36 protein-coding genes are annotated in these 46,723 nt (G+C 43.4%); 27 read left to right on the top strand and 9 right to left on the bottom strand.

Going from position 1 to position 46,723, the window contains the following annotated elements; translation table 11 throughout:
• The first annotated feature begins 16 nt into the window (after nucleotides 1-16).
• The 4 genes from murA to AC1DU2_RS17680 all read left to right on the top strand — a co-directional run bounded on the left by murA (nucleotide 17) and on the right by AC1DU2_RS17680 (nucleotide 8,836).
• Nucleotides 17-1,324: a UDP-N-acetylglucosamine 1-carboxyvinyltransferase gene (gene murA / locus AC1DU2_RS17665; RefSeq protein WP_090649199.1), complete on the top strand. Its 1,308-nt coding sequence runs from the start codon at nucleotides 17-19 to the stop codon at nucleotides 1,322-1,324.
• A 179-nt stretch (nucleotides 1,325-1,503) separates the two neighbouring features.
• Nucleotides 1,504-3,069 carry an ArnT family glycosyltransferase gene (locus AC1DU2_RS17670; protein ID WP_477385621.1) on the top strand — a complete coding sequence of 522 codons (1,566 nt, stop codon included), beginning with the start codon at nucleotides 1,504-1,506 and terminating at the stop codon, nucleotides 3,067-3,069.
• Nucleotides 3,070-3,160: 91 nt separating this feature from the next.
• A complete protein-coding gene (locus AC1DU2_RS17675; protein ID WP_477385623.1) occupies nucleotides 3,161-4,381 on the top strand; it encodes a family 8 glycosyl hydrolase in 1,221 nt (406 codons plus the stop codon).
• A 234-nt stretch (nucleotides 4,382-4,615) separates the two neighbouring features.
• A complete protein-coding gene (locus AC1DU2_RS17680; protein WP_477385625.1) occupies nucleotides 4,616-8,836 on the top strand; it encodes a hybrid sensor histidine kinase/response regulator in 4,221 nt (1,406 codons plus the stop codon).
• Here AC1DU2_RS17680 and AC1DU2_RS17685 read toward each other — a convergent pair.
• From AC1DU2_RS17685 to AC1DU2_RS17695, 3 genes are all read right to left on the bottom strand, one after another.
• Nucleotides 8,829-9,395: a Crp/Fnr family transcriptional regulator gene (locus AC1DU2_RS17685; RefSeq protein ID WP_477385627.1), complete on the bottom strand. Its 567-nt coding sequence runs from the start codon at nucleotides 9,393-9,395 to the stop codon at nucleotides 8,829-8,831. The genes AC1DU2_RS17680 and AC1DU2_RS17685 overlap by 8 nt on opposite strands.
• A gap of 133 nt (nucleotides 9,396-9,528) precedes the next feature.
• Nucleotides 9,529-9,945 (bottom strand): response regulator, encoded by a 417-nt coding sequence (locus AC1DU2_RS17690; protein WP_477359457.1) that lies wholly within the window; start codon nucleotides 9,943-9,945, stop codon nucleotides 9,529-9,531.
• A gap of 227 nt (nucleotides 9,946-10,172) precedes the next feature.
• Nucleotides 10,173-11,555 carry an OmpA family protein gene (locus tag AC1DU2_RS17695; protein ID WP_477385629.1) on the bottom strand — a complete coding sequence of 461 codons (1,383 nt, stop codon included), beginning with the start codon at nucleotides 11,553-11,555 and terminating at the stop codon, nucleotides 10,173-10,175.
• A 347-nt stretch (nucleotides 11,556-11,902) separates the two neighbouring features.
• On the opposite strand from AC1DU2_RS17695, the gene AC1DU2_RS17700 reads away from it, so the two are divergent.
• The 3 genes from AC1DU2_RS17700 to AC1DU2_RS17710 all read left to right on the top strand — a co-directional run bounded on the left by AC1DU2_RS17700 (nucleotide 11,903) and on the right by AC1DU2_RS17710 (nucleotide 17,972).
• Entirely contained in the window at nucleotides 11,903-16,090 is a 4,188-nt protein-coding gene (locus AC1DU2_RS17700; RefSeq protein WP_477385631.1) for a hybrid sensor histidine kinase/response regulator, read from the top strand.
• Nucleotides 16,091-16,195: 105 nt separating this feature from the next.
• A complete protein-coding gene (locus tag AC1DU2_RS17705) occupies nucleotides 16,196-17,407 on the top strand; it encodes an alkaline phosphatase family protein (protein ID WP_477385633.1) in 1,212 nt (403 codons plus the stop codon).
• Between the two features lie 103 nt (nucleotides 17,408-17,510).
• Nucleotides 17,511-17,972, top strand: a complete 462-nt coding sequence (locus tag AC1DU2_RS17710) for a DUF1569 domain-containing protein (protein WP_477385635.1) — start codon at nucleotides 17,511-17,513, stop codon at nucleotides 17,970-17,972.
• Between the two features lie 129 nt (nucleotides 17,973-18,101).
• On the opposite strand, the gene AC1DU2_RS17715 is transcribed toward AC1DU2_RS17710, so the two are convergent.
• The gene (locus AC1DU2_RS17715) at nucleotides 18,102-19,229 is read right to left on the bottom strand and encodes an AAA family ATPase (RefSeq protein ID WP_477385637.1); all 1,128 of its coding nucleotides are present in this window, start codon (nucleotides 19,227-19,229) and stop codon (nucleotides 18,102-18,104) included.
• Complete coding sequence (locus tag AC1DU2_RS17720; RefSeq protein WP_477385639.1) at nucleotides 19,201-19,908, bottom strand: RNA ligase family protein; 708 nt, start codon at nucleotides 19,906-19,908, stop codon at nucleotides 19,201-19,203. The genes AC1DU2_RS17715 and AC1DU2_RS17720 overlap by 29 nt, the downstream gene beginning before the upstream one ends.
• A 238-nt stretch (nucleotides 19,909-20,146) precedes the next feature.
• Here AC1DU2_RS17720 and AC1DU2_RS17725 point away from each other — a divergent pair, with 238 nt between their 5' ends.
• From AC1DU2_RS17725 to AC1DU2_RS17760, 8 genes are all read left to right on the top strand, one after another.
• Nucleotides 20,147-20,911: a DUF4262 domain-containing protein gene (locus AC1DU2_RS17725; RefSeq protein ID WP_477385641.1), complete on the top strand. Its 765-nt coding sequence runs from the start codon at nucleotides 20,147-20,149 to the stop codon at nucleotides 20,909-20,911.
• A gap of 139 nt (nucleotides 20,912-21,050) precedes the next feature.
• Nucleotides 21,051-21,632, top strand: coding sequence for an RNA polymerase sigma-70 factor (locus AC1DU2_RS17730; RefSeq protein ID WP_477385643.1), 582 nt, complete (start codon nucleotides 21,051-21,053; stop codon nucleotides 21,630-21,632).
• Nucleotides 21,629-22,603: a FecR family protein gene (locus AC1DU2_RS17735; RefSeq protein WP_477385645.1), complete on the top strand. Its 975-nt coding sequence runs from the start codon at nucleotides 21,629-21,631 to the stop codon at nucleotides 22,601-22,603. The genes AC1DU2_RS17730 and AC1DU2_RS17735 overlap by 4 nt, the downstream gene beginning before the upstream one ends.
• A 14-nt stretch (nucleotides 22,604-22,617) precedes the next feature.
• The gene (locus tag AC1DU2_RS17740; RefSeq protein ID WP_477385647.1) at nucleotides 22,618-24,777 is read left to right on the top strand and encodes an LA_2272 family surface repeat-containing protein; all 2,160 of its coding nucleotides are present in this window, start codon (nucleotides 22,618-22,620) and stop codon (nucleotides 24,775-24,777) included.
• Between the two features lie 194 nt (nucleotides 24,778-24,971).
• On the top strand, nucleotides 24,972-25,337 hold the full coding sequence (locus AC1DU2_RS17745) for a hypothetical protein (RefSeq protein ID WP_477385649.1): 366 nt from the start codon (nucleotides 24,972-24,974) through the stop codon (nucleotides 25,335-25,337).
• 34 nt (nucleotides 25,338-25,371) lie between these two features.
• The gene (locus AC1DU2_RS17750; RefSeq protein WP_477385651.1) at nucleotides 25,372-26,355 is read left to right on the top strand and encodes an outer membrane beta-barrel protein; all 984 of its coding nucleotides are present in this window, start codon (nucleotides 25,372-25,374) and stop codon (nucleotides 26,353-26,355) included.
• A gap of 162 nt (nucleotides 26,356-26,517) precedes the next feature.
• Nucleotides 26,518-27,039, top strand: a complete 522-nt coding sequence (locus tag AC1DU2_RS17755; protein ID WP_477385653.1) for a YceI family protein — start codon at nucleotides 26,518-26,520, stop codon at nucleotides 27,037-27,039.
• Nucleotides 27,040-27,150: 111 nt separating this feature from the next.
• Nucleotides 27,151-28,047 carry an Rpn family recombination-promoting nuclease/putative transposase gene (locus AC1DU2_RS17760; RefSeq protein ID WP_477385655.1) on the top strand — a complete coding sequence of 299 codons (897 nt, stop codon included), beginning with the start codon at nucleotides 27,151-27,153 and terminating at the stop codon, nucleotides 28,045-28,047.
• Between the two features lie 82 nt (nucleotides 28,048-28,129).
• Here the strand turns inward: AC1DU2_RS17760 and AC1DU2_RS17765 are convergent, their stop codons facing one another.
• Nucleotides 28,130-28,672, bottom strand: a complete 543-nt coding sequence (locus AC1DU2_RS17765; RefSeq protein WP_477385657.1) for a hypothetical protein — start codon at nucleotides 28,670-28,672, stop codon at nucleotides 28,130-28,132.
• A gap of 332 nt (nucleotides 28,673-29,004) precedes the next feature.
• On the opposite strand from AC1DU2_RS17765, the gene AC1DU2_RS17770 reads away from it, so the two are divergent.
• The 10 genes from AC1DU2_RS17770 (at nucleotide 29,005) to AC1DU2_RS17815 (ending at nucleotide 38,904) form a co-directional block, all read left to right on the top strand.
• Nucleotides 29,005-29,844 carry a phosphatidylinositol-specific phospholipase C/glycerophosphodiester phosphodiesterase family protein gene (locus tag AC1DU2_RS17770; protein ID WP_477359509.1) on the top strand — a complete coding sequence of 280 codons (840 nt, stop codon included), beginning with the start codon at nucleotides 29,005-29,007 and terminating at the stop codon, nucleotides 29,842-29,844.
• A gap of 323 nt (nucleotides 29,845-30,167) precedes the next feature.
• On the top strand, nucleotides 30,168-31,232 hold the full coding sequence (locus tag AC1DU2_RS17775) for a hypothetical protein (RefSeq protein WP_477385659.1): 1,065 nt from the start codon (nucleotides 30,168-30,170) through the stop codon (nucleotides 31,230-31,232).
• 14 nt (nucleotides 31,233-31,246) lie between these two features.
• Nucleotides 31,247-32,089 (top strand): cytidylyltransferase domain-containing protein, encoded by an 843-nt coding sequence (locus AC1DU2_RS17780; RefSeq protein WP_477385661.1) that lies wholly within the window; start codon nucleotides 31,247-31,249, stop codon nucleotides 32,087-32,089.
• A complete protein-coding gene (locus AC1DU2_RS17785; RefSeq protein ID WP_477385663.1) occupies nucleotides 32,079-32,948 on the top strand; it encodes a transketolase in 870 nt (289 codons plus the stop codon). The genes AC1DU2_RS17780 and AC1DU2_RS17785 overlap by 11 nt, the downstream gene beginning before the upstream one ends.
• A gap of 2 nt (nucleotides 32,949-32,950) precedes the next feature.
• Complete coding sequence (locus AC1DU2_RS17790; protein WP_477385665.1) at nucleotides 32,951-33,889, top strand: transketolase family protein; 939 nt, start codon at nucleotides 32,951-32,953, stop codon at nucleotides 33,887-33,889.
• Nucleotides 33,890-33,900: 11 nt separating this feature from the next.
• Entirely contained in the window at nucleotides 33,901-35,247 is a 1,347-nt protein-coding gene (locus AC1DU2_RS17795; protein ID WP_477385667.1) for an aminotransferase class III-fold pyridoxal phosphate-dependent enzyme, read from the top strand.
• 56 nt (nucleotides 35,248-35,303) lie between these two features.
• Nucleotides 35,304-36,110, top strand: coding sequence for an SDR family oxidoreductase (locus AC1DU2_RS17800; RefSeq protein WP_477359530.1), 807 nt, complete (start codon nucleotides 35,304-35,306; stop codon nucleotides 36,108-36,110).
• 14 nt (nucleotides 36,111-36,124) lie between these two features.
• Nucleotides 36,125-37,561 carry an N-acetylneuraminate synthase family protein gene (locus AC1DU2_RS17805; RefSeq protein WP_477385669.1) on the top strand — a complete coding sequence of 479 codons (1,437 nt, stop codon included), beginning with the start codon at nucleotides 36,125-36,127 and terminating at the stop codon, nucleotides 37,559-37,561.
• 3 nt (nucleotides 37,562-37,564) lie between these two features.
• Nucleotides 37,565-38,524: a sterol desaturase family protein gene (locus AC1DU2_RS17810; RefSeq protein ID WP_477385671.1), complete on the top strand. Its 960-nt coding sequence runs from the start codon at nucleotides 37,565-37,567 to the stop codon at nucleotides 38,522-38,524.
• Between the two features lie 2 nt (nucleotides 38,525-38,526).
• Entirely contained in the window at nucleotides 38,527-38,904 is a 378-nt protein-coding gene (locus AC1DU2_RS17815) for a DMT family transporter (protein ID WP_477359539.1), read from the top strand.
• 280 nt (nucleotides 38,905-39,184) lie between these two features.
• On the opposite strand, the gene AC1DU2_RS17820 is transcribed toward AC1DU2_RS17815, so the two are convergent.
• From AC1DU2_RS17820 to AC1DU2_RS17830, 3 genes are all read right to left on the bottom strand, one after another.
• On the bottom strand, nucleotides 39,185-42,145 hold the full coding sequence (locus tag AC1DU2_RS17820; RefSeq protein WP_477385673.1) for a discoidin domain-containing protein: 2,961 nt from the start codon (nucleotides 42,143-42,145) through the stop codon (nucleotides 39,185-39,187).
• Nucleotides 42,146-42,562: 417 nt separating this feature from the next.
• On the bottom strand, nucleotides 42,563-43,441 hold the full coding sequence (locus AC1DU2_RS17825) for a YitT family protein (RefSeq protein WP_090651951.1): 879 nt from the start codon (nucleotides 43,439-43,441) through the stop codon (nucleotides 42,563-42,565).
• 10 nt (nucleotides 43,442-43,451) lie between these two features.
• Nucleotides 43,452-44,030: an HD domain-containing protein gene (locus AC1DU2_RS17830; protein WP_477385675.1), complete on the bottom strand. Its 579-nt coding sequence runs from the start codon at nucleotides 44,028-44,030 to the stop codon at nucleotides 43,452-43,454.
• Between the two features lie 143 nt (nucleotides 44,031-44,173).
• Between AC1DU2_RS17830 and AC1DU2_RS17835 the strand changes: the two genes are divergently transcribed.
• On the top strand, nucleotides 44,174-45,406 hold the full coding sequence (locus AC1DU2_RS17835; protein WP_477385677.1) for a dicarboxylate/amino acid:cation symporter: 1,233 nt from the start codon (nucleotides 44,174-44,176) through the stop codon (nucleotides 45,404-45,406).
• Nucleotides 45,407-45,746: 340 nt separating this feature from the next.
• Nucleotides 45,747-46,361: a trimeric intracellular cation channel family protein gene (locus AC1DU2_RS17840; RefSeq protein WP_477359552.1), complete on the top strand. Its 615-nt coding sequence runs from the start codon at nucleotides 45,747-45,749 to the stop codon at nucleotides 46,359-46,361.
• Nucleotides 46,362-46,723 lie beyond the last annotated feature (362 nt).

A 46,723-nucleotide genomic window follows, 5' to 3' on the forward strand; every position in this document is an offset into this window, starting at 1 on the left:
TCAATTATAAACACCCATGACTAACGCATTTGTGATAAACGGCGGAAAACCGCTAAAAGGTGAAATTACCCCTCAAGGGGCCAAAAACGAAGCACTCCAGGTAATTTCGGCAGTACTGCTTACCGAAGAGAAAGTTACCATCAGCAACATACCTGATATTAAGGATGTTAACAAACTCATTGAGCTACTGGGCGATATGGGCGTTATCACCGAAAAAACTGACGAATCAACTTATACTTTCATCGCCAAAGATATCGACCAGGATTTTTTCCAGTCGGAGGCTTTCAAAACCAAGGGTGGCGGCTTAAGGGGCTCTATTATGATTGTGGGGCCACTGCTGGCGCGTTTCGGCAAGGCATCCATCCCCAAACCCGGCGGCGACAAAATAGGCCGCAGGAGGCTGGATACGCACTTTCTAGGCTTCGAGAAGTTGGGTGCCCGCTTTGATTATAACCCGGAAGACGGTTTTTTCAATGTAGATGCATCCAACCTGCAAGGTACCTATATCCTTTTGGATGAGGCATCTGTAACCGGCACCGCCAACATTGTGATGACTGCTGTGCTTGCCAAAGGCACCACCACCATTTACAATGCAGCCTGCGAACCATACCTACAGCAACTTTGCAAAATGCTTAACCGCATGGGTGCAAAAATCAGCGGCATAGGCTCAAACCTGCTTACTATTGAGGGTGTTACCAAATTAGGCGGCACCGAGCATCGCTTGCTGCCGGATATGATCGAGATTGGCTCATTTATCGGCCTGGCTGCAATGACGGGATCTGAGATTACTATCAAAGATGTACATTACAAAGAGTTAGGCATGATCCCAGATGTATTTAAACGCCTGGGTATCAAGTTAGAGTTGCGCGGAGACGATATTTACATCCCTGCACAGGATCACTATGAAATTGAAACCTTCATCGATGGCTCTATCATGACCATTGCCGATGCCCCTTGGCCCGGCTTTACCCCCGACCTGCTGAGCATCGTATTGGTAGTGGCAATACAGGCCAAAGGATCGGTTTTAATCCACCAAAAAATGTTTGAGAGCCGTTTGTTCTTCGTAGATAAACTATTGGATATGGGTGCCCAGATCATCCTTTGCGACCCGCACCGTGCCACGGTTATCGGTTTAGACAAACAAGTACAATTACGAGGCATCAGCATGACCTCGCCTGATATCCGCGCCGGGGTTTCCCTGCTGATTGCAGCGTTATCGGCACAAGGCAAATCAACCATTTATAATATTGAACAAATTGAGCGTGGCTATCAGCACATTGATACCCGTTTAAAAGCCTTAGGCGCAGATATAACTCGTATTTAGGTTTAAAGGTAAAAGGCGAAAGGTAAAAGGTAGCTACAAACAGTTTTCCAACCTTTCGCCTTTTACCTTTCTCCTTTTACCACTCTTTGCCCCCTTTTGCTTTTTACCGGTAAAGAATTATCTTTACCCTCCAGCATAAAGCTTTCGGCTTTTTTGCTTTCAGCTTTAAGCTCCAGAACATGCCCTACAGAAACCGGAAGTCGACGTACGTTTATTTCATATTGATTTTTGTATTTATAAAGGTCATTTTAAATCTGTTTGCCATTGGGCACTTCGGCTTTCACCGCGACGAGTTTTTGCACCTTGTACTGGCCGATCATCTGGATTGGGGATATAAAGAAGTACCGCCATTCATCGCACTGTTGGCCAAGTTAACTATCACCTTATTTGGCAACTCGGTTTTTGCGGCGCGTATCTTCCCCACCATATTTGCAGGGCTCATTATCTGGTTTACAGGCCGTATTGTAGTTGAATTTGGTGGCCGTAGGTTTGCCATTACCCTGGCCTGCCTCACCCTGATATTTTCGCCGGCATTTGCTGCAAGCGATTATCTTTTTCAGCCTGTTGTGTTTGATCAATTCTGGTGGGTTTTAACGGTTTGGCTCTTTATTAAATACCTCAACACAACCGATGTAAGGTATTTATACTGGCTGGGTATGACTGTTGGTTTTGGCATGCTTACCAAATATACCATGTTGTTTTTTACCATAGCGCTTATCATAGGAGTGCTCATCAGCAAGCAGCGTAAGCTATTGTTTAACCGGCACATATTGGGCGCAATGGCTTTGGCGATGCTCATATTTCTGCCCAACTTTATATGGCAGGTAACGCACCATTTCCCGGTGATAACCCATATGAAAGCCCTGCGCGAGGAACAACTTGATTATATTACTACCGGCGACTTTATCAAACAGCAACTCACGGTTCATGGTATTGCTTTGTTTGTTTGGCTCACTGGTTTCGTATTTTTAATCTTTTCGTTCAAGCTGCGCAATTTCCAGTTTCTGGCCATTGCTTACGTACTGATATTCATTTTTTTACTGGAGATGGACGGTAAAAACTACTACCTGTTCGGGGCTTATCCTATGTTGTTTGCGGCAGGTGGCTTTGGGTTTGAACGATGGTTAAAAACAAGCGGTTATGCTTTGCGTACTTTAACTATTGCCTGTTTTACCATTCCAAATATGCTGTTGCTGCCTTTGGTACTGCCCATTTTACCGTTGCAACAAACACTGGCGTTTTTTAGGTTTACCGGCAAAAACCTGCCCCCCTTCAGGTTTGCCATGACCTGGGAAGACCAAAAGTTACACGCCACCACGCAAGATTATGCCGACATGCTTGGCTGGGATGAAATGGCCCAAAAAGTTGGTGTAGCTTACAATAGCCTTACTCCCGAACAACAAAAACAAACCATTGTATACGCCGATAACTATGGCGAGGCCGGCGCATTGCACCACTACCGCAAACAATATAACTATCCCGATGTAGTATCCCTTAACAGCAGTTTTACGCTTTGGGCGCCCGATACGCTTAACTGCAAATACATGATTTATGTGGATGATAACGGCGGCGAAAACATTCGGCAGTTTGTGGCTGGTAACATGATAGGCTCGTACAAAAAAATAGGCGAAGTGGAATACTACCTCGCCCGAGAAAAAGGCACCGGCATTTACCTGCTTACAGACATCAAGTTCCCGCTAAAGGAAAGATACCGGAAGGAGCTGATCAGGAAGAGGATGGAATAGCCGTTTAGGCGAAAGGTAAAGGGTGAAATGCTAAAGGTTTTTTACCTGGCATTGGCGCACCCAACATTGATAGGTATCTTTACTACAGGCTATGCTAAAAACAGGAAATACATTACTGCTGATATTGCTTACCTGCAATGGTTTAAGGGCGCAATCAGCATCAAAACCCTTCCCGCAGCATACCACTTATACAAAAGGTGCTATCCTGCCCAATCACCTAAACCAAAAAAGCCTTGACAACAACACGGTTAACTTTTATTGGCAATGGAAAAACCGCTATGTAAAACAGGCGGCTGATAAAAGCCAAACCTATATCTGGTTTGAAAGGCCGGGCAATAAACAATGTGTATCTGAAGGACAGGGCTATGGCATGATTATAGTTGCCCTGATGGCCGGGGCCGATCAATCTGCAAAGCCCGTTTATGATGCATTGTTCAGATATTATCAATTGCATCCTGCGCGGAAGGGACAATACCTGATGGCCTGGGCGCAAGATAAAAAAGGTGTTAGTACCGATCGCTCCTCGGCAACAGACGGCGATATGGACATTGCCTATTCACTATTACTCGCCGATAAGCAATGGGGCAGCCGGGGCAACATTAACTATTTAAAGGCAGCCAAATTGCTGATAGCCGATATCATGAAGTATGAAATTAACCGGCAGCAGTTTACCATTCTGCTCGGCAATGATGTTGAAGCCGACAGCGAGGATTATTTTGATACCCGTACATCCGATTTTATGCCATCGCACTTTAAAGCATTCAGAGCGGTAACCGGCGACGCAAGCTGGGATAAAGTAACCAACAATACCTATCGCCTTTTTACCCGGATGCAGCAAAAATACAGCCCGGATGCAGGCCTGGTGCCCGACTTTATACAGCAGGTAAACAAAAACCCACATCCCGCCAGGCCTATGTACCTGGAATCGAAGTATGATGGCTGTTATAACTATAATGCCTGCCGTGTACCCTGGCGCGTAGCGGCCGATTATTTGTTATATGGAGATGAAAGAGCTAAAGTAATAACATCCAAAATTAACCACTGGATCCGGTCGACAAGCAGCGATAATCCCGATAATATATCTGCCGGCTACACATTGGCCGGTAATGACCTGCCTACCCGTCATTTCGAAGCGTTGAGCTTTATCGCGCCCTTTACCGTTGCTGCGATGACTGATAGCAAAAACCAGCAATGGCTAAACCACACCTGGGATTACCTGCTTCATTTTAAGCTAAAAGATTATGATTATTACGACAACAGCATCAAAATGTTAAATATGATTATACTCAGCGGCAATTATTGGAAGGTTTAGCTGTTTGCCTCAGGGCAACCGCAGCTAAATTGGGTTAAGATAACTTAACACATTTCAGGCAAAATGCCATACAAAAATCTGATAATCAACAATTTAATATTTATTCATGGTTAACACTAAACTGATGTTTCATCTATGCCAGCTGCCTCAATTATAAAAATTTTACTGTAATTTAAGCTGTTAAACATTTGAATAAAAATTAGCGTATAAACAAGGGCCGAACATCGTCGAATAATGTCCAATAAACACCTGTTTGCTTTTCTCATTATTTTGCTGTTGTTAAATGGCAGAGTCTTTTCGCAGGACATTGGCTTAAAAATGAGCCGGGTTAACAGCTCAAACAGTATCTCGCAAAATTCGATATCAAGCATACTAAAAGATAGTTATGGCTTTATGTGGTTTGGTACCCAGGATGGCCTTAACAAGTTTGACGGGTACCAGTTTACGGTGTATAAACATCGGTCAAAAAACAACAAAAGCTTACAAGCCAACAACATTTTAACCATTTGCGAAGATAAAAAAGGGAACATCTGGGTGGGGACACGCATGGGCGGGCTTAGTAAATATGACAGGGAAAAAGATGAATTTGTAAACTTTAAAGCCGACCCGAAAAAGCCATCAGCCCTAAACAACAACAATATCATCAGCCTTTTTAGTGATACCAAAAACAACCTTTGGGTTGGTACAGATAATGGGCTGAACCTGCTTATGAATGGCAAAACCGAATTTAAACACTTCATTCATAACAGCAAAGATACCAACAGCCTGAGCAGCGCGTCTGTTTATTCCATCTGCGAAGATGGTTACCGCCAGCTGTGGATAGGTACCGATAGCGGCCTGAATTTATACAACGAAAAAACGGAACATTTCAAAAGATTTATTCACGACCCTAAAAACAACAAAAGTATCAGCAATAATTCAATAAATGCCATTACCGAAGACGAACACCATAACCTTTGGATAGGCACAAACAATGGATTGAACTTGCTTAACAGGAGCAGCCTTACCTTTACCCACTATGCCAACGAAGCGGATCGCTATAGCGCCACCGGCAATAATCCTATTTATAGTTTATCGGCCAATAAAGCGGGAAAACTTTGGGTTGGTACCAATACTACATTACAGCTGCTAAACGTGGATAAAAAAGTATTTGTCCCTATAAATCAACCGTCTCCTGAAAATGAAAACATGCCAAATGATGGCATTTACGCTCTGTTTGCCGATCAGCAACATACATTATGGGTAGGCACCTCAAGCGAAGGGGTCTTAAAGTACGACAAAAATCTCAATATTTTCCCCTCATTTAAGTCCTCGCCTAACAACTCACCATCGGCAAAAAATATTATCCGGGGTTTAGCTCCTGACAATAAGGGGCAGCTTTATTTAGCTACAGATGCTGGTTTGGTTTATTTCAACCTTGCAACAGGCACCGGAATTACCTACACCCATGACAGTTCGGCGAAAAACAGCCTGATAAGTAATTATACCTCGTGTATTTTAATGACTAAAGCAAATGACGCGGTATGGCTGGGGACTTACAGCAATGGTGCAGACCGGTACGATGTTAAATCAAAACTATTCACCCACTTTACGATGGGAAATGGGCCAACAAACATAAACAGCACGGCTGTTTACGCCCTGCTTGAAGACCGCAGGGGCAACATTTGGATGGGCACAAACCTGGGAGGTGTAAATACTTATGATACAAAAACAAAAAAAATAAAAAAATGGGTTAACGACCCAAAAGATCCCAACTCGATAGCCGACAATTCAATTCAAGCACTTTACGAAAGTCGTGACGGCCATATTTGGTTAGGTGGTTACTCCAACGGAGTAAGTATCTACGATCCGGCTACGAGCAAGTTTTCAAGGATCAATACTGAAAACAGCAAGCTTACCAGTAATGTGATAAGTTATTTTTATGAAGATAACGAACACATGTGGATAGGCACCATGGAAGGTGGTTTAAATTGTTATGATTTTAAAACGAAGAAAATAACTGCATACACCGAAGATAACGGATTGATAAATAACACAGTAAATTACCTAACAGCCGACAACAAAGGTTTTATATGGATTACTACATTAAAGAGTATTACACGTTTTGATCCGGTGAATAAAACTTTTAGGAACTTTGGCGAACACAATGGGGCCAAAAGCCTGGAATTTAATTTATCAAGCGGTACCAGGCTGGCTGATGGGCGAATTGCTGTTGGCAGCATAAACGGGTTCAATGTAATTGACCCAACTAAACTAAGTTTTAACAACAACGTTCCGGTTGTAAGGATAACAGGCTTTAATTTATTTAATAGGCCGGCTCCTTTACCAATTGTAAATCCTGCTTTAAAGCAAGATGGTTTCTCTGCCGGCCAAATCGGGCTCAAGCATTTCCAATCAGTATTCACTTTTGAATTCGCGGCGCTTGACTATACAATTCCACAGGAGAACAAGTACGCTTATAAGCTGGAAGGTTTTGACCCCGAATGGAGATATATAGGAAACAAGCACGCCGTTACTTACACTAACCTTGACCCAGGCACGTACACTTTTTTAGTTAAAGCATCAAATAACGATGGCGTATGGAACAACAATGCAACAGCTGTTAAGATAATAATTGTGCCCCCATTCTGGAAAACATGGTGGTTTCGTACGCTGGCGGCGATATTTATTTTGGCGGGCATATATATAATTTACAAGCTGCGGATTAAATTTTTAGATGCGCAAAAACACGAACTGGAAAAATTAGTTAATGAGCGTACCACGCAAATAAGCAGGCAAACAAGCGATTTAAAAATCTTAAACGAAGAGTTACAGCTACAGGCACAACAATACCAGGCACAATCAGAAGAATTACAGTCGCAGTCAGAAGAGTTAATTGAGCAACGCGAGAAGGAACAAAAAGCCCGCGAAGAGGCCGAAAAGGCCAACATGGCCAAAAGTACTTTCCTGGCCACCATGAGCCATGAAATTCGCACACCAATGAATGGTGTGCTGGGCATGGCATCGTTACTTGAAGATACGAAGCTGGATACCGAACAACGGGAGTATACAGAAGCTATATTAAATAGCGGCGAATCGCTGTTAACAGTTATTAACGATATTCTTGATTTCTCAAAAATTGAATCGGGCAACCTGGAGCTCGATCCGCATAATTTTAACCTCAGAAAATGTATTGAAGACGTATTTGACCTGTTTGCTTCAAAAACTACCAAGTCCGGCATCGACTTGATTTATCAAATTGACGACCAGGTACCGCCCGACATTTTTGCAGATGGCTTGCGCTTACGGCAAATTTTGATAAACCTGGTGGGCAACGCCATAAAATTCACCCACAAAGGCGAAGTGTTTGTATATGTAACCTCACAAACTATAAATAACGATACTTTAAAACTAACATTTGCGATAAGGGACACCGGCATCGGGATATCGGAAGACCAGCTTGGCAATTTATTTAAAGCATTTAACCAGATAGACTCATCTGTAACACGTAAATATGGTGGCAGCGGGCTCGGCCTGGTTATTAGCGAGCGTTTGGCCAAATTAATGGGGGGCCAAATCACCGTTCAAAGCAAAAAAGGGTTTGGCAGCACTTTTACCTTCAATATCATCTGTAACACTTGCGCGCAATTCCCCCCGGCTATGTTAATACCCAATGGTAAGATAGCCGAAGGAAAAAAAGTGTTGGTGGTTGACGATAATGAAACCAATTTAAGGATATTAAAAACGCTGCTTGAAAAATGGAAAACTGAAGTTATCGCCGTATCATCCGGGCAGGAGGCTTTATCGGTATTATCGGACACAAAGCATATCGACCTGATTATAACCGATATGCAAATGCCGGATATGGATGGTATAACCCTGGGTACCCGGATAAAGGCCCTGCCAGTTTTATGTCCGGTAATATTATTGAGTTCTATTGGCAACGACAGCAAAAAAACTCATCCGCACCTGTTTACATCAATACTTACAAAGCCTGTTAAACAACAGCACTTTTACAATATTATTGAAACAGTGTTAAAAAACGAAACGGTGGTGAGTGCCGAAAAGAAAGCAAGTTTGTTATCAGAAAAATTCGCAACGGAGTATCCTTTTAAGATGCTGGTTGCCGAAGACAACTTAATGAACCAAAAACTCATCATCCGCGTTTTGAACAAATTGGGATACCAGCCCGATTTGGCAAATGATGGCAAAGAAGTATTGCAAATGATGGAGCAAAATCCCTACGAAATTATATTAATGGATATCCAGATGCCTAATATTGATGGGCTTGAAGCTACAAGGCTTATCCGAAAAAATCATGGCGCCAAACCCATTATAATTGCCCTCACTGCCAACGCACTTAGCGAGGATAAGGACAATTGCTTTACCGCCGGTATGGACAATTATCTGTCCAAGCCCATTAACATTGAACTTTTATTGGCCGCTTTAAAAGATGCATACGCTAAAATTACCTGATATTTTTGCGGATACGGCTGAGCGACGTTGGCGTAACGCCTATAAACGACGCCAGGTACTTTTGCGGGATTTTTTGAATGTATGGTGGCTTTGAGAGTAACTGAAGGTAACGCTCTTCGGCCGAATCTCTTTGCAAAGCAGTAAACCTATCGATAAGATTTAGCACGGCATCCTCCCAAAAGTTGCGCATCATCTCCTGCGTTTTGGGATGTGTTTGATATAGTTTTAGCAATTCGATTTTGGGCAAATACATCACCTCACTATCTTCAATGGCCTGTAAAAAATAAACAGAGGCTTTTTCACTTATAAAACTGTAAATATCAATGGCCGATGAGTTTTTAAAGGCAAACCATACCGATATTTCCACATCGCCGGTAAGATAAAAGAGCCTTAAACATCCTTCCTGAACAAAAACAAGATCACTGCAGATATCACCCTCATTTAACAGAAACTCATTTTTACTTAGCTGCTTTTTTTTAAACCGGCCAGCAATATCATCCAGTTCGGCGTCATCCAGCTTTACGTAGTTACTGATAAAGTTTTTCAGCTGCGTGCTCATAGTAAACAAAAATTTACCCAAGTTCGGCAATTCCGGCGTACAATTAATTGCGTTATAACAAATTATTGCACTGAAAATTTAGGACGCTTTTCGATTCACCCCTATTTTCGGAGGCAAGATAAACCGGACTGAATTAATTGATATGATGATCTATCTTTAAAACCTTCCTGATTAACTCCATATTAAGTGGCTTGCTGATGTATTCCTTCACAACGCTGTGCTTTAAAGCGCGATCTATATCGTGCCTGAATATAGAAGAGGATAATATAATAATCTGGCTGTTGCTGCCGTCGCCAATATTTAAACGGTGATATTCATCCAGAAATTTCCAGCCATCCATTACCGGCATAGCCAGGTCAAGGAATATAAATTCAGGCAATTTACCCGATTCTTGCTTAATACTTAATAGCTTTTCGATAGCATCGCGGCCGTTTAAACAAACTGTTATATTGGTATGTTTACTTGCCCTTTTGATTAAAGTCTCGGCAATAAAATTATTAACTACATCGTCATCTATGATCAGTACATCGGTGGGTTGATTGTAATTCATTCTTAAACAACAAATTAAACATCCATTGTTTTGATATTTTTTCATTATTAGCCAAAACAAACAATCATTTTGGCAATTTTTCCGCAAGTTTAAAGTAAATCCTTATGTATTTTGACTTGTATAATAACGAATGGGATATAAAAAAACAGCTTTAATTAATTAGCACTAACAAAGAAAGCCTTTCGGAACATCCAAAAGGCTTTCTATATTAAAATACCATCCTTATCCTAAAATAAGGTAAATTCAACCCTGCGGTTAGCCTGGCGGCCTGCTGCAGTTTTATTGGTTGCAATTGGTTGCGTTTGGCCATAACCCGTAGCTTCAATACGTGAGGCATTTGCTCCCTTATTTACCAGGTAAGCTTTAATTGATTCGGCACGATCCTTTGACAGGCGCATATTCAAATCGTTTGAACCGGTATTGTCGGTATGCCCGGCCAGCTTTAAACTAAAGTTTTTATCAACCAACAATTGTGCAACCCTATCAAGGCTTGGCAATGAGTGTGCACGAATGGTTGCTTTACCTAAATCAAATTCAAGATTTTTGATAGCATCTTTAACTACTTTCTTATCTTCCTCGGTTACATATACTTTAACCTCGGGTTTAGCCAACGGACAGCCGGAGCCATCTACTTTTGTGCCGGCAGGCGTATTGGGGCATTTGTCATTAACATCTGCCACGCCATCTCCGTCACTATCGGTGGTTAATTTTGCAAGATTTGCATTCGTAGCATTCAAATCGTTTCTAAGTGCATCGTTTTTAGCTTTTTCAGCGTCAATTTGTTGTTGCAAGGCATTCTTAGTCTGTTCGTTTTGCCACATGTACTCTGTTCGCATAGATGCTACCGGGTTATGTGTAGCCATCTGTGGTTTCTTTCTGCTCCCAAGGGCAAATTCTAAACCGATATGGGCATACGAAAACCTGTCGTTTCCGGATCCGTATTTATAGCCGTCGAAATTATCGRAGTTAACAAAATTAACCTGGTAACCAAGATCAAGGTTTACTCCCGGAGCCAKGTCAAACTTCAACCCTAAACCTAAAGGAATATACACCTCGTTAATTGACCCGTTACCTGTATTTTTGAAGTTAACCTGCTGGCCACCAACCGGGGTAATTTTTGGCGTATAGTTCATGGTACCCGCTCCTACTGTTAAGTATGGTTGAATAAAAGGTTTTTCGTGCCTCCAGTTAATATTGGCCAGTGTAATGTTGGCGCTTAAAGCTGCAGACCAGTTAATATTGGTTTCATATTGCGAATAAACCGTGTTTCCTAAACCATCTGGCTGGCTGCTGGTTCCTTTAACTTTACCGCGAAGAAAATCGGCCTGCAGGCCAAATGACGGCAAAATTTGTTTTTTGATATAGGCACCATATCCAACCTGCTCCTGCGGATGGGTAAAATCTTGCTTATTATTGCTTCCAAATACAGTAAAAGGAGTTAATAAACCGCCGTGTACACCTATTGACCAGGTACGCATCTGGTCGCCACCTGAAAATGGCTTTATATAATCTTTAGTAACAACAGATGTATCTGCAGTTTGAGCGAATAATTTACCGCCAACCATCAATCCGGCAAGAATCAATGTGGCTTTTGTTAAATTTTTTTTCATATTATCGTGTTTAGTATAAGGCTCACCTTCCGGTTACCTCAACAATGATGTTGCAACATTAATGCCCCAAATAGCCTGTGTGGTAAATATGCCTTCATTTACCTGTTAACAGTCTTCATTACAAAGCATTGGATAATACCATTCAATTACGCTAAGATTTTGTTATAAAAAAGCAAATGCATCAAAAACAGTACATTTTATATTTGCCGCCAATACTATATCTTTGATTGTTGCTCAATCTGTTAACTTAACAGCAACTAATTACTATCGTAACCGTATAAGAACGATAATTATAACCGTTCCATTTTTGGCAACTTTTTTCATTTAAATTGTATCAGCAACGTTGTATGTACAAGTGGTACCGTATTCTTAAACCGATTATTTGCGCTTTAATACTAAGCTGCAGCTTAATTCCGTTTATTGGCCACGCCCAAAACCAAAGTCTTAAATTTTTGCATGTGGGCACCGCCGAAGGGCTATCGCAAATAAATGTAAACTGTATTTTTCAGGATAGCCGGGGTTTTATGTGGATTGCTACCCGAAACGGTCTCAATAAGTATGATGGTTATCGCTTTATTACTTACAGATACGATGACAAGGACAGTAACTCTTTAAGCAACAATAATGTAACAGATATTGTTGAAGACAATAACGGCAACATGTGGTTAGCAACCCAAGGCGGCTTAAACATGTTTCAACGCAGCAAAGGCCGTTTTATACGTTATACACATGATAGCAGCAACCCCAAAAGCATTAGTGACAATATTATTACCCGTTTGCTTTTTGATAACGGTAACCTTTGGATTGCAACTCAAAACGGCGGACTCGACCGCTACAATTTAAGCGGCAATACTTTTACACATCACCAGCACAGCGATAAGGACACCGGTAGCCTGAGCAACAACAATGTACGCACGGTTTACAAAGATTCAGAACAACGGATCTGGATTGGAACAGGCAGCGGATTGAACCTTTATAATCCAAAAACAAACAATTTCATACAGTTACCGTACTATGATCCGGTAACAAAAACCCCTGACAGCGTAGTTATTAGCTGCATATTTGAAGACAAACTCCATCGTCTTTGGCTGGGCAGTCAAAACGACGGACTTTTTTTGTTTAACCCCGCCAATAAAATATTTAAACGTTTTATACAGGATAAAACCCGTGCCGACGCTATTTCATCTAATACAGTTTATGCTTTAAACAATGATACAGATGGTAACTTATGGATAGGCACCGAAAACGGTGGCCTTTGTGTGTTAGATAAACAAACCGGCAAATTTAGCACCTATGAGCACGATGAGGTAGATAACAACAGTATCAACGGTAATTCGGTATACGGTATTTGTCGTGACCGGACGGGCAATATGTGGGTTGGCGCTTTTGGCGGCGGCATCAACCTGTCAAAAAAAACAACCTCCAGCTTTACCTTATACCGGCATAATAGTCACCCTGAAAGCCTGTCCAATAATTACGTACTTGACCTGGCTGAAGATAAAGACCATAAAATTTGGATTGGCACCGATGGCGGCGGAATAAACAAGTTTGACCCGGTAACTAAAACGTTTAAGGCCTATAAACAAACGCCCGATGGAAAAAACAGCATAACCGGTAATTATGTACTTACAGTAAAGCCTGATGCTGATGGCAAACTTTGGATTGGTACCTGGGGCGATGGACTAAGCGTATTTGATCCTAAAAAAAATACTTTTACCAATTACAAGCACGATGCCGCCAAACTACAGGGAATTGGCGGCAACAATATTTATTACATTTTACATGCCCGTAACCGGAAGACATGGCTGGCCACCTTTAATGATGGATTAGACTGTTATGATCACGACACCAAGGTATTTACCCATTATCATTTTGATGTAAACGATCCAAAATCTATTAGCAGCCCAAGGCCTTATGTAATGTTTGAAGACAAAAAAGGCAACATATGGGTAGGCACTTCAGATGGAGGGTTGGACCTTTTTAACAGCAAGACAAATACGTTCACCCGCTTTGTTCACGACGAAAAGACAAACAGCATAAGTAACAATGGCGTAACCGATATTTTTGAAGATAATAAAGGCCGGCTTTGGCTGGCTACACTATCGGGCCTCAACCTTTTTGATCTGTCAAGCAAACACTTTACTACATTTACAAAAAAAGACGGCTTACCAAGCGACATCATTTATGCCATAAGAGCCGATGATGCCGGCAAACTCTGGATAAGCAGCAACGGTGGGTTATCCAAATTTGATCCTGAAAATAAAACCTTTTATAACTACACTACAGAAGATGGCCTGCAGGGCGACGAGTACAAACCCCATTCGGCCTTAAAAACAACTGATAAAACTATTTATTTTGGCGGCATTAATGGATTTAATTCTTTTTCGCCTGAAAAGGTACTTAAAAAGGCCGGCTTTGCCCCCCTGGTTATCACCTCCTTTCAATTATTTAACAAACCGCTTACCATCGCGGTGAACGCACAGGACCCCTCGCCGCTAAAAAATGATATTACCGATACCCGCAACCTCACGCTATCGTATAAACAATCCGTGTTTTCTTTCGAATTTGCGGCACTTGACTACGCATCAACTGACAGAAAGCAGTACGCCTACTATTTAGACGGCTTTGATAAGGAATGGAATTATATTGGTAACCATAATACAGCTTTATATACCAACCTTGCACCTGGCACCTACCATGTACGGCTGAAATACCGCAATAGCCAGGGATTATGGTCGCCGGTAACAACTCCGCTTCAAATAACTATTATACCGCCATTCTGGCTTACCTGGTGGTTTGATACTCTTGGTGTTTTGGCATTTGCCGGTTTAATTTACGGCTTTTTTAAATACCGGATGCGCGCTGTAAGGCAGCAAAAAGAACAACTTGAAATACAGGTAAAAGAACGCACCGAAAGCATCACACAGCTTACTATCGAAGAAAGAAGATCGCGCGAAGCGGCAGAAAAAGCCCGCGAGGAAGCTGAAAATGCCAACAAAGCCAAAAGTATATTTTTAGCTACCATGAGCCATGAAATCCGTACACCAATGAATGGTGTGATAGGAATGGCAACCTTGCTGGCCAATACCGACCTTACCGACGAACAGACCGAATACACCGAAACTATTAAACACTCGGGCGATGCCCTGTTGACGGTAATCAATGATATTCTCGATTTTTCCAAGATCGAATCGGGCAATATGGAATTGGAAGAGCATGACTTTAACATCAGGGATTGCGTAGAAAGTGTACTCGATCTTTTTGCTGATAAAGCATCAAAACTAAACATCGACCTTATTTACCAGATAGAGCCCGGTGTACCGGAGCACATCATTGCCGATTCAATGCGCCTGAGGCAGGTATTGATAAACCTGGTAGGCAATGCTATTAAGTTTACAACCGAAGGCGAAATATTTATTAATGTTGACAGGCTTACAGGAGATGATGGCGGTTTTGAATTGTCGTTCACCGTTCGCGACACAGGTATTGGAATACCCGAAGATAAATTATCGCGGCTTTTCAAGGCATTTTCGCAGGTAGATTCCAGCACAACGCGCAAATACGGCGGCACAGGGCTTGGTTTGGTTATCAGCGAAAAACTAATTCATTTAATGGGCGGCCAAATTAAAGTAAGCAGCCGGGTTGCACATGGCACCACATTCAGCTTTAACATAAAAACCAGGGTTGGGATAAAAACCAATTCAAGCAATTTTAACCTGGATACCGCCAACCTGGAAAATAAACAGGTATTGGTTGTTGATGACAATGCAACCAATCGCAATATTATGGAGAACCAGTTGAAGCATTGGAAATTTGTTCCTTTAATAGCCAGTTCCGGCGATGAAGCTTTAGCCATTTTAGCCACCAACAGCCAAATTGAGCTTGTAATTACAGATATGCATATGCCGCAGATGGACGGCGCCCAGCTGGCACGTAAAATAAAAGCTACACACCCTACCCTGCCCCTAATATTACTAAGTTCCATTGATAAACAAACCAAACGCGATTTTGACCTGTTTAATGTAATATTGACCAAACCGGCCAAGCATAATATATTGCTTAAACATATTATAGATCAGTTAAAGAACGATAAAACGATTGCGGCCGATCAAAAACCTCAAAAAGACGCACTGTCAAAAGAACTGGCCATTAAATACCCGTTAAATATTTTGATTGCCGAAGACAATTTGATAAACCAAAAGGTAGCCAGGCAGATACTTAATAAAATGGGCTATCAACCAGATATTGCTATAAACGGCCGGGAGGCCATTGATGCAGTGGCGGCAAAGCAATACGATGTTATCCTGATGGATATCCAGATGCCCGAAATGGACGGCCTGGAAGCAACCCGTTACATCAGGAAAAACGTAGCCATTCAGCCAATAATTATCGCCATGACAGCCAATGCAATGGTAGAAGACAAGGAAGCCTGCCTGCAAGCCGGCATGGACGATTACCTGAGCAAACCCATGAAGCTTAGTGAGATTATTGGTATGCTTGAAAAGTATGGTAAACAGGTGAATGCAGGGGTATAATTGAATGAAGCTTTTTTAGCATTATCCTAACATTATCTTTCCGTTAAATAACGCGCACACTCAATCCAGCTAAATATTCCTTGATAATTTCGGGCAAAAAAAGCCATGAAATTTATACAGCGCCCGTTGATAGTTGTTGCATTCATACTAACATGCCTGTATGCCAGCGCGCAAACCCAAACGGCAAAATTCAATGGCGGCAAGCGGGTGGTTATTATTATGTTTGATGGTTTTGGCATGAGCTATTTTAATAACGCACCCATGCCTTATTTAAAAAGCATGATTCAAAAAGGCTTTTTTAAACCGGTAAGCGCGTTAATGCCTACGGTTACCAACGCCAACAACACATCCATATGTACCAGCACTTTTCCGGAAGTTAACGGCATAAGCGGCAACTTTTTTTTGAACGATAAAGGCCAGGAGGAATTTATGGAAGATAAACACCTGGTACTTGCCCCTACTATTTTCCAAAAGCTTAAAAAATATCATATTAAATCGGCGCTGATATCGAGCAAAAAGAAAAGCACCACCCTGCTTTCTGAGGGCACCGACATCGTAGTTTCACCCGAAACTGCTGATACTTCATGGACAAACAAAATTGGAAAACCCGATAGCATTTACAGCGCCGGGGTAAACTATTGGTCGATGAAGGCGGCCATCTACCTGTTAAAAAAACGTAAGGATATTGGCTGCATTTACATCCACACCACCGATTATCCAATGCATACCTGGGCACCAACGGACAGCAACTCCATCAAACATCTGCAAAATATAGATAACTATATCCGCCAAATTAATGAGGCAGCGCCGGACGCCACCATCCTAATCACGGCCGATCATGATGTAAACCAAAAAAGCCGGTGTATCGATATTAAAAAAGCGCTGCTTGAACAGCACGTGGGCATAAAATTAGCGCTAAGCCCCGAAAAGGATAAGTACTTTAAACATCATCGTGGCTTTGGCGGGGCATCGTATGTTTACCTGAATAACGCCAACGATTTACAAACGGTAAAAACGGCGCTATATCAATTAAAAGGAGTACAAAAGGTACTAACCCGTACCGAAGCAGCTAAACAGTATCACCTGCCGCCTAGCCGCATCGGCGACCTTATAGTTTCAGGTGATTCCACTACTGTTTTTGGCGACCTGGAAAACCACTCTACTGAAGAATTGCCGGCAACTTATCGCAGCCATGGCTCGGTTTATGAAATTAATGTGCCGCTTATTATTCTCAATGCCAACAAGCTTCCGCCCTCATCATTCTTTAACTATAATAAAGACCTGGCTGCCTGGTTGATGGATAAAAAGTACTGGTAATCAAATTACAGGATAATAGAAAAAATGTTTTACCTTTTGTCCTATATTGAGTTACAGCATCGTCATAGCTTAAAATTCAATAAATCAACATAAAACAACCATTATGGCCTTACCCAATATTTTTTCGCAGCCCGTTGCTGATGGTATTATCCAAAGGATTAATACCCTTACGCCAACCGCCACCCCGCAATGGGGTAAAATGAAAGTATCGCAAATGCTTGCACATTGTTGTGTATCGTACGAAATGGTTTACGAGCCGGAAAAACACCCCAAACCCAATGGTTTTATGAAGCTGATCCTGAAGCTGCTGGTAAAAAACAAAGTTGTTAGCGAAACACCTTACAAACGTAACGGCCCTACTGCCCCTGCCTTCATCATCACTACCGAAAGGGATTTTGAGACCGAAAAAGCCAGGCTGATTGGCTACATCCAAAAAACACAGCAACTTGGCGAAAAGGAGTTCGACGGAAAAATGTCGCATTCATTTGGGCCTTTAAAGATCGGGGAATGGAACAACATGTTTTATAAACACATAAACCACCACTTAACGCAATTTGGGAATTAAATTTCCCGCTGATAAACGTTTACTTTTAAATAAGCAAGGCGGTTATCCTTAACTGGTAACCGCCTTGTCTGTGTACAGTCGGGTATACTAAAAAAACAGAAATTATCTACCCAACCCCCGCCCCTTTAATTAAAAAGGGACGGGATTATATTCAACCTGCTGGGCTTCCCAAAGCGCGGGTATTTCCAGCTTATCAATCAACCTATCCAGTACGGCATCTGGCACGGCGGCCTCGCGGCTTTTGTTTTGGCGGTGCAGGTGGGTATAGGGCACCTCTACATAAACTATCTTCACCCTGGCTTTATAGGTGGTAAACAAATCAACCAGTTGCTGCCGCATCTGCCGGGTGGTGTTGGTGGCGTTCCATATAAAACCGGTTTGCTTACGCAGGTAAATCCTGGCCAGCTCCTTAGCCTCCTGTACTACCTGCCCATTACCAGACTTATCTGTTGGCGAAATTCCCCGCGCCGACCTGATATCGTCTAAACACACCACCGGCATATCCGGGTAATGTTTTTTGATAAACGTGTTTTTACCGGCGCCCGGCAAGCCACTCATCAATATTACTTCAAAGGCAGCCAGCTCAAAAGGCACATATTCTGCGTATGCATCGTCATGCTGCAGGTAGTACATCATGGCATCGTCATTGACAAAATTACGTGCAGTTCCCCAGCAGTTCTGCTCGCGGCAAAAGGCTTCAAAGCAGTCTACTTTAAAAAGCATTTCCTCCTGGTCGGCACAGGTACGCCCCAATACATCGGCACGCGCCAATAAAGCAAGCCATTCGGTATTAACCTCCATGCTGGCCATAATTAAAGCCTTTGCCGGGTCGGGTTTCTCAAATACCCAAAGCGGCAGGCCGTGGTACCTCACCAAACCCACTACCTGCTCCCTAATGGCAAACGGGGCGGGTACATCTCTGTACAAAATTTGCCTGGCCGTAATGGCGCCTTTACGCGCATGGCCGTTTGATGTAATGCGCCCATCCGGCTCAACCACCGTGGTGCTGTATTTTTCAACATCGTGCAGCAATGCGGCAGCCCATAATACCTCCTGCTCCTGTGCAGGCAGTTGCTGATATGCAGCTTGGGCAATCAAAGCCGCCAGCACCATTTGCGTGTGGGTAGCCACGTCACCTTCCGCATGGTAAATAAGGTCTTGCTGCACGCCTTCCATCCTGCTTACCCTTTCAAAACGGGTTGCCAGGCTATCCCAGTCTTTATATTCATTAATGGCCCACATAGGTACCTCCTTCATTTTTTAAGCAGGCGCGTTTCCAGCTGCGTGTCCAGTGTTCGTCAGTTTTAACGTGCCCTTTGCGTACGTATTTAAATATATTACGGGCAAAATCGTCAACAGCATAGCCGTTGGCGTTGCGGGTAACAATGCCCTCAATGGTTGCAGGCGCACCGGTAATAATATCGTGCGGTTCCAGCGTACCCCTGCCCGCGGTTAAAACCAGTACATCTTTTTCAAAAACCTGCTGGCTTGCCGGTGTTGTTATAACGGCAAGCTCGGGCACAGTTGGCAAGCCTATCATTGCGGCATAAAACCGGGTTTCGTCCCAGCTTAACCAGCGGTCATGCTCGCGGATGCCGAATACATAAAAATGGCTGTCCAGGTTATGGTATTCGATGGAATGTACCGCGTAAAGGTTCTCTAAAAAAATCTCCAGGTCGCCCAGGTCGTTTTTAACCAGTTGCCAAAAGCGGCGGATACTTTCTGTCCACGGCGAAACCGTTGGCGCGGCATGTGAGCGCGCAAAAACACCATATTTCGACAGGCAATTATTTTCGCCATCCAGTTTTTCGGTATGTATTAATTGGGGTATCTGCTGCAGATGCGCCCAGTAGTCGTGCTGTATCCTGTCGTCGCTGGTAGTGCCGGGCGAAAACGGGTAATGATACGTACGACCATATTTTTGTGAAATAGCCATGTTGTAAAATTTAAGAAATGGAAATAGTAAATCTGTTTCCTCCCCGCGGGTATGGGGGAAGATCATTAAACATTTTTTATGCTAATGAGATTACATGGCTCAAAGTGTTGACAGATTGATTTAATCTGCGGCAAATATAACAAAGTGATTGATAATGCGGGCGTTAAATTTTCCGGCCAATACCTACGGCTGTTGATTCAAGGCAATCTTTGTATATTTCTCAAAAAAATTGCAAACTATGAGCCAGGACCACAGTGGCCACAATTCAAAAGCCGAAAGGGAAATAATTGATGATGTAGAACAATTCGGTTGCAGCATTGCTCTTTTCGAAGCAGATAATTATTTGCCGGCTTTTGCTTATTCAATAGGTTTATACAAAAATTTCGGCCACCCCGAGATTATTTGCTTTGGTTTGCAAATCAATGTAATGACAAATCTTATAAACGACATCAGAGATATGGTTAAAGCCGGTGAAACAGTAGTACCCGCTAAGCCATATGCTGAAGTTATTGATAAATACGATGTTCAGTTTGTACAGGTTGATAAGGCCTTCTACTTCAATTACCTCGGTTATGCGAGCTGGTTTTACGGCTATAGCCATGATTACCCCGTTTTGCAATTAGTTTGGCCCGATAAACAGCAGCTATTCCCCTGGGATGAAGCTTTTAATCCGGCCTGGAAATTCAAACAACCACTTTTAGACAGGGATACCGGTTTTAAATTTTATGAGGAAAAAAACCTGGGCGTATATACTACAAAACAGGCATTTGAAGGAGAGCCCATATTGTATGTTTATCATAACGAAGACGGCGACTGGCAGTTTCATACCAGCGATCACCCTGATATAACAGATTCACTGCTGGTTTCCCTTGAAGAGATTACCAAACTTGATCCCAGTATTAACGAAATATATCACCTGCAATATGGCTGGAGCGCATGGAGAAGCAGCATTGATGAAAATTGGCAATATGCCGAAAGTGAAGATGAACAAGATGAGGACTGACAAGCTGTAGAAAAATAGTCGGAGGGTACTTACCTTTCATTAACCTTATATTTTTTTTCAATCCGCCATAGGGGTAAACACTCATCTTGTTGTCTGCAAAACAGATTATTGTTTAAAGTAGTACTTTTAACCCTGTCAGTTGGATACAGAACAAACACATATACCTTATAAACTGCATTTAAATGCAGATGGAGAAGACTTTGACCGTGTTTACCTGGAGCATTATGCCGCGCTGCACCACTATGCGTTTACCATGCTTGATGACACGCCATTAGCCGATGAAATGATCCAGGATGTATTTTTAAAAATTCTTGAACGGCCGGAGCCAATCGCTATCCACACTTCGCTTAAAGCTTATTTGTACCGGTCGGTATATAACGAGTGTATGAATTATTTTAAGCACCACAAGGTACAGCAAAAATACCAGTCGCACACTTATTATGAGATGGATAAACATACCGAAAGCCCGCTGAACCAGCTGCAGTTCCGTGAGTTTGAGCAGCAGCTAAAAAGGGCGATTAATGATTTACCCGAGCAATGCCGCACTATTTTTCAGTTGAGCCGGTTTGAAGAGCTGAAATATGCCCAGATAGCATCGCAGCTGGGCATCAGCATAAAAACAGTAGATAACCAGATGGGCAAAGCGCTAAAACGGTTAAGGTTACAACTGGCAGATTACCTGCCGCTGATGATATGGATATTAATTAAAATACTGTCATGAAAACACCGATACAAGTGAATGACGAATTACTGATAAGCTACCTGCTGGATGAAGTAACCGCCAAACAAGCCCGGCTGGTAACCGAATGGCGCGCCGCCGATGCTGCCAACGAACGCCGGTTTGAGCAATTCAGGCTGATATGGGACAGCAGCAAAAACTTTAAGGCCGATACAGGTATTGATGCACAGGCATCCCTGCAAAAAGTAAAACAAAGGGCCGCGGAGCAAAAAAACGCACAACAAGTGGTAAACATGCGGGGCAACTACCGCTGGCTTAAAATGGCCGCGGCGATACTGTTTTTTGCAGGATGCGCATGGTTATATTTCAACAGGTTTGCAAACCCGCAGGTGCAATTTGAAACGCGCACGGCGGTTAAAACAGATACCTTGCCCGATGGCTCCTACATCACCTTAAATAAATATGCGTTACTGAGCCATCCCAAAAGCTTTAACGGCAAACAACGCGATGTTGAGTTAATTAAAGGCGAGGCGTTTTTTAAAGTAGCGCCCGATAAAGCCAAACCTTTTATTATTACAGCCGGTAAAGCTACGATTAGGGTGGTGGGAACATCTTTTAATGTGAATTTTAAAAATGGCAATATTGAAGTGATTGTTGAAACCGGGATAGTGCAGGTGAGCCTGAATGGCAAAACGGTTTCACTTAAACCAGGCGAAATGGTATCGGTGCAAAAAGGCAGCGCTATTTTACTAAAACAAAGCAACAATGACAACCTGTATAATTATTACTATAGCAGGGAGTTTGTAGCCAACAATGTACCACTATCTAAACTGGTTAAAGTATTAAATGAAGCCTATGACTGCCACATTGTAATAGGCCGTAAAGATTTAAACGACAAAAGAATAGTTGCTGTTTTAAAAACCAATCGGTCGCTCAACGAAGTCCTGCATTTGCTTAGCCTAACGTTCAACCTCGAAGTTGAAAGGAAACAAAATCAGATCATACTTAAATAAACTTTTGTTTTTTAATGATCATTACCTACCTGCAAACTATAAATACCCGCAAACTGATAATTATTTCGGCGCTGCTCATACTGCCCTTCCTTTTTAATAATGCGCACGCGCAAAGCCTGCTTAACCGCCAGGTATCTGTCAACTTTAACCAGGCGCCCCTTGGCGAGGTACTAAAGCAAATAGGAAAAAAAGGGAATTGTTATTTTTCATATGACGCTAAATTGTTACCGCAGGATAGCCTGGTTACCATTAACGCGACAGATCAAAAAATCGCGGTGATACTTGGTTTACTTTTTAAGGATAAATACCAGGTAGCCGAATACAATGACTATATCATTTTAACCAAACCTGTGCCCCGACTTGCACTCGCTAATATCGATATAACCAATGATTATAACTCTTATAGCATCAGTGGCTTAGTTGTTAACGAGCACACCGGCGAACGATTGATGAATGCATCGGTTTACCTTAAGCAACTACTGGTTTCGGCACTCACCGATGAACATGGTTATTTCCGGCTCAAATTCAGGGCCGATAACCCACAGCAAATCAGCCTTACAGCCAGCAAGCTTGATTATAAAGACACCTCCATTAATTTTTTACAAAGCGTATCCATAAGCACTCGGGCGCTAAAGGAAAACTACGACAAAGCCGGTAAACGCCGCCAGGTTGAAAAAACTGGTATGGGGCGCTTTTTAATCTCGGCAAGGCAGCGTATCCAAAGCTTAAACATCCCTGATTTTTTTGCTACCCGGCCCTTCCAGGTATCCCTTACACCCGGGTTAAGCTCGCATGGCATGTTTAGTTCGCAGGTAATTAATAATTTTTCGGTAAACCTTATTGGCGGTTATACGGCAGGTGTAAACGGTATTGAAGTAGCCGGTTTATTCAACATCAATAAGATGAATTCGCGGTATCTGCAATTGGCGGGGGTGTTTAACCTTGTAGGCGGCACGGTAACCGGCTTGCAGTTTGCCGGCATCAATAACCAGGCTTTAGACACGGTAAAAGGCGCGCAGCTGGCGTTTTTTGTTAATAAAGCCGAAAGCGATGTTGTGGGTGTACAGTTCTCGCTATTTAACAATAGCGCCCGTAAACTAAAGGGGCTACAAATTGGGCTGGTTAACACTGTTGATACCTCGCAGGGGGCAAGCATAGGTTTAGTGAATATTATAGGCAACGGCTTTTATAAAATAGGCCTATCAACAAGCGACCTGATGAACACCAACACGTCGCTAACAACCGGTACGCATAGCTTTTACAGCAAATTCTCCTTAGGTGCAAATATATCACCAGGTAATAAGCTTTATGCTTTTGGACTGGGTATCGGGCACGATTTTATGTTAAGCAATAACGTGTTTGTATCTGCCGAGACACATTACCTGATAGCCAACGCAGGCAACTGGGACGATAGGCTGATACAGGCTAAACTGCTGTTAAACGTGCAGCTATCCAAACACATCAGTATCATGGCTGGTCCGGTTTTTAACGGCTATAATTATAGTAATTCATTTTCGATACCGGGATATAAAAATCCGGTACATGCCCCATCCTATCCAAGCTACACATATGGCCACCAGGTAAGGAGCTGGCTGGGCTGGGAAGCGGGGTTGGCATTTAATTCGGTTTTTAAACCCGCCAAAAAAGTAGTTGACGATTCAAACGCCTGGTACCTTGGGGCGGCGGTTACAACCGGTGTAGGCTGGGATAACCCCTACGGCGGCTTTGTTCACGGTACCGAACTGATAGCGATGCGCGATCTGGGCAGCCACCTTACCGGTACGTTATCTGCCGGGTACACCTATTTTACGGTCCATAACGATTATTATTACGAAACAGTGGATGCCACACACCAGGTTAAATTGCCAGGTACTTCATCGCCGCGGCAATTTATACCGGCAAAAGTTGGGGTACGCTTAAAAACCGGCGGCCCGTTTTATATAGGCTGCGAATTGGGCCAGGCTTTTGGTTTATTTAACACCTACCATGACCCCAATATTATTATACCCGGCCGTAATTTGGTTGATGGACCCTACCGAAGTTCACTGTATGGTGTTTCTGCCGGTTTTAGTTTTAAAAACGGCCTGGAAACCGGGGTTAAGTTTGATAATTACAGCTATATTTTTAAACAATTTGCCCTGCGCCTGGGCTATCGCATTAAGCTAAGCAAATGAAATTTCCGTTGCCAAACGCATTTCAAACAATAGGAGTCTGATTAGCTTAACGGCTACAAAATCTTAAACCTTTAATAGTAACATCATGCAAATCAAAAACCCTCTCCCTTGGAGAGGGTTTGGGTGAGGCTAAATAAAATTACCCACTACCGTAGGGGTAAACCTGCCCATTGTTGTCACATCGCCAAAAACAGATGCAACGAATTTGCGAAACCACCATTGTTTTACTGCTGCTATTTTTAATTGCCGGTGTACTCATCATTGTATATAGCCTGCTTATGTGCTATGCATTTCCGAGAGCGCTGGGCCTGGCTTTGCTTTTTGCGCTGGCCCTGCTCAAAGGCTTAGTTATTAAAGCTAAACAGCTTCAAACATCTGCCCCTTTAACTGATAACGATGCCCGTTTGCTTAAGTTAATACTGTTAAGTATCTGCAGTATCTTCCTGGTGATCATATACACATCATACTTGCTTAAAAACCAGCAGGTGGCCGCCTGGGCAGCTTTCGGGCTCGGCTTGCTAACCCTCAAAAAAGCATTAAAATTTCTGCCTGCTTATTAACCTCTTTTCCTTTTTATCTATAAATAATTAAAACATGAAACACCTATTTTCATTCCTAACCATTCTTTTATTTTTATCCGGCATAACCCAAGCTCAAACCGAAAACAGCTGGCGCATAGGTTTTGGTATAAACTCAGGCATTGCCACCAGCGATGCATTTAAATATGCACTTGGCGGCGATATTCGTGTACAAAAGAATTTTAACGAGCACATTTCCGGAACAATAGCCACTGGCTTTACCCATTTTTTCGAGAAAGACCACTTTGCATCTTACAATCAATACGGCAGCCCATACAATGTTATCCCTGTAAAATTGGGGCTTAAGTATTTTGTGGGCGATAACCTTTACCTGGGCGGCGAGGCTGGCGCAGGCTTTGCCTTTGAACAATGGGGAACATCGTTCCTGTGGTCGCCGTCCGTTGGGCTGGCCTTTAAAAACGGGATGGATATCAGCATAAAATATGAAGACTATACACGCGACAGGGCAACTAAAGATATTGCCTTACGACTGGCCTATGGCTTTGGCGCCCGAACAGTTGCCCCACATAAACGCAGCATAGAACCAGCTGCCGGCCTTCAATGGGGCGTAAGTTTGAGTCAGGGCGTAACTACCAGCGCGTTTGAAGGGTATGTGTTTGGGATAGAAGGTAATGTAAGCAAAGCCATAAGCAGTAACGTTGAAGCTACTTTTTCTGTTGGCTACGCGCATGCCTCTCACAAACAACAATATTTTAGCACTGTTAGCTCATTATACCCGTCAATAGGCCATATTTATGAAACCCAAAGTAACATAGTACCTGTAAAAGCCGGCCTGCGCGTATATTTAGGCGACCTATTTTACCTTGGAGGAGAAGCAGGTGTAGCATTTACAACGGGTAGCGTTACCTCATTTATGTACACTCCATCAATGGGTTTTAAATTCAGAAACGGTATTGATATAGGTGTTAAGTATGATAACTACAGCAATTACAATATTGATGATGTGCTGGCTGTAAAAGTGGGCTATCATTTTAAATAAAATACCATCGCTTAAGTATACCAAAGGGCAGATAAAAATCACCTGCCCTTTTTTATTATGTATTAACTTTGGTTTTACAGGCAACCTCTTAACCAACGTGTTCGTTTTCATATAAAGGCCCTGAAACAACACGGGGCTATAGATAACCGAAAAAACTATACTATGAAAAAGATCACGTATTCGTTAATCATCCTGCTGGTCATCAGCCTTTCGGCATTTGCCCTGTCGCTTGTTACTTATAAAGTTAAAAGCCCTTATGAAGTTACCTTTGCAGGTGGCCGTATCAGCGGCAAATTTGAAACGCTGAAAGCCAATATCCAATTTGATAAGGCCGATCCGGGGCAATCAAAAATTTCGGCATCTATTGATGTGGAAAGTATTGCTACCGGTTTCTTTATCAAAAACAACCACGCCAAAGATGCGTTGGATGCCGACAATCATCCCACCATCACCTTTACCTCAACAGCGGTTAGCAAAAGCGGCAACGCGTACCAGGCTGTAGGTAACCTTAATATGAAGGGTGTTACCAAACCAGTTACCATTCATTTTACTTTTGATGATAAAGGAAACGAAGGCCTTTTTAAAGGCAGCTTTAAAGTAAAGCCAAAGGATTTTAACATCACCCGCAACGGATCGCCGGATGAACTAACCATTAGTTTAACGGTGCCTGTTACTAAGGGCTAAATAGCAAGTACACAGCAAAAGCGCCACGTTATATTATAGCGTGGCGCTTTTGTTTTGTACCGGCTATATTTGTTGCGGAGTTGAATAAGGAATAAACTTTTATATTTGACTATGCCAAACAATAACCCGCCTATTCCTGGGAGATACATCGATCCTTTAGTTGACTTCGCCTTTAAAAAAATCTTCGGCAGTGAGCCCAATAAAGATTTGCTAATCGCTTTTTTAAATGAAGTATTCAGAGGAAGGAAGCATATTGTTGATTTAGTGTACAATAAAAATGAGCACCATGGTGATTTAAAGGACGAAGGCTCGGCCATATTCGACCTGCTTTGTACCGGCGACAGGGGTGAACAATTTCTGATTGAGATTCAGCGGGCCAAACAAGGATATTTTAAAGAACGGGCTTTGTTTTATACCAGTCGGCTAATAAGCGACCAGGCACCCAAGGGTAAGCGTAACGTCTGGGGCTACAACATTGCCGAAGTATATTTTATTGCCCTGTTGGAAGATTTCACTTTAGACGACACGCCAGAAAATACATACCTGCACGATATTTGCCTTTGTAACAGGGATACGGGTGAAATTTTTTACGATAAACTGGGTTATACTTATATAGAATTAGCTAAATTTGTTAAAACGGAAACCGAACTCGAGACCGATTTGGATAGATGGCTACATGTTTTAAAAGACTTGAGCCATATGGAAAAAATCCCGGTTTATCTTCGGAAACCAATATTTGAAAAATTATTCAGCATTGCAGAATATATAAACCTGACAAAGGAGGAAAAAACGATGTACGATAGCAGCTTAAAATACAAATGGGATAATAAAAATGTGCTGGACTATGCAGTATCGACCGCTGAGGCCAGGGGCGAGGAGAAAGGTATAGAGAAAGGTGAATATAAAAAGGCCTTAGATATTGCCCGTGAATTAAAAAAGGAAGGCTTAGCTAATGAATTTATAGCAAGAACAACTAAACTCCCGATTGAAGAGATAGAGAAACTTTAAATATCCGCACTAAAAAAGGGGAGCGACAAAATCATCGCTCCCCTTTAGCTTAGCTTTCTGCTTTAAGCCTTAAGCTTTTAGCTTACAACCCAAAGCCATAAGCTAAACGCAAAGCCACCAGGCCTGTGTGATAATCCTTCATGTAAAAATCCTCATACCGCGCACTCAGGTCCCAGTGCTTGTTCGCGTACCCTATTCGTCCGGCCAGGTCGCGCCTGTGAAACGGCGCCCATCCCTGTCCATCTTCTAATTTTTCCCATGCTAAACCGCCTTCAACGCCAACGTAAACATTGGGTATAAAAAATTGTTTAACGCCTATTTTAATCGGAATTTCGCCATAGCTGCCATATCTTTCGCCGGTAGTGGGGTTCTTCTTCGGAAAAAAGTGGTATCCGCCCGCAGCAAATGTTACCGCAAAATTATTGGTAATACCGTATTGAAACTGCCCGGTTGCACCAAGCACAAAGTTTGTACCCAGGCGGGCAACACCGGTTGGCAAACCTGTTTCAGCACCCAGGCTAAATGTAAATTGTTTAGCCGCTACTGTTTGTGCCTGCGCGTTTGTTGTAAAAAATATAGCTGAGGCAACAATTGAAACGGCTATTAATTTTGATAGAACTTTCATTTGACGTGGTTTTAGTAAATAATCATCTACATGTATTACTGCCACTTTTACAAATACGTTGCCTGGGCCCGTTATTTTTTCTTTATCCAACCTAATCCGTATCAAGCAAAAAGCTTTTTATACTAAGCCTTACCACCATTACAAGCAAGCGGAACCATGAATAATTTATGAAGTAAATACGAAAATTTATTAACCGTGAATAACAATACATCCCTACTTGCCGTACAAATACCCAGTATCAAACCCTTGTCGCGCTAAAAAACTATCATCATAATAAGGTAACATTTATGCAACATTGGACAGGTACATTTGGGGAAACAAAAAAATTATCGATGCGAACAGCAATTTTTTGCCCTAAGCACCTTAAGTTATTGTTCCTGAGCCTGCTGATATTTATCGGCCATAACGCCTACCCCCAAATCCCCACCATCTCCAACGGCTTTGCCCACAATGATTACTGGCATAAACGGCCTTTGTATGATGCTTTGGACAACGGCTTTACAAACATTGAAGCCGACGTATACTTAAGGAACAATAAACTCATTGTAGCGCATATCTTCCCTTTTTTAAAAAAACAAAGAACCCTGGAGCGCCTGTACCTGGCCCCGCTGATGGAATGCATCAACGGCACCAACAAAGAGATCAAATGCCCTACCTATCCGCTAACGCTCATGATCGACATAAAATCAGATGGCGCCAAAACTTACGAAGCATTACAGCTGTTACTTGAAAAGTACAAGCCAATCCTCTCGGGTTACGAAAACGGCGTTTACACCCAGCGGCAGGTAACCGTTGTTATTACCGGCCACCGCCCTTACGGGTTGATTAAAGCTCAAAACAGCCGGCTGGCTTTCGTTGATGAAGACCTGATGCAAATAAGGCAGGATACCGTTTCAAGAAATTTATACCAAACTGCAAGCTGCAAATACTCGCATTTATTAAAATGGGACGGCAAAGGCGATTTTTCGCCCTTTGAAAGGCAGCGCCTGCGTATGTACGTGCTGCTGGCCCACAAGTTTGGCAAAAAAGTAAGGCTTTGGGCCTCGCCCGAGAACGAGGTGGTATGGCGCGAATTACTAAACTGCGGCGTAGACCTGATTAATACCGATAGACTGGTTGAACTTAAAAACTTTTTGCAAACAGGCCCCAAAAGCTATGCAAAAGTTGATTGAGAAAAAGAATCAAGAGTTAAGATAAATACCATTGGTTTATAAGTCATTTCTTCATTAAAGCTTACTACAATAAGCCTTTTCTTTTTTTCTTTCTTGATTCTTGACTCTAATTTCTTGACTCTTCACCTGCATTGTTAATAAATTCTTTTCCTAAAAACCACCTCTTAATAATTTCATAACGCTGGCTTCGCTTTATATAAAAGTAGCGCAATTACTTTTAACAAATTATAAAGCAAGGCATCAGCCCGGCTTTATAGTTTAAATAACAAGTAAAGCATTCAACCCTTGAATTTAACTTACACCCTTTAATTGAAAGTAAAGGAATGAAGAAAATATTATTCATTACTGGTTCAATTAACCAAACAACTCAGATGCACCAGATTGCAAATGAGTTGCCCGAATTTGATTGCTGGTTTAGCCAGCTATTTACAGATAATACACTCTTAAACTACCTGCTTGCCAAAACACCCATTTTTAACGGCACGGTGTTATCGCGCAAATTCAGGCTAAAATCTGAAAGGTATTTACATCAAAACGCATTACAGGTTGATTTTATGGCCAAAAAAAACCAATACGACCTGGTAGTGTATTGCACCGATATGATTGTGCCCAGGCGTATGCGTAAATTTAAAACCATATGGGTGCAGGAGGGTATGATAGACCGCTATACCACCTGGAGCAAAATTGTACGTACCCTGCGGTTGCCATCAACCATGTGCGGCAATACATCACTAAACGGGGCAGCCAATATATGCGATGTTTATTGCGCAGCATCTGAAGGATATAAGCAGCAGTTTGCCAACAAAGGCACCGATGTTAACAAGATAGTTGTAACCGGCATGCCCAACTATGACAACCAACAGCAACATTTAAATAATGATTTCCCGCACCACGATTATGTGATGGTGGCTACATCCGATATGCGCGAAACCTTCCGGATAGAGAACAGGGTAGCATTTATCAAAAATGCTGTTAAAATAGCGGCAGGCAGGCCGCTGCTTTTCAAACTTCATCCTAACGAGAATTTTGCCAGGGCCGAAAGTGAGATCCGCAAACATGCGCCGGCAGATGCCATGATCTATAAAGAGGGTAATACCGCCCATATGATAGCCAATTGCTGCGAATTGATAACCCAGTATTCCACGGTAGTATATACAGGTATAGCGCTGGGCAAAAAGGTTCACTCCTGGTTTGATATTAATGAACTGCAGGAGCTTGCGCCGTTGCAAAACGAAGGAACATCGGCCGAAACAATTGCCGCGCTTTGCCGCGAATACTTAAACCACAAAGGGAATAAAAAGAGTTTTGATCCGCAGCTGGCCATCTATAAACACCTGGTTAGCGGGCAGCAGCAGGAGTTAACCAACCAACTAATAGCAAACTGGTAATAAATATAAATACCATGACAGAAAAAATTGTAATCATAGTGCAGGCCCGCATGGCATCAAGCCGTTTGCCGGGCAAAGTAATGCTGCCCATATTGGGCAAAAGCCTTTTGGCCCGCATGATTGAGCGGCTGCAAATGATGCAGCATAAAGCCGACATCATCATCGCCACATCCGAGAATGAGGAGGACGATATCATTGTGAAGGAAGCTTTGGAGATGAATATACCCAGCTATCGCGGCAGCCTGGGCAATTTACTGGATAGGCACTACCAGGCCGCACGCCGGTTTAAAGCCGACATTGTGTTAAAGATCCCATCTGATTGCCCGCTGATAGACCCACGTATTATAGACCAGGTACTGGAATATTTTTTTGCTAACCGTGGCAAATACGATTATGTAGGCAACCTGCACCCGGCCACCTGGCCCGATGGTAACGATGTAGAGGTAATGACCATGGCCTGCCTTAAACAAGCATGGGAAAACGCCGGCCGCCCGCTTGAACTGGAGCATACCACGCCATACATCTGGGAAAACCCGCTCATTTTTAGCATCGGCAATGTAAGCTGGAAAACAGGTTTGGATTACTCCATGTCGCACAGGTTTACTATTGATTACCCTGAGGATTATTACTTTATCGAAAAAGTATACAGCGAGTTATACCCTATCTGCCACCAGTTTTCCTGCCAGGATATCCTTAACCTGCTTAACCGCAAGCCCGAAATAATGCAGATCAACACACAGTACGCCGGCGTAAACTGGTATCGCCATCACCTAGATGAGCTGCAAACCATTTTGCCCGATCAAACCAAAAAAGCACCGAAAGAAAACTCACAACAATTTGAACAAAGTGAAGCATAACACCCCAAACATCAACCAGCAGGAGTTAACGGCTATCGCCTTAAACGTACGCGAACACATTGTACGCATGTCTACAGATGGCGGATGCTTTACAGGCGCGTCGCTATCGGCCGTTGATTTGATAGTTTACTTATATACCCGTTTTTTAAATATCAACAAAGATAATCTTGACCATCCCGACAGGGACTACCTATTCCTTTCAAAAGGGCATGATGTGCCTGCCTTATACGGCACCTTTGCCGAGCTGGGTTTGTTGGATAAGGATCGGCTTAAAAATCACCTGTCTATTAAAGATCATATTTACTGGCACCCCAATACCCATATTCCGGGTATTGAGTTTCATTCCGGTTCGTTAGGTCATTTGCCTTCCGTAGCTATCGGCGTGGCACTTGATCTTAAAATAAGTGGTGGCAATAACAAGGTAGTATGCATTTTAGGCGATGGTGAATTAAATGAAGGCACCTGCTGGGAGGCTGTATTGGTAGCCAATGCCTACAAACTGGATAATTTAATCTTAGTGGTCGACCGTAACCAATTCCAGGCCAATGTACGCACCGAAGACCTGATTCCGCTTGAACCGCTTGCCGATAAATTCCGGGCCTTTGGCGCTGCTGTAAAACGTATAGACGGGCATAACTTTATTGATTTACACCACGCATTCAGCTCATATCCTTTTGAAGAAGGAAAACTAAATGTAGTGATTGCCGACACCGTACGCGGCAAAGGATTGCCCAGCATTGAAGAGCGCGCCGACCGCTGGTTCTGTAATTTCAATGCAGATGAAATTGGCCAGCTTTTATTGGAACTGCACGGCAATCAAAACACCCTATTAACATCAGAAACTTTAGTAGTGAGATAAATATGACCTACGAAGAATTATTAACAGAAACAGCCCTTGCCAACGAGCAGATTATTGTGATGACTGCCGAAAACCGCGCATTGGTACGTAACCTGCCCGGCATTTTGGGCAAGCGTTTTATTGATACCGGCATTACCGAGCAAACCATGATAGGCGCAGCTGCGGGTTTGGCCTTACGCGGCCGTATCCCGGTGGTACATGCCCTTGCCGCATTTTTAACCATGCGTGCCTTTGAATTTGTACGTACCGACCTGGGGATCCCTAATCTCCCTGTTAAGCTGAGCGGTTTTATTCCCGGCCTTTTATCTGATGGAAATGGTCCCACCCACCAGGCTATTGAGGATATTTCGATAATGCGCGGCATCCCCAATGTAACTGTATTTGCCCCGGCCGATGAGGATGACCTGGTAAAAATGCTACCGCAAATATGGAACAGCGAACACTCTGCCTATACCCGTATCAACACCCGTAAAACATGGTACAATCATGAGCCCTTTGTTTTAGGCAAAGCCGAAGTAATAAGCGAAGGCAATGATGTAACCATATTAACCTACGGCCTGTTGTTTGAGCAGGCGCTTATTGCTATTGACATGTTGCGCAGCGAAGGCCTTTCTGTAGGCCTGCAAAATATGCGAAGCCTTAAACCTGTTGATGAGCAAGCTATACTACAAGCCTGCGCCCAAAGCAGCCTGGTGGTTACACTCGAAGATCATTTTGTAACCGGCGGCTTGTACAGCATTGTGGCCGAAGTATTATTAAAACACCAAACCACCGCAAAAGTGCTGCCCATCGCCCTTAACGATAAATGGTTCAGGCCGGCGCTACTGCCCGATGTTTTGCAGCACGAAGGCTTTACAGGCAAGCAAATTGCCGAGCAGATTTTGGGCTACCAAACTGCCCACCACCAACCAGACATTTTAACACCTGAATTTTCAGAATAAAAAACAGCATTATGGCTAATAAAATAGCACTCGAAAATAATTTTCCTGACATCAGCCAGTCTGACAGTCTATATCAGCGAGCTTTAAAAGTACAAAAACCCGTTACACAAACCCTGGCAAAAGGCCCCGGCCAGTTTACCAATGGCGTAGCCCCTAAATACATTGTAAAAGGCAAAGGATCGCACGTGTGGGATGCAGATGGTAACGAGTATATCGATCTTAATTCGGCTATTGGCCCTATCTCATTGGGTTACGCTTACCCTGCGGTTGATGAAGCTATCCGCAGGCAACTGGGAGATGGTATTACCTTTTCATTAATGCATCCACTGGAGGTTGAATTGAGCGAATTGGTACAACAGGTAGTCCCTAATGCCGAGGCAGTTAAAATTAGCAAAACCGGTGCCGATGTATGTTCGGCAGCTGTACGCGTGGCCCGTGCTTTTACAGGCCGCGATAAAATATTTTGCTGTGGCTACCACGGCTGGCACGATTGGTATATAGGCATAACCAGCCGCAACGCGGGCGTACCAGATGCCATACAGGATTTAACCTACACTTTTGAATATAACGACATTGAATCCGTAAAAGCGGCTTTAGACGAAAGCGTTGCGGCCATAATACTGGAGCCCTTTATTTTTGAAGCCCCTAAACCCGGATACTTACAGCAACTGGCCGAAGTATGCAAAGCCAATGGTACACTGTTAATATTTGACGAAATGTGGACGGGTTTCCGCGTGGCTGTTGGCGGCGCGCAGGAATATTTTGACGTTAAGGCCGACCTGGCCGTGTTTTCAAAAGCCTGTGCCAACGGAATGCCCATAGCCTTATTAACCGGCCGTGCCGATGTGATGGAGTTATTTAACTCCGAAGTATTTAGCTACACCACCTTTGGCGGCGAGGCTTTATCATTAGCAGCTTGTATAGCAACCATTAACGAACTGCGCAATAAAAATGTGCCGCATTATTTAGATGCACACGGTGCTTTATTAAAAAACGGATATAACCTTGCAGCAATTGAAACCGGTATGGATAAATATACCCGTTGCGTGGGCTTTAACTGCCGCAGCATGGTAACTTTTACCGCAGAAGCAGGCAATGCCCTGGAGGTTAAAACCCTGATGCAGCAGGAAATGATAAAACGCGGTGTGCTTTGGGCGGGCTTCCATAATATGTGCTACAGCCATACCTCCGAAGATATCGACTACATTTTGTTAACATACCGAGATGTATTGCCCCTGGTAAAAGAAGCAATTGAAAGTGGCAATATCAAAAATTATCTAAAAGGCGAAGTATTGGAAGCTGTTTTTCGCAAGGTGAGTAACTACAACATTAAACCTAAAAGCGTTATAGCCGGGTGATTGAAGTCATAAGTCTTTAGTCGCAAGTCAGTAGCACAAATCATATAGAAATTTAGATGACGGGTTTATTTTCATTAACACAAAAAACGGCAGTAGTAACGGGTGCACTTGGCCTGATAGGCAAAAAACATTGCGAAGCGCTGGCAGCAGCCGGGGCCAATGTGGTAGTGGCCGATATTGATGCCGAAGCCGCACAAACCTTTGCGCAGCAATTAGGCCAAAACCATATTGGTATAGGCTTAGATGTAACCAGCAAACAATCATTGGTTGACGCGCTTAATACCATACTGAACCAATACGACGGGCTGGATATCCTGGTGAATAACGCGGCCATAAACGATAAGTTTGAAGATCCCGCGATGGCCAAAGAGCTGTCGGCATTTGAAAACTATCCGTTAGAGGCTTTTCAGCGATCATTAAATGTAAATGTAACCGGGGTGTTTTTAAGCTCGCAGATATTGGGTACCCATATGGCCCTGCAGGGCAGCGGCAGTATCATCAATATTGCCAGTACCTACGGCATGGTAGGCCCCGACCAAACGATATACCGTAACGCCGCGGGCGAACAGACATTTTATAAATCGGCAGCTTACCCGGTAACCAAGGGGGCTATCATCAACTTTACCCGTTTTTTGGCTGCATACTGGGGGCATACCGGGGTAAGGGTAAATACCCTATCGCCGGGTGGTGTCGAGAACGGACAAACCGAAGATTTTATAGGCAATTATTCAGCAAAAACTTTACTGGGCCGTATGGCCAAAGCATCTGATTACCAGGGTGCGCTTGTATTCCTGGCCAGCGAGGCCTCGGCTTACATGACCGGTGCAAACCTGGTAGTTGATGGAGGATGGACAGCAATTTAATTCACACATAAAACATGAATGAAATTTTAAAACAAAAAGCGGCGGGCATCAAACTTTTGCTAACCGACAACGATGGCGTACTAACTGATGCCGGTGTTTACTATAACACCGATGGCGAACTGCTTAAAAAATTCAACATGCGCGACGGCATGGGTGTGGAACGATTGCGAAAATTTGCAGGCGTAGATACCGGCATCATCACCGGCGAGCACTCCCCTTCCCTAATAAAGAGGGCTGCCAAACTGCAGATAGTTGAACTGCACACAGGGATTAAAGATAAAGTTGCTGTTTTAAAAGAAATTTGCAGCCGTTTAAACCTGTCATTAACCGAAGTTGCCTACATAGGCGATGATTATAACGACCTGGAAGTAATGAAGCTGGCTGGCCTAACCGCCTGCCCTGCCGATGCTTTGCCGTTAATAAAAACAAAAGCTGATTTTTTAAGCACCCTAAATGGCGGCGAAGGCTGTTTCCGCGAGGTTGCAGAGTTTATTATCGAATCAAAAAATACTGCCACTGTATCTGGCAACCGCAGCGGTACTATTACCCTGCAAAATGGCCGCGTAATTGGCAAAGGCCAGCCAAGCTATATTATTGCCGAAATTGGTATTAACCATAACGGATCGCTGGAAACCTGCAAAAAGTTGATTGATGAGGCAGTTGCCGCCAAAGCCGATGCTGTTAAATTCCAGAAACGCACCCCCGAAATTTGTGTACCTAAAGACCAATGGGAAATTATGCGCGATACCCCATGGGGCCGCATCACTTATATCGATTACAAACGTAAAACCGAATTCGGGATAGCCGAATACGCCACTATCGACCACTATTGCAAAAAGCTGGGAATCGATTGGTTTGTATCAGCCTGGGATGCGCCGTCTGTTGATTTTATGGAGCGCTTTGATACCATTTTATACAAGCTGGCATCAGCATCGTTAACCGATTTCGACCTGATACAGCGCATCCTGGAAACTGGCAAGCCGCTGATGCTATCAACAGGCATGTCGACCATGAAAGAGATTGAGGCTACCATGACTTTTGTGAACGCTTTTGACGAGAACTATCCTTTGTTCATCGCCCACTCTACCTCGGCCTATCCTTGCGCCCCGCAGGAATTAAACCTTAAAATGATCCAGACGTTGGAGGCAAAATATCCGGGTGTACCAATCGGTTATTCGGGCCACGAGACCGGCCTGGCTACTACTGTTGCCGCGGTATCATTAGGTGCAACGTTTGTCGAGCGCCATTTTACGCTCGACAGGGCCATGTGGGGATCAGACCATGCAGCGTCTGTCGAGCCGCAAGGGCTGCAACGCCTGGTACGCGATATCCGCGATGTGGAAACTGCCACCGGCGATGGCGAAAAAAGAGTTTACGAATCTGAGCTGGCCCCTATGAAAAGGTTAAGGGTTAACATCAGCGATGAGTATAAAGAAAAACCATTAGTATAAATAATGCCCCTGGACAAAGTATACACCATAACAACCATTATCCTTGCCTGCTGGGTGGTTTTCATCATCGCCTGGGAACGTATTTCGCCCTACCGTAAAGGCCTGCCGTTTTTTAGGGAAGGGTTTTGGGTCGATTTGGTATGGTATACTTTAATTCAAAGTTATTTTTTGAAGATCCTGATCTTCAGCTATATCATTGCGCCGCTACAACAGCATTTCGATCTATCGGGTTGGAGTGCTGTTGGCAGCTGGCCACTGGCTGTGCAGGTACTATTTTTTGTGGTTACGCATGATCTTTATATCTACCTGTTTCACCGTTTCCAGCATTCCAGTAAAGTATTCTGGAGGCTTCATGAGGCACACCACTCGGGTAAAGAGGTTGATTTTTTAGCCGGGTCACGCTCTCATTTTATGGAGATTGTGATTAACCAAACCATCGAGTTTGCCCCCATTATTTTGTTAGGGGCAAACCCCATGGTAATACCCATCAAGGCGCTGATAGACGCAATGTACGGCATGTTTATTCATGCCAATATTAAAGTGAAATTTGGCAAGCTGAAGTACATTTTTAACTCCCCCGAATTGCATTTATGGCACCATGCCAATTACCAGGAAGTTTTTCATGCCAATTTCGCTACCAAGCTATCTGTGTGGGATTACCTGTTTGGTACCGTGTATGACCCTGGCCACGCACCGGGCAACAATCCCGAAAACTGGGGGCTTTATTATGATTACCCGAAGGATTACTTTTTACAGCATGCCTTCAGCGTAAAACGTTTTGATGAGTCAAAACTTTTAAAATATCCCTGGTTTAAATGGTATTATACGCTCCGCAAGAGGGCAATTAGCTGGCTTACCAAGAGGCTGCCGGTTAAATACAATGAACCGGTGATTGATTTACAACCAACGCCCTTACCAATAAAACAAGTATCCACTGAAGATAACCTCATACAACAAAACTAACATTGGCCTGGATCTATCTTATCATAGCCGCAGCATTTGAAGCTGCCTGGACATTTTCGCTCAAGTTTATGAAATTCAGCGACCTGAAGGCCCTGCGCTGGCATTCGGCTTTAAGCTTACAATACGGCTTGCCGGTTTGGCTGCCTTTTGCCGGGTACATTTTGTTTGGGATAGGCAATATCTACTTTTTCTCGCTGGCTATTAAGCTGGTGCCCACAGCTGTTGCTTATGCCGTATGGACGGCTATCACCCTTGTACTCATCAAAATTGCCGAAATGGCCATCTTTCACCAGAAACTATCCTGGATGGAGGTGTTTTTTATGACACTGATTATGACCGGCATTTTAGGGTTAAAGTTTTTTGGGGCAGAAGTGAAATAACAACCCGGCAACCAGGTAAATTATTTTTATTTTTTTGTTATCGGCCTATTATATACATCTTTAAGCATCTCATCATCGATATAGGAAATTGTCATTTCGAACGAACGAGGAGAGGTTTTGAGCGTTGGCGTGAGGAGAAATCTTTTACGTCATGCTTGCAAACCAACATCGTGGGATGCAGGGCCTATAAGATTTCTCCTTGTACCTCGATCGAAATGACATTTTATTTATTGAAAGATTTGTGCACACAGCACCTTCCCGGCAATCATATCCCCAACAACTACTCCTCTATGTTATTATTGTACGGATCAGCTATCAGTTTGATACTATCACCCCCCAGCGCCTCTGCATCAAATTCAATCCTTACTTCCCTGGTTTCGCCTTTTAATAGCGTAAAATAATTATCGCTTACTATCGCCGGTAAAATTTGCTCGCCGGTTGATGCTTTCACCGCCTGTACCCTAATACCAAACGCAACCGCTTTTGACGATGCGGGATTGGTTACCTGGGCGGTGATATAACATTTGCCGTCAGCTTTAACCGTTTTATAGGTCACCTTCAAATTTACTTTTGGCAGGGTGTTCAATGCCGTATAATCCCGGCGTTTGTTGCCGCGCCAGTAAAAATTATCAGATACCAGTTTGCCGTTTTTATCCGTGAGTTTTACTTTAATAAAATGTACTGCCGATAAACCTTCGCTGGCTACATCGCCCTGGTAAACCTCAAAATTGTACAGGGAATAACCCCAGTAAGTCGCCCGTTCTACACCCTGCATCCGCACATACCTGGCAGTTACTTCGGGAAAGGTGATTTTTTGCGTCCCCTGGCGGCCATCAGCGGTACTATAAACGTCGAGCCAGGTATGGTTATCATTAGAGGTTTGGATTTTGAACGCTTTGGCATAGGCATCTTCCCAGGTAAGGCCAACGCCGTTAATCACTTCATCTTTGCCCAGATCAATGGCGATCCATTCGCCGTCATTATAGCTGCTGGCCCAGCGGGTGTCGCTTTTACCGTCGTTAACATCCGATGCGTTACCATTGGTTGATGAGGAGGCAACAACCGGTTTATTTTTAGCCAGATCGGCCTTGTAAGGATTAAATTTAAGTTCGAACACCTGCCCCACACTGTTGGCAGGCGCATCGGCTGTTTTGCTGATGCTGTATTGTTTTACTAAGGAACCATCAAGGTTATATACATCTGCCTGGGCAGTTAGGCCCTCTGCATCTGCGCGGGTGGTGTTGATAATTTTGATGGCATTGGTTAGCGGGTTCCATTGGATATGTAATGGTTCGCAGGCCTTTTTTGCTCCCCAGAATGCTCCGGTGAGGTCGTAATAGTAATCATAAGTTTGCCACACCATTGATGGGTAGGCCGATTGGCTCATCCAGGTCATCAGGCCCGAGGCATCTTCGCCCATGGCATCCTGCCAGCCCTCAAACATGGCCTTATTGGTTTCGATGTTTACAAACTGGGCCTTGCGGCAGTAATCTTCAATGCCTTTTGGCACGCCGTAACTACTTACACTTTCGTCATAATAATCGGGCCCGGCATTAAACGCCAGCGGGCCAAAAAAGTGCTGGTTCCACATCTCGTTGCGTGGCCACCATTTATCTTTCGGCATAAATTTTTTAAAGCTGTCGAAATTGGTAAACACAGCGGTCCCCAGTTCAGAACGCAGGCCCCACCCCTTATTACCACCAGAGCCAATGGGATAAGCCGTAAAATAATACCGCGGATCTTTATTGGCCCAGGGTCCGCTGCCGGTCAGGTTTTCGGCATGCGAGTTGGGTTGGTAGTGCCGTTCGCCTCCGTCAAACGTGGCCAGGTCTTCTTTAAGCCAGTTATTTAATGGAGCCATTGGCCAGCCTTCGTTTTCGGCACACCATACGGCTATCGAGGGATGGTTACGAAAACGCTTAATCTTTTCTATCGCGTTAGCATTAAAAACATTGATATCCGCAGGCAGGTTTTCGTTGGCGTTCAGCCAAAAATCGTCCCAAACCATCATACCGTATTTATCGCAGGCGTCATAAAATTCCTCGTCCGTTACCGAGCCAATCCAGTTGCGGATCATATTAAAGTTCATCTCCTTGTGCAGCCTAACCCTGGTATCGTATTCGGCCCCGCGGCAACGCAGCATATATTCCGACATTCCCCAATCGCCGCCTTTTATAAATACTTTTACGCCGTTAATAGCCACATGCAACACGTGGCCAATGGTATCATAGCTGTACCTTTTGATGCCGAATTTGATATTTTGCACATCCGACACTTCGTCGCCAACTACTATGCTTAACTTACAATTGTACATGTTCGGCTCGCCGTAGCCATTTGGCCACCATAGTTTGGGACTGTTGATCATCAGCTGCTCAAAGTCCTTTTTATCCAACTTAATGTTGGCGCTGCCATTACCATTTACATAAACCTTTTTTGAAAATTCGATATTGCCCGGCGTAATAACACCTTTGATGATTGCAGCCTGCGGGCTTGCACCAATGTTTTTCACCTCAGCCGACACGGATATATCGGCCCGGGCATTGGTTGGCAGGTTGCTTTGAATCCAGGGATCTTTTATGGTGATATCGCCGGTATTGCTCAAATAAACATTATCTGCAATACCCGAATTTAGGCCCGGCACGTAGGGCATCCAGTCCCAGCCGGCGCTTGATACATAATTGGGGCTGCCTACATTGGCCAGCGGTTGTATCGGCAGATAAACCAATACGGCCAGTACATTTTTATCGCGGCCTTTTACCAGAGAGGTGATATCAAACTGCCCGCGCATCATAAAACCATCCAGGCTGCCCAGCAAGGTGCCGTTAAGGTAAATATCGGCTTTGCGGTTTACGCCTTTAAAGTTTAGCCAGATATTCTTTTGGGAGTAATTGGCCGGCACCTTAAATTCGGTACGGTACCAAAAATTACGGTCGTATTTTGCGCGGTCGACTTTATAGATGTTATCGCCAAAATTGGGGTCTTTTTCTAAGCCGACTGCCACGTATGATGCAAATGTGGTTCCGGGAACTATGGCCGGTACCCAGCCATCCGCATTAAAACCTGCTACTTTTATCTTATCCGCATCGTTTACATCGGCCTGCGGCTTTACTTTCCATTGCTGCGTTTTTGAGCTGTTGAGGTAAACAAAATTTGATTGTGCATTTGAGTTGCTGCACAACAACATCACAAACATTATGGCAAAAGCAGTCTTAAAACAAGAGATGAGGTTTGTTGGTAACATTTTAGAATTTAGGAGAGGGTTTATAATGTAATTTTCAGAATGGTAAATTTATCTGATGCCCTCAGTCCAAAAAATGGATAAACTGTTGAATGCGATGGATTATTTTACTTGAATGGAGTAAGTGTAGGTTATTAAAATTCTGATTGAAAAACACTTCTGTTTTACTGCTTTTGTTGTGCCAGGGCGATGAGATCCCGGGAGAATTCCGAAGGAGGAAGTATCTATATAGAATAGCGGCGAAGGTTCAAACTGCCGCCCTAAAGCGTCGGGGCATTCCCCTCTTCACCTCGCCGGAAAGAATGACTTGAAAATTTTAATTATTAATTGAATAGCCATAAATTAATAAGAATCCATCTTTCCGCAATAGTGCATAGCGGTTACCCCGACATGACGGGGGCATGGATAATCGCCAAAAAATCAATGCTCCCGCACCCGCTTTTTAAGTACCCCACCAGCTGCTTCCTTGATGCTGTTGGTAAACACGAATGCTTTGGGATCAATACTGTGTACCAGGTTTTTAAGACGACGTACTTCGAAGCGGGTTATTACCGTAAAAATGATATCAACAGGCTGGTGCACATCAAAGCTTTCTTTCAAAAACCCGCGCTCACCTTTATATATGGTGATGCCCCTGCCCAGTTCCATAACCAGTTTTTCTTTAATGATCTCGCTTTGGCCGGATATGATGTTTACCGCTGTATATTCTTCCAGCCCATCAATTACAAAGCTAATGGTGCGGGAGGCGGTGTAATAGGTTAATATGGAGTATAATGCTGTCGGCAGGCCAAGTTCAAAAGCAGCAATTAAAAATATAATAATGTTGATGCCTAAAATAATCTCGCTGATAGTAAAACTACTGCGTTTTAAGGTGTAAAGTGCCAGTATCTCTATCCCATCTAACGCGCAGCCACCACGGATGGAAAGGCCAACCCCCAGGCCCATAAACACACCGCCGAATATGGATACCAGTAGCTTATCGGATGTAATAACCGGATAAGGCACATACAACAAGCAAACTCCAAGCCCTATTACGCAGGCAAAAGTTTTGAGCGCAAAAGACCTGTTCACCTGGAACATTCCCATAATGATGAACGGAATATTGGCAGCTATGATCACAAAAGCGATGTTGATGTGATAAAGCTCATGAATCAGCAGGGATATACCCGTTACTCCTCCATCAAAAAATTGGTTAGGTACCAAAAAACCTTTCAGGGCAAATCCGCAAAATAAAATCCCGATAATTACGGTTACTACATCCTTAATTATTTCAGATAAACTATGTTCCGGTTTAGTCATGTATAGTACTTTATATTAATCTTTCAGTTATTGTACGCAGGTGCTTTTCTTTTTCAGCTTCTCTTAAACTGATAGCTGTTTTTGTGAAATAGCGGTGGCTTTTCAGAAAGCTTACCTGCTGTTTATCCCACTCCTGTTCTGTTTTCAGTTTATGGGTTATTTCAAGTTCCGAAAATAACCTTTTACTAAGGATAAAAAAATCATTCCGGCCTAAATAATCCAAATCGGCATCACAAATAATTTCGCCAAGCTTATTATGCGGTTCCTGGGGTATTTTGGTAGCCATAATGATATCACAAACAACGGCTATCTGGGCATCTGTATAATTAAAGGCCGGCAGATGTTCGCGGGCTATTTTACAGGAGTTGCTTTCATGATCATCCAGCCCGCGCAAAAAACCCGAATCATGAAACAAGGTGGCTGTAAGCAACAAAGTAGTTTCTGCTAAATCGATACCTTCACCCAATGCTAGCTGTTTAGCAGCGTTGTATACATCCTGCGCATGGGTTGCATTGTGGTAGTAAAAATGTACCGGGAGTTCGCGTTTTATTTTATCCAGGATAAATTCCCCGGCCTTATCAATCTGCATTGGTTATAAATTGGCTGCTAATATAATAAAATGAGTTACCAGGCAAATTTCAAAAAGGCATAAATACATGGCGCTAAGTTTTTGTTTCGTCCCGGTGGTATACACATGCATCCGTTATACAGGTAAAAAACTATATTAGCTACATGAATGATTGGTTCAAAAACTACAAGGGCATCATATTGCTGATGGCCGGTATCATAGTTGGCAGCATTGCCGGCATTTTTTTAGGCGATAAGGTAAGTATTATTAAACCCATAGGCGATATTTTCCTGAACCTGTTGTTCACCGCTGTGATACCCCTGGTTTTCTTTGCCATTGCATCGGCCATAGCCGGACTTGATGCCACAAACAAGCTTGGTAAACTATTGGGTATAACCTCGCTGGTATTTGTGGGCACGGTGCTGGTAGCGGCCATGGTGACTATCATCGCCATATGGATCTTCCCCATTCATCAGCATTTAGTGGCCAACCCTATTACCGAAGCCATTGACAAAAAACCGTTAGGCGATCAGCTCACCAACCTTTTTACTACCAGCGAATTTTACCAGCTGTTATCGCGCAAAAGTATGATGGCCATGATCATATTTTCGGTACTGATTGGCTTTGCCACCCTTAATGCCGGCGAAAAAGGTGCTGCGTTCACCCGCTTTTTGCACAGCGGTAACGAAGTGTTTAAAAATATTTTTATCCTGATCATGAAACTGGGGCCTATTGGTTTAGGGGCTTATTTTGCTTACCAGGTGGGCGTGTTCGGTCCGCAGCTATTTGGGGGCTACGCTCGTTCGATGGCTTTGTACTATGGTGTGGGCGCGTTTTATTTTGTTGCCATATTTAGCCTTTACGCTTTTATAGCGGGGGGCGTAGGCGCGGTAAAAAGGTACTGGAAAAATAACATCATCCCATCGGCAACGGCAGTAGGCACCTGTAGCAGTATTGCAACCATCCCGGCAAATTTAGATGCCGCAAAAAAAATGGGCATCCGGGATGTTATCGCCAACGTAACCATTCCACTTGGCGGCACCCTGCACAAGGATGGATCGAGCATATCATCCATCGTAAAAATGGCGGTTGTATTTGCCTTGTTTGGCAAAAGTTTTAATAATGCAGAAACCGTTGTAGTGGCGCTGGCTTTAACCGTACTGGTAAGCCTGGTTGAAGGCGGCATACCCAACGGCGGTTATATAGGCGAATTGTTGTTTATATCGGCCTACGGCTTTCCGCCTGAGGCTTTACCCCCGGCCATGATCATAGGTACACTGGTTGACCCCATGGCTACCCTGCTGAACGCTACCGGCGATACCGTGGCCGCCATGCTGATCTCCCGCTTCGTAGATGGAAAAAACTGGATGGGCCCCGACCGCCTAAAGGGGGAGTAAGACGGGGCAAATGCATCTGATTGGGTTAACATAACTTAACACATTTCAGATAAAATATTTATAAATATCTAACAATCAATATGTTGTATTTTATCATGGTTAACACTAAACTTATCGCGCAATTTAGGCGCATCCAAATACTTGTGCCTGGTGTTGGCCAGTACAAGTCCCATCGGTAGCCGGATCATTTAACTGTGACCAGCCGATAAAAACTAAGGGGGCGTTTGAAGCTTATATCGCTCATTCCATTAGCTATTTGGGTGCCTTTGCCCTGGGGAGAAAGAATCTTAGCTTTTTGATAGAAAACAAATTAACTATATTTGTTAAACACCTGCCTCCCATGCTACACATACTATACATCATAGCTATTATTGCCGAAGCCATGACCGCTGCCCTATCGGCAGGGCGCAGGGATATGGATTGGATAGGCGTTTGCATTATTGCCTGGGTTACTGCCTTAGGGGGCGGCACTGTGCGCAATATCCTGTTTAACCATTATCCCATGAGTTGGGTTGAGCATCCCGAATACCTGTTGATAACCGCTGGTGCCGCGATATTGGCAGCCGTTATTGCCCGGCTGATGACCAAAATGAAAACGCTGTTCCTATACCTTGATGCGCTGGGCTTAGTAGTATTTACTATTATAGGCTGCCAGATAGCGCAGCAAATAAACCTGCCGGCCACTATTGTATTATTAAGCGGAATGATAACGGGCTGCGCCGGCGGCGTACTGCGCGACGTACTTTGTAACGAAGTGCCGCTGCTATTCCGCAAGGAGATTTATGCAAGTGCATCAATAGTTACCGGGGCTGTTTACTTAGGAATTGAATATTTAGGCGCCAGCGATGCGGTTGCCATTATAATTGCTTGTATCATTGGCCTGGCGTTACGCCTGCTATCTATCAAATACAACTGGCAAATGCCTAAGTTTGTTTACCGGGAAGAATGGCATTAAGCTTACTTGAGATGACTACTAATTGTCATCGTGAATAGTCAAATCTTGCGAATTTTGAAGTGGAAACGACGACAAAACCATTTTATTGTAAGTTATTGATTATCAATCTCTATTATCCGTCATTGCCTTTAGATTAGCTTTAACAAAATAGTATAGGTTATTATTATTGTTGAAGCTTTCTTTTTGCTTCTTTTTCTTTGTTAATAACCTTGATTTTTGTGGATAAAGTTAACAACGGTAAGGGTGCATTATCGTCATTGCCAGGCTTGAAGGCCTATGCCTCGATTGAATCCCTTACCGTTTGTTTTAAACTGTGGCATCAAATAGAAATTAGAGTTTGGAAGGCTCATTAGTAAGGTATT

The sequence above is a fragment of the Mucilaginibacter sp. P4_C11 genome, assembly GCF_056402115.1.

Bases quoted from the DNA above. Each gene is read 5' to 3' on its own strand.
- AC1DU2_RS17835 (WP_477385677.1), top strand. From the start codon at position 44,174: ATGAATGATTGGTTCAAAAACTACAAGGGCATCATATTGCTGATGGCC.
- AC1DU2_RS17820 (WP_477385673.1), bottom strand. From the start codon at position 42,145: ATGTTACCAACAAACCTCATCTCTTGTTTTAAGACTGCTTTTGCCATA.
- AC1DU2_RS17750 (WP_477385651.1), top strand. From the start codon at position 25,372: ATGAAACACCTATTTTCATTCCTAACCATTCTTTTATTTTTATCCGGC.
- AC1DU2_RS17840 (WP_477359552.1), top strand. From the start codon at position 45,747: ATGCTACACATACTATACATCATAGCTATTATTGCCGAAGCCATGACC.
- AC1DU2_RS17715 (WP_477385637.1), bottom strand. From the start codon at position 19,229: ATGAAGGAGGTACCTATGTGGGCCATTAATGAATATAAAGACTGGGAT.
- AC1DU2_RS17700 (WP_477385631.1), top strand. From the start codon at position 11,903: ATGTACAAGTGGTACCGTATTCTTAAACCGATTATTTGCGCTTTAATA.
- AC1DU2_RS17710 (WP_477385635.1), top strand. From the start codon at position 17,511: ATGGCCTTACCCAATATTTTTTCGCAGCCCGTTGCTGATGGTATTATC.
- AC1DU2_RS17760 (WP_477385655.1), top strand. From the start codon at position 27,151: ATGCCAAACAATAACCCGCCTATTCCTGGGAGATACATCGATCCTTTA.
- AC1DU2_RS17680 (WP_477385625.1), top strand. From the start codon at position 4,616: ATGTCCAATAAACACCTGTTTGCTTTTCTCATTATTTTGCTGTTGTTA.
- AC1DU2_RS17825 (WP_090651951.1), bottom strand. From the start codon at position 43,441: ATGACTAAACCGGAACATAGTTTATCTGAAATAATTAAGGATGTAGTA.
- AC1DU2_RS17775 (WP_477385659.1), top strand. From the start codon at position 30,168: ATGAAGAAAATATTATTCATTACTGGTTCAATTAACCAAACAACTCAG.
- AC1DU2_RS17670 (WP_477385621.1), top strand. From the start codon at position 1,504: ATGCCCTACAGAAACCGGAAGTCGACGTACGTTTATTTCATATTGATT.
- AC1DU2_RS17725 (WP_477385641.1), top strand. From the start codon at position 20,147: ATGAGCCAGGACCACAGTGGCCACAATTCAAAAGCCGAAAGGGAAATA.
- AC1DU2_RS17755 (WP_477385653.1), top strand. From the start codon at position 26,518: ATGAAAAAGATCACGTATTCGTTAATCATCCTGCTGGTCATCAGCCTT.
- AC1DU2_RS17740 (WP_477385647.1), top strand. From the start codon at position 22,618: ATGATCATTACCTACCTGCAAACTATAAATACCCGCAAACTGATAATT.
- AC1DU2_RS17675 (WP_477385623.1), top strand. From the start codon at position 3,161: ATGCTAAAAACAGGAAATACATTACTGCTGATATTGCTTACCTGCAAT.
- AC1DU2_RS17745 (WP_477385649.1), top strand. From the start codon at position 24,972: ATGCAACGAATTTGCGAAACCACCATTGTTTTACTGCTGCTATTTTTA.
- AC1DU2_RS17830 (WP_477385675.1), bottom strand. From the start codon at position 44,030: ATGCAGATTGATAAGGCCGGGGAATTTATCCTGGATAAAATAAAACGC.
- AC1DU2_RS17705 (WP_477385633.1), top strand. From the start codon at position 16,196: ATGAAATTTATACAGCGCCCGTTGATAGTTGTTGCATTCATACTAACA.
- AC1DU2_RS17810 (WP_477385671.1), top strand. From the start codon at position 37,565: ATGCCCCTGGACAAAGTATACACCATAACAACCATTATCCTTGCCTGC.
- AC1DU2_RS17790 (WP_477385665.1), top strand. From the start codon at position 32,951: ATGACCTACGAAGAATTATTAACAGAAACAGCCCTTGCCAACGAGCAG.
- AC1DU2_RS17720 (WP_477385639.1), bottom strand. From the start codon at position 19,908: ATGGCTATTTCACAAAAATATGGTCGTACGTATCATTACCCGTTTTCG.
- AC1DU2_RS17780 (WP_477385661.1), top strand. From the start codon at position 31,247: ATGACAGAAAAAATTGTAATCATAGTGCAGGCCCGCATGGCATCAAGC.
- murA (WP_090649199.1), top strand. From the start codon at position 17: ATGACTAACGCATTTGTGATAAACGGCGGAAAACCGCTAAAAGGTGAA.
- AC1DU2_RS17735 (WP_477385645.1), top strand. From the start codon at position 21,629: ATGAAAACACCGATACAAGTGAATGACGAATTACTGATAAGCTACCTG.
- AC1DU2_RS17795 (WP_477385667.1), top strand. From the start codon at position 33,901: ATGGCTAATAAAATAGCACTCGAAAATAATTTTCCTGACATCAGCCAG.
- AC1DU2_RS17765 (WP_477385657.1), bottom strand. From the start codon at position 28,672: ATGAAAGTTCTATCAAAATTAATAGCCGTTTCAATTGTTGCCTCAGCT.
- AC1DU2_RS17800 (WP_477359530.1), top strand. From the start codon at position 35,304: ATGACGGGTTTATTTTCATTAACACAAAAAACGGCAGTAGTAACGGGT.
- AC1DU2_RS17805 (WP_477385669.1), top strand. From the start codon at position 36,125: ATGAATGAAATTTTAAAACAAAAAGCGGCGGGCATCAAACTTTTGCTA.
- AC1DU2_RS17690 (WP_477359457.1), bottom strand. From the start codon at position 9,945: ATGAATTACAATCAACCCACCGATGTACTGATCATAGATGACGATGTA.
- AC1DU2_RS17770 (WP_477359509.1), top strand. From the start codon at position 29,005: ATGCGAACAGCAATTTTTTGCCCTAAGCACCTTAAGTTATTGTTCCTG.
- AC1DU2_RS17685 (WP_477385627.1), bottom strand. From the start codon at position 9,395: ATGAGCACGCAGCTGAAAAACTTTATCAGTAACTACGTAAAGCTGGAT.